Genomic DNA, 57671 nt, shown 5'->3' with positions numbered 1-57671 from the left:
GGAAGCCAATTTTGCCTGCTGGGGCGAAGATAAAATGGTCGGCAAGGCGTTGGATAACCGCATCGGCTGCGCAATGATGGCTGAGCTATTGCAGACGGTGAATAACCCCGAAATTACGCTGTATGGCGTTGGCAGTGTGGAAGAAGAAGTTGGGCTACGCGGGGCGCAAACCTCGGCTGAACACATTAAACCGGATGTGGTGATCGTGCTGGATACCGCTGTCGCGGGCGATGTTCCAGGCATTGATAACATTAAATATCCGCTGAAACTGGGCAACGGGCCGGGGCTGATGCTGTTTGACAAGCGCTACTTCCCCAACCAGAAACTGGTAGCAGCGTTAAAAAGCTGTGCCACGCAGAATGATTTACCGCTGCAATTTTCCACTATGAAAACCGGTGCGACGGATGGCGGGCGCTACAACGTGATGGGCGGCGGGCGTCCGGTTGTCGCGCTGTGCCTGCCAACGCGTTATCTGCACGCTAACAGCGGCATGATTTCAAAAGCCGATTACGATGCTCTGCTCACGTTGATACGGGATTTTCTGACCACCTTAACCGCGGAGAAAGTCAACGCGTTTAGCCAGTTCCGTCAGGTGGATTAATGCTAAACGAACGCCAGTTAAAGATTGTCGATCTGCTGGAGCAACAGCCACGCACGCCTGGCGAGCTGGCGCAACAGACTGGCGTTTCTGGCAGGACCATCCTGCGTGATATTGACTATCTCAACTTTACCCTTAACGGCAAAGCCCGCATTTCCGCCAGTGGCAACGCGGGCTATCAGCTGGAAATCTTCGAGCGCCGCAGCTTTTTTCAGTTGCTGCAAAAGCACGATAACGACGATCGGCTGCTGGCGCTGTTATTACTGAATACCTTTACGCCCCGTGCGCAACTCGCCTCGGCGCTTAATTTGCCAGAAACGTGGGTAGCAGAGCGCCTGCCCCGCCTGAAACAGCGCTATGAACGCGGTTTTTGTCTCGCTAGTCGCCCTGGTTTGGGCCATTTCATTGATGAGACAGAAGAGAAACGCATTATTTTGCTGGCGAATCTTTTACGCAAAGATCCGTTTTTAATTCCGCTGTCGGGAGTAACACGAGACAATTTTCAACAATTAACCACCGCCTGCGAAAAGCAACGTCGCTGGCCGCTGATGCAAGGCGACTATCTCTCAAGCCTGATTCTGGCTATTTACGCGTTGCGTAATCAGCTTACTGACATATGGCCTGAATATCCCGGTAGCGAGATAAAACAGATCGTTGAATATAGCGGCCTGTTTCTTGGTGATAACGCTGTAAGAACGCTGACGGGGTTGATAGAAAAACAGTATCAGCAAGCACAGGTAATTTCTGCCGATCATGTGCTGGCATTGCTGCAAAGGGTGCCGGGCATTGCGTCATTGAATATTATTGATACGCAGCTGGTTGATAATATTACCGGGCATTTATTACGTTGCCTTGCCGCGCCGGTGTGGATTGGTGAGCACCGCCAAAGCAGCATGAATAACCTGAAAGCCGCCTGGCCTGCGGCCTTTGATATGAGTCTGCACTTTATTACGCTACTGCGTGAACAGCTCGATATTCCCCTTTTCGACAGCGATCTGATCGGTTTGTATTTTGCCTGTGCGCTGGAACGGCATCAAAACGAACGCCAGCCGATCATTTTGCTCTCTGATCAAAACGCGATTGCCACTATTAATCAGCTCGCCATTGAGCGCGACGTCCTGAATTGTCGGGTGATTATTGCCCGCTCCTTAAGCGAACTGGTTGCCATTCGCGAAGAGATTGAGCCGTTATTGATCATTAATAACAGCCATTATTTACTGGATGACGCGGTCAATAATTGCATCACTGTAAAAAATATCATTACGGCTGCCGGTATCGAACAAATAAAACATTTTCTGGCGACGGCATTTATTCGCCAGCAACCGGAGCGTTTTTTTTCTGCCCCCGGAAGTTTTCATTATTCGAATGTACGTGGTGAAAGCTGGCAACATATTACCTGGCAAATATGTGCGCAATTAGTGACGCAACACCACATTACCGCCGATGAAGCACAACGGATCATCGCCCGCGAAAGCGAAGGCGAAAACCTGATTGTTAATCGTCTCGCCATCCCACATTGCTGGAGCGAACAGGAACGACGTTTTCGTGGATTTTTTATTACCCTCGCCCAACCGGTTGAGGTGAATAACGAAGTCATTAACCATGTGCTGATCGCCTGTGCCGCCGCCGATGCGCGTCATGAGCTAAAAATATTTAGCTATCTTGCCAGCGTATTGTGCCAGCATCCGGCAGAGGTTATTGCCGGGTTAACAGGATATGAGGCATTTATGGCGTTACTTCGCCAGGGGTGAGAGACAAAATTGTTGGACCCACCGTTGGTACAGTTTGTTGTCCGACCTGGGATTTCACCGTTCAGCTACACCAGAGTCGGACAAACATTAGTACCGCTTACATTCCATATCTCTCAGCAATAGCAGCATGCTTCTCTTCATTCGCCCCGGCTTCTTTGGCGAGACGCCACCAGCACAATGGATGTTCCCAGTCAGCGGTCAATTCGTGCAAGATCTTGTCGATATCACCTTTAGAAACTGAACGCGGCGCACTGATAACAAAGTAGAATGCGGGAAGTGGCTGCGCATCTTCACCCTGATGACTGTCCGTTAACGTATAGTCGTCATTACTGTTGCTCCAGTAGTACCAGTTTCGTTCACGAAGCGCCTCACGGAAAGTATTAAACTCTTCTTCACCAGGCATGACTCCTTCACAGAACCAGGACTCGCCGTACTCGGTGGGGATAATGGTTTTCAGGCAACCATAAAGTGGCGTGAAATTCTTCTGCTCTTCTTCGTCTTCGGGGCGGGTGTTTAACATTTCTGCATCGAATACCACAACCTCATCAACATGTTGCGGATAATCGGTGCGGTAAGTCGGCTCAATGATCCTTGCTGTTACCGGCCCAATACGTTGAGCATAGTAATAGCGGTATTCATAATTTTCCCGGAAGCGAATGTTTAGCAGCCCCCATTTTTCGTCAATAAAACCTTCGCCTTCTGTGAGCTCGATTTCCAGTTCAGCGGCAATAGCACGAACCAGATCCCATTGTTGCAGGATGCTGGCGGTCGCCATGATATCCCACTGGAGATTGTGAATATCGTCTTCACGACTAATCATAAGCTGCTGCAATTGCTGTAAATAATCCAGCTTCCGCTCCCAGGCTTCCTGTTTTTGTGCCGCCCAGCCGCACATGTGATAAACGCCAACCCACTCGCGCCCTTTTTCGTTTTGCAGCAACTGTTGCCCAATTGCCTCCAGTGCAACCCAGTCTTCCTGCTGGTTAATCACCCGCGCACGGAACCACAGCGCCATATGTAGCAGACCCGCCTGTTCATACAGCTTCGCCAGGTGCTCGATCGCCTGCTGATCGCCACTGTTAAGCAAGAGATCCAGTAGATCAAAGCACAGGCCGTTATCTTCCTGAAGATGGCTTTCAACATGGCGTTGCAGAAGTTCAATCGACTCATTAATCGCATTACAGGCATTTAACGCATTGACCAATTTGCCCAGTAACTCCGTATCGTCTGGTGTGTTCAGATAGGCGCGGCGGAATATTTCGACATCTTTTTCTGGATCTGGCTGCGTTTCTTCGTCGCTATTTTCAGGTACTTCTACAACCGGACGAGCAAGCAACTCCGCTTCTTTGGCGGCAATTTTTTCGCTGAGTTCGAGAAATTCGCGATCAACACCCAGTAACGCACGTAATTTCGGGATATGCCGCTGGACCAGTTTCATCGCCATTTTGGCCACCCAGACGGATTCACGCTCCAGCGCCAGGGTAATTTGCAGTTTCGCCAGATCAACCACTTTGCGGTGCGCTCCGGCCTGCGAGCGGTGCTCCAGCATTTTTTGGATGATGCGCGCCAGCTGCCAGTTGTTTCTTTGTGGATGGCGAGGCAGTAGCGCAGTGATGATCTTGATCCAAATCCCCCACGAAAAAGGCGTAAGATCAGCCCAGCGCGGCAACTCAGCCCATACGTCTTCGTCCTGTCCACACAACGCCATGATATACAGTTTTTTCAACTGATAACTGATACGGTCGCGCCCCCAGTAATCATTTTCTTCTGCCAGTTCATCAATCAATTTGCGTGCTTCATCGTAACGCTGCAGTTCAATCAAAATATCGGCACGGGTATTCAATAATGCTTCAATATCATCGTCACCGGATGCTTTAACCGCGTCGATTTGCCGATCCAGGTACGCCAATGCCTCTTCTGCTCTTTTGGAATCTATCAGTGCACTGGCATATTCAGTGGACAAACACTGAAAACAGCTCCAGGTCGGATCAATCCGCGCGATGGTTTCTTCACATACCGCCATACGTTCATTCGCCCAGCCAGGTGCATCAATATTTTCGTAGCAGGCGGATAAATCCTGGGTAACGCAGATAGATTGTGGGCAATCTTTTGTCTCTTCCCGGTGCGCTTTTTCAAACAGCGCCACTACGTCAGGCAGTACTTTTTCACCTTCTTCGCGGTTAGTCAGGCGATGGCGCATTTCCCAGTGACCAATAAAAATCTCCAGCCACGGATTTTTTGCCACCTGGGTAAGTGCTTTTACTTCAGGTAACAGCGAATCGCACTTTTCCATTTGCAGGTGCATAACGCCTTCCGAATAATCATCGATAAGTTGCGGAATATACTCCTGCCCGGCATCGCGTAACTCCTTAGTATATTTGTGATACCACTCCCATATATCCATTTTATTTTCCTTGATTAATTAAGACAGGAATAACCTGAGTAAAATCTTCCAGTGCCTGATGTAAATCCCACTGCTGTTCTTTATTACCACTGGAGCACAAAATCACTTTCAGCGATTTTAATAACCGTAATGCTGCCGCTGGCTGTTGATGGTGTTGTAATGCCGTCACCAGTTGCATGACACAGGGGTTATTAAGATTGATATACAGACTTGAAGTTTTAGTCTTTTGGATTTGCGAGGTAAATTGCCGCGCCAGCATTAACGCTGCGGTGCTGATGCGTTTATCTGCGTCATCCTGTTCGAGAATTTGTTTTAATTCTGCTTCGCGGTCTGGCGTGACCACGAGCGGTAAAACCGCTGGTTCGAAGCGGGAGATAATTAATTGCTCGCCGTCGCAAAGATGCTCTTCCAGATAAGCAACCTGCTCTTCAGGTAATTCTGCCAGGCTGAACAACTGCTCATTACCCGTTTGCGTACCGACTTCAATAATCCGGCAGTGATATAACAGCGCCCAACGACGTAAAAATGGCACCACCGCATAGCGATCGCCACGGGCAACGGGCCGTTGCAGAATGTGGAACAACATCTCTTCAAAACCGCCGTCGCGGCTTAACAGAATATGAATGCTGTTATTAACGCGTAAATCCTTCGCTAGCAACGCCCCTTTTGACGTTGGCACCTGCAAGCGATCTTTGAGCAAATCAAACAGACGGTCATCACATAATGCCGCACCGAGCAACGCTTCGTTGTGGCGCATTAATACACGCCGCCAGATTTCTGGCTGATTTTGTGCGAGATCGGACAAACCAGAAATCAGCGCCTCTTTTAACGCCTCCTGCACCGCAACCCAGGTTTCGTCCCGCTGGAGATCTTCCCGGCTCGCCGTAGGCGTTAGTTTCGATGACTCAATCACGCCGCCAATAAATCCGGCCCAGGGAGGTAACAACTCACGCGCTTCATCATCCAGTAACATACCGCGCAAAAACAGCGACAGGTTGCGGTTATCGCTGGTGCCGTAGGTTGCGCCATCCTGAATCCATAAAATCCCGACCGCATCGCTCATACCCGCTGGCACCACCGGAATGGTGCAAATCGGTTCAAAGGAGGATTCAAACTGGGCGGCAAAGGCGAGATTTTTACGCTGCACCAGCGCGCGGTGTATGGTTACGCCTTCGGGGGCAACTTCACGCCACGGTGGTTGAAGTTTATTTACCGGCTCGCTGGCATCGCCGACATAGACCGGTTCGTGCAGCAATATGCAGTAGCGGGAAAGAACGCGGTTCAGCAGATTATTACTCGCCAGATGGCTGTACTCTTCTTTGAGCGTCAGAATCACCTGCGTTCCCGGCGCCGAGGACTGATGCGGCGTAACGGTATATTTTTGCCCGTCGGTAGAGTGGTATTTCCAGCTCTGATCCGGCGTTTGCCAGGATGTGGTCAACACCGTGACCTCTTTCGCCAACACAAAGGCCGACAAAAAACCGAGGCCGAACATACCAATTAAACCGGTGTTGTCATCCTGCTGGCGCAACATTCGGGTATAACCCACGCCCACTGTCGCCAGGAAGCCGTGAATTTCGCTTTCTGTCAGACCCGCACCGGTATCGGTAATGGTGATGGTGGACTTCGCCACGTCTGCCACTACACGAATTTGGTTATCCTTTGGCGCATCGGGCTGCTCAATCCTGCGGCGAACGATCGCATCATGGCCGTTCTGCACCAGCTCGCGCACGGCAACTACGGGAGTGGAGTAAAGATGCTTACTGAGCACCTCAATTAAACCGTTTAAATTAACTTCTGTAGAATATGAACTGCCAGGTAACTGTAATGTACTCATTTTTCAATACTCATAATCCATCACCTACTATTGAAAATACATTGCTGTTTTTTACAACCGGTGCAAGGTTTGTTATTTGCATTCACTCATCGGAAACATTTATTTATTGACGCGATGATTAAAACAAAATGTCTTATATAAATAATGGTTAATTCTTAAAGGATTAATGCGACTGGAGTATATCGATATAAACTGGAATTAACGAGATAATTTCTTGTGGTGAAATTATTATTTAAATGCTGAATAATATATTGAGGATTATTTAATAGAAAAATAAAACCGCAATCCAGAATCAGAATTGCGGTATTTCTTTAATTATGAATCAAACGCTGCGGATGGGTATAAACCGTTGCCCGACCCGGCTTACAAAAGCCCACCAGCGTCAAATTACAGCGCTCAGCCACTTCTACGGCAAGCGTGGTCGCGGCAGACACCGCAAACAAAATTTCTACGCCGCACATCGCTGACTTTTGCACCATTTCATAACTGGCACGACTGGAAACCAGCACCGCACCTTGCAGCCAGCTTTCCACTTCTTGTGACCGGTGGCCTAACAGTTTATCCAGCGCCACATGGCGACCCACGTCTTCATGCCCGCCTACCAGTTCGCCAGATGGCAACATCCAGGCAGCGGCGTGAGTACAACCAGTCAGTTGCCCCACTGGCTGGAAATCATTGAGATGGCGTAATGCATCATCCAGTTTGTTGAGATCAAATGTCTGAGTGAACGGCAGCGGCTGAACCGGTTTACCGATGTCATTAAGTTGCTCCACGCCGCACACGCCACAGCCCGTACGCCCCGCCAGCGCCCGACGACGCTCCTTCAACCCCATAAAGCGGCGGCTGGAAAGCTCAATTTGCACTTCCAGACCATTACAGGAAGGAACGACATCCATACCGAAGATATCGCGCGGACTTTCGATAATCCCCTCGGAAAGCGAAAAACCGAGCGCAAAGTATTCAAGGTCTTTGGGCGACGCCATCATCACCACATGCGAAATGCCGTTGTAGACCAGCGCAACGGGAACCTCTTCCGCCACCTCATCTAACCGTGGGTGTTGTAAATCGTCACGCCGCCATAACTCAATTTGACGAACACCTGTGACATTTGTCACATTTTTGATTTCTTTTTGCTGTGTTTTTTTCACTTTCTATTAACCGGATAAGAACACACACACCAACATTATGGTATTCTGTTACAAACCCTTCCTGGATGGAGGGAAATTGAGCCAATTCTGGACCTTTGCGGCCCCTTCCGCAAAGAAAAATAACTCCCACTCCCTGCACACGCAGCAAGCGAATGTAAATGGGACGTGACAATGTCGAAACAAGGAGCAATCCATGCAGGTCAGCAGAAGGCAGTTCTTTAAGATCTGCGCTGGCGGTATGGCAGGCACCACGGCAGCGGCACTGGGTTTTGCACCCAGCGTAGCACTCGCGGAAACCCGGCAGTATAAACTGCTGCGCACCCGCGAAACCCGTAATACCTGCACCTATTGTTCCGTAGGCTGTGGGCTGTTGATGTACAGCCTCGGTGACGGAGCAAAAAACGCCAAAGCATCTATCTTCCATATCGAAGGTGACCCGGATCACCCGGTCAACCGCGGTGCACTTTGTCCGAAAGGCGCTGGCCTGGTGGATTTCATCCACTCCGAAAGCCGTCTGAAGTTTCCGGAATACCGTGCGCCAGGTTCTGATAAATGGCAGCAAATCAGTTGGGAAGAGGCGTTTGATCGCATTGCCAAACTGATGAAAGAAGACCGCGATGCTAACTACATTGCGCAAAACGCCGAAGGCGTGACTGTTAACCGCTGGCTCTCCACCGGGATGTTGTGTGCTTCCGCGTCGAGTAACGAAACCGGCTATTTAACGCAAAAATTCTCCCGCGCGCTGGGTATGCTCGCGGTCGACAACCAGGCGCGTGTCTGACACGGACCAACGGTAGCAAGTCTTGCTCCAACATTTGGTCGCGGTGCGATGACCAACCACTGGGTCGACATCAAGAACGCCAACCTCGTCGTGGTGATGGGCGGTAACGCCGCTGAAGCACACCCGGTCGGGTTCCGCTGGGCGATGGAAGCCAAAATTCACAACGGCGCGAAGCTGATTGTGATCGATCCTCGCTTTACGCGTACGGCGGCGGTGGCTGACTACTATGCCCCTATTCGTTCCGGTACTGACATTGCTTTCCTGTCAGGCGTATTGCTGTACCTGCTGAACAATGAAAAATTCAACCGCGAATACACCGAAGCCTATACCAACGCCAGCCTGATCGTGCGTGAGGATTACGGCTTTGAAGATGGCCTGTTCACCGGCTACGACGCGGAAAAACGCAAGTACGATAAATCCTCCTGGACCTACGAGCTGGACGAAAACGGCTTCGCCAAACGCGATACCACGCTGCAACATCCGCGCTGCGTGTGGAACTTGCTGAAACAGCACGTTTCCCGTTATACGCCAGATGTGGTTGAAAACATCTGTGGTACGCCGAAAGACGCGTTCCTGAAAGTCTGCGAATACATCGCCGAAACCAGTGCTCACGATAAAACTGCCTCGTTCCTTTACGCGCTCGGCTGGACGCAACACTCCGTTGGTGCGCAAAACATTCGAACGATGGCGATGATCCAGCTGCTGCTCGGCAATATGGGGATGGCAGGCGGCGGCGTTAACGCCCTGCGCGGTCACTCCAACATTCAGGGGCTGACGGACCTGGGGCTGCTGTCGCAGAGCCTGCCAGGTTACATGACGCTGCCAAGCGAGAAGCAGACCGATCTGCAAACCTACCTTGCCGCCAACACGCCGAAACCGCTGCTGGAAGGCCAGGTTAACTACTGGGGCAATTACCCGAAATTCTTCGTCTCCATGATGAAGGCCTTCTTTGGTGATAAAGCGACGGCAGAAAACAGCTGGGGCTTTGACTGGTTGCCGAAGTGGGATAAAGGCTACGACGTCCTGCAATACTTCGAGATGATGAAAGAGGGCAAGGTCAATGGCTATATCTGCCAGGGCTTTAACCCTGTTGCCTCATTCCCGAACAAAAACAAAGTGATCGGTTGTCTGTCGAAACTGAAGTTCCTCGTCACTATCGACCCGCTGAACACGGAAACCTCTAACTTCTGGCAGAACCACGGTGAGCTGAACGAAGTGGACTCGTCGAAGATCCAGACCGAAGTGTTCCGTCTGCCATCGACCTGCTTCGCGGAAGAGAACGGTTCTATCGTTAACTCCGGTCGCTGGTTACAGTGGCACTGGAAAGGCGCCGACGCCCCGGGGATTGCGCTGACTGACGGCGAGATCCTCTCCGGTATCTTCCTGCGCTTGCGCAAGATGTACGCCGAACAGGGTGGCGCGAACCCGGACCAGGTGCTGAACATGACCTGGAACTACGCCATCCCGCATGAGCCGAAGTCGGAAGAAGTGGCGATGGAGAGCAACGGTAAGGCGCTGGCCGATATTACCGATCCGGCAACCGGGGCGGTTATCGTCAAGAAAGGCCAACAACTTAGCTCGTTCGCACAACTGCGCGATGACGGTACCACCTCCTGTGGCTGCTGGATTTTCGCCGGTAGCTGGACGCCAGAGGGCAACCAGATGGCACGCCGTGATAACGCCGATCCGTCTGGCCTCGGTAACACGCTGGGCTGGGCATGGGCATGGCCGCTTAACCGCCGCATTCTGTATAACCGCGCCTCCGCAGATCCGCAGGGTAACCCGTGGGATCCGAAGCGTCAGTTGCTGAAATGGGACGGCACTAAGTGGACCGGCTGGGATATTCCGGACTACAGCGCAGCGCCTCCGGGCAGTGGCGTCGGGCCGTTTATCATGCAGCAGGAAGGCATGGGGCGTCTGTTTGCCCTCGATAAGATGGCGGAAGGTCCGTTCCCGGAACACTACGAGCCGTTTGAAACGCCGCTGGGGACTAACCCGCTGCATCCAAACGTTATCTCGAACCCGGCTGCGCGAATCTTTAAAGACGATGCCGAAGCATTGGGTAAAGCCGATAAGTTCCCGTATGTCGGAACCACCTATCGTCTGACCGAGCACTTCCACTACTGGACCAAACACGCGCTGTTGAATGCGATTTTGCAGCCAGAGCAGTTTGTGGAAATCGGGGAGTCGCTGGCGAATAAACTTGGCATTGCCCAGGGCGATACCGTGAAAGTCTCCTCCAACCGTGGCTATATCAAAGCCAAAGCGGTGGTGACCAAACGTATTCGCACGCTGAAAGCGAACGGCAAAGATATCGATACCATCGGTATTCCGATTCACTGGGGCTATGAAGGTGTTGCGAAAAAAGGCTTTATTGCCAATACGTTAACGCCATTCGTTGGTGATGCGAACACGCAGACGCCGGAGTTTAAGTCCTTCCTTGTGAATGTGGAAAAGGTGTAACGGAGACGACATATGGCTTATCAATCTCAAGATATCATTCGTCGTTCCGCGACTAACGGTCTGACCCCCGCGCCTCAGGCGCGGGACTTCCAGGAAGAAGTGGCGAAACTCATCGACGTCACCACCTGTATCGGCTGTAAAGCCTGTCAGGTGGCGTGTTCAGAGTGGAACGACATTCGCGATACCGTCGGCAATAACATTGGGGTGTACGACAACCCCAATGATTTAAGCGCCAAATCGTGGACGGTAATGCGCTTCTCGGAAGTGGAGCAGAACGACAAACTGGAATGGCTGATCCGCAAAGACGGCTGTATGCACTGTTCCGATCCAGGCTGCCTGAAAGCGTGCCCGGCGGAAGGAGCAATTATTCAGTATGCCAACGGTATCGTCGACTTCCAGTCCGAGCAGTGCATCGGCTGCGGTTATTGCATTGCGGGCTGTCCGTTCGACATTCCGCGCCTCAACCCGGAAGACAACCGCGTCTACAAATGTACACTGTGCGTTGACCGCGTGGTGGTTGGGCAAGAACCGGCCTGCGTGAAGACCTGCCCAACGGGCGCGATTCACTTCGGTACGAAAGAGTCGATGAAAACGCTGGCGAGCGAGCGCGTGGCGGAGCTGAAAACTCGCGGTTACGACAATGCGGGTCTGTACGATCCGGCAGGCGTTGGTGGTACACACGTCATGTACGTGCTGCACCATGCTGACAAGCCAAATCTGTATCATGGCTTGCCGGAGAACCCGGAAATCAGCGAAACCGTGAAATTCTGGAAAGGCATCTGGAAACCGCTCGCAGCTGTTGGCTTTGCGGCTACCTTCGCAGCCAGTATCTTCCACTACGTGGGTGTCGGTCCGAACCGTGCGGATGAGGAAGAGAATAATCTGCACGAAGAGAAAGACGAGGAGCGCAAATGAAACGACGTGACACCATCGTGCGCTACACCGCGCCGGAACGTATCAACCACTGGATCACCGCCTTCTGCTTCATCCTGGCGGCGGTGAGCGGGCTGGGCTTTTTGTTCCCGTCCTTCAACTGGTTGATGCAAATCATGGGCACACCGCAGCTGGCGCGAATTCTGCACCCGTTTGTCGGCGTGGTTATGTTTGCCTCGTTCATCATCATGTTTTTCCGTTACTGGCATCACAACCTAATCAATCGGGATGATATCTTTTGGGCGAAGAATATTCGTAAGATCGTCGTCAACGAGGAAGTAGGTGACACCGGGCGTTATAACTTCGGTCAGAAATGCGTTTTCTGGGCGGCGATTATTTTCCTGGTTCTGCTGCTGGTGAGCGGCGTGATTATCTGGCGTCCTTATTTTGCGCCTGCTTTCTCAATCCCGGTGATCCGATTCGCGTTAATGCTGCATTCATTTGCCGCAGTGGCGTTAATTGTGGTTATCATGGTGCATATCTACGCCGCCCTTTGGGTGAAAGGCACGATTACCGCCATGGTGGAAGGATGGGTTACCAGCGCCTGGGCGAAGAAACATCACCCGCGCTGGTACCGTGAGGTCCGCAAGACAACGGAAAAGAAAGCTGAATGAGTATTCGCATAATCCCGCAAGATGAGCTGGGTTCGAGCGAGAAACGTACGGCGGATATGATTCCGCCGTTATTGTTCCCTCGGCTCAAAAATTTATACAACCGCCGCGCTGAACGTCTGCGCGAGCTGGCAGAAAATAATCCGCTGGGTGATTACCTGCGTTTTGCTGCGCTTATCGCCCACGCCCAGGAAGTGGTGCTGTACGACCATCCGCTGGAGATGGATCTGACCGCGCGCATTAAAGAAGCCAGCGCACAAGGCAAGCCACCGCTGGATATTCACGTTTTGCCGCGTGACAAGCACTGGCAAAAGCTGCTGATGGCAATGATTGCTGAGCTGAAACCTGAAATGAGCGGCCCGGCGCTGGCAGTGATTGAGAATCTGGAGAAGGCATCAAGCCAGGAGCTGGAAGATATGGCCAGCGCACTGTTTGCCTCTGATTTCTCGTCCGTCAGCAGCGATAAAGCGCCGTTTATCTGGGCTGCACTGTCACTCTACTGGGCGCAGATGGCCAATCTGATCCCGGGCAAAGCCCGCGCTGAATACGGCGAGCAACGTCAATATTGCCCGGTTTGTGGTTCTATGCCGGTGTCCAGTATGGTGCAAATTGGCACCACTCAGGGTCTGCGTTACCTGCACTGCAACCTGTGTGAAACCGAATGGCACGTAGTGCGCGTAAAATGCAGCAACTGTGAACAGAGCGGCAAACTGCATTACTGGTCGCTGGATGACGAACAGGCCGCGATTAAAGCCGAAAGCTGCGATGACTGTGGCACTTACCTGAAGATTCTTTATCAGGAAAAAGAACCGAAAGTTGAAGCCGTGGCAGATGACCTCGCCTCTCTGGTACTGGATGCGCGAATGGAGCAAGAAGGCTACGCCCGCAGTTCCATTAACCCGTTCCTGTTTCCGGGTGAAGGGGAGTAATCTCTGACGTTTTCCGGGTGGCGCTGGTCGCCCGGATTACAGTTCATAGGGTATGACGATACCTGCTATTCCCGCAAAATCTCTCGTATTTTGCGAGGCGTTTTCCAGATATGATGTAACAGTTGCAGTAATTATAAGTTCAAGTAAAACAGCCTTGTATTAATACCAGAATAAGGGCATCTGTTTTTTATATTCAAGAATGAAAAAATTTTTGTCATTCCTTATGCTCCTGACACTCATCATCAACACCAACTACCTCCTCCCTTTGCCTCCCGCCTTTTGCCTTACGCACCGGGAATTGCTGACGTTCCAGATATTGCTCTACCGCTTCGCGTAAAATTGCAGATCGTGAAACCTTACGCCAGCCCCTAAGCTTGTTCAGCCGTTTAATTGCCTCTTCTGATAAATGAAGAAAAACCGTATTCATCACCATTACCAATACCTTACATATATTACTCATTAATGTATGTGCGAAAATTACGCCGAAAAATCATTTAAAAAAAGCGGATTTTTGCATGCTGTTTTGTTTTTGCGAGACGTTTTCCAGAAATAATAAGAACGTTGCAGTTGTTTCATTTGTTAATCAAAAATGGTTTGGTTATCGCCCAGGATGAGATATGGGTGCTATAAATATATTATATTCAGGATATTTATTTTTTGATTGGGTCTTCATTTGCATAATCTGAATGGTGTACCCGAAAAACGTCAGCATCCTAACAGCACCAGGATTTAAGGTGAAATTTAACATCCATCACAGACCGGTCAATGCTGCCGCCAACCGGTCTTTACTTGCTCGTCGTTATAATTTTGTGGGTAACAGTTCGGGAAACAAGGAATTCCTTCCGGAACACCCCGGTATCATCCGATAGCATTGACGTCAATCATCAGCGCGACGGTGAGTTTTTTTAATCGAATCATAGGATGGTAACGTTAAGCACGATTACGGGTCATAGTAAAACTCCTGAGCAGGCGGCACTATGCCGCTTTCACAGGAGTTCTGAATGCTGGTGCTTTCTGTATGGCATAACCATGCCCCTCGCGGCTAAGTGCCTGCACACTTCTCTCTTTGTATGTCATTTTTGCAATGCATTGGCCGAATTCTGGTAATTCTAATGAGTTTTACTCTTCAGACTCCCATCCCTACGGTATACGAGTTAGATTCATGAATGAAATCGACATTTTTAAAAAACGAATCTTGTAAAACATCCGTGTTGATATTACCTTGCAACCCAACATTAAATTTGTTAGAGAGATGAAGAACTCGAATATCAAAAAGGTCTTTTAACATCATTAATTCTTCAGCTGTTAATGACTCGCAACTAAAATATCCCTGTTGATCAAAAAGGTTTTCAATTTCTCCACCATAGGCGAGGCGTTTTTCAATGAGTGTTTGCAACATCGAGTTGCCAAGGACAATGGATATCGTGCGATCTTTCGCAGATTTACACCCCATCACAACGGCAACATTCGTATCCCCCTCTGGGGTTTCATTTAACGCTGTTGCTAAAATGGTGGTCAAACACGCAAACGGTACTGTATTTCTTTCGTGGTTTAATTTATCTACCAATTCATTCCATTTATCAAAAACCGGCCGATATTTTGTTTGTACAGAATTACCCATGTGGTTAAATAATCCAGCCATACGATTTTTTATCATCTCGATATCCGGCGAGTCAGAAATACTTTTCGCATAATACGGGCCTGATGATGTTGTATACATTAAAGCAGCGCCCACACCTGTCACCATGATAGGTGCAACCACGGTTTTGGCAAAGGCGACGCTGCGATGGCTATGCGCTTCACAGTCTAAAGGAATATATTCCACTGGCTGCGGTAAATCCTGGCATGCCTCCCTCATCATTGCGGTATGTTTTACAAACAACGGTTTTTCATTGCCAAAAAAAACTTTCTGCTTAATTGCACTAAGAAAACGCAAATCAAAAATGATTGTTTTTGGTTTATTATTTTTTGGCACATTTCCTATTATCCCGCTAAGAACCTTCCTTGCTGCATGGAGATTTTTTTGCACAGCACATAACACAATTGACGAAGCCTTCTCTACTTCGTTATTGATTTTAATTTTAAAATCTGCCCGATATACGTTGACGGGCAATGCAAGTATATCTGGCCCTACATCTTTGGCTGAGTATTTATTTGTGATCGACGGCCGTGAATCCACGAGAAAACTTAGCTGCAAATTATGCTCTATATTATCAGCTGTTTTTGTGGTGTGGTTAAACATAGAGATGCCACCTCTCATTCTTTCACACATACCCTCAACTTTTTCACTTCTTTCTTGTGACGACTTTGCTTTAACGTTAATTTGATGATTTTTACCTGTGCATTCCTTAACTACAAGGGGAACGTTATCTAAAGCGCCATATAGGTTAATAACGTCACCAGGCTTTTTATCATGTAAGTAAGTTTGATTAATACTCGAGGCATTCACAAAGAGGTCAATATTATAACTGTTTATAACTTCACCTACATCAAATGTGTAGTGCTTACTCTGGAGGCTGCCATCCTTATTTAATTGTATATCAATCAATATATCCCCTGACTTTGTCACCATATCTTTGCCATAAACCATTTGCATAGCCATTTCGAGGAGGTTTTTATCTAACTGATTGCGGGCGTTGAGTAAGCGACTACCAAATAATTTATATACTGTTCCCGTCATTGCCAGCGCTGCGCTTTCTGTTACTTTGCGTTTCCACAGTGAGGTTTCTCTATTTTTGAACAGGCCATATTCATTATTACTCGACAACCCGAGTTTCAGTTCGTTAACACAATCGCACAGTTGCTCCTCACCTTCCATTTTAAGGCAAAGTGAAAAATGATTTAATAGCGTTTGCTTCGGTGATTCATTACTCGTTAGTTGTTTTTCTAAATTAACAATAGAATAACCTTCTTGTTTAATGAGATTAATATTGGCAACCATTACAGCCTCCTTCCCACGGTTTAAGAGCAAACATGCAACATAATTATTTATAACATCCAGAGCAGTAAATGAATGATACTGACAATGATACCAGTCCATTATCTTTGCATAATGTTTGTTAGCTATAGATTTTAAAAATATTTATGAGAAAAGTATGGTACCAGAGGGGGTTTTGGCTATCAAAAATCGCTCAAACCTGAAGTAAGATGATGAATTAAGCATTATCGGCGATAATTGCCACTCACCTCTACAAATAATATTTAAATGCTCCTGAACAGTGATGTAGCAAGACACGTATGGTGCCTACGAAGAACAAAAATTTATAGCGTTCTTATTCAATATAACCGGAATAGTCAGGGGCTGATGTAAATGACCTGAATGAGTGAGAGAGGCTACACCGCCCCTCTCCATCAGCTACTCTTCTTCGTTCCCGCCCTCTTCATACGGGCCAAATGGCTTCGCGGGCAGAACGATATACGTGCCTTCAAACACCGCCCCCGGCGTCTCGTCGCCAAAGATTTCGACCTGCATCTGCACCCGTGCTTTACGTCCGCGCGCCAGACGGTCGAGATCGCCGCTTAAGGCACCGAGGTCGGCTACCGCGTGTGGTTTACCGCTGATTGGTTTGCTGTAACGGATATGCGCATCAGCGAGAATAATGGTTCCGCCGAGGTGGCGTTCGCGCAGCATTAGCCAGATAAGCCCCCAACCGGTGAGCGTAGCCAGCGAGAATAAACTCCCGGCAAACAACGTATGATGCGGATTCTGATTGCCGGTTTCCGGCATGGTGGTGATAAATTTTTGCCCGGTATATTGCTGAATGCGCACGCCCATTTTTTCGCTTAGCGGGATATGTTCGTACCACGCCTGTTGCAGCTGCGCGCACCAGTCGCCGCGATGCAGAATGTCATCCAGAGTGGCGACAGGTTTTATCATCAAAAAATGGCGAATCGGCGTGGTGGTTGGCGTGGTGATTTCTCCCTGATTAACAAACCCCAGCTTGGCGAAAAACTCCACCGCGTCTTCGCGGGCGCTACAGGTCACGCGCTTAACACCTTCCTGACGCGCCACCGACTCCAGGGTCATCGCCATCAGCGTTCCTAACCCTTTGTCCTGCACGTCGGGATGAACGGCCATAAAGCGAATGGACGCTTCATTGTCGGCATTAATATACAGTCGGCCTACCGCCACCAGATTACCCTGCTCGTCGACGACCATCTGGTGATGCGCCATCGCATCCCACGCGTCGCGTTCCGAACCTTTCGGTTGATGCAGGGGCTTACGCAACATTTCCCAGCGAAACTGATAGTAACGCTCTAATTCTTCTTCTGTTTGTGGAACCCGAAGGTGATACATAGCGATACTCTCTCTTGTTTCCCGTGACAACCCTGGAAGCTGGCTCATACCTGCAACCAGAATGTTACGGGGCCATCATTGACCAGCGATACCTGCATATCCGCAGCGAAGCGTCCTGTTTGCGTGTTCATCTCTTGCTGACGGCAGCGTTCGACGAAATAGTCATATAACGCCTCTGCGCGATCCGGTGATGCGCCTTTGGAGAAACTTGGGCGCATCCCCCGTTCGGTATCTGCGGCGAGGGTAAACTGGGAAACCACCAGCACACTGCCGCCCGCCTGTTGCACGTTGAGATTCATCTTGCCTTCGGCATCGCTGAAGATGCGATAGCCAAGCACGCGCTCGCACAGACGGTTTGCTTTCTGTTCGTCGTCATCCTTTTCGACACCCAATAACACCAAAAGTCCCGCGCCAATTTCGCCCGTCACTTCTCCCTCCACGGTGACGCTGGCACGGGTTACGCGTTGAATTAATGCAATCATGGTTCGTCGTCTTCTTCTTGTTCAGCTGCTTGTTTTAGTTTGCGGTATTCCCCGAGAGTGACAGTAATTTCCGCACCAAGCAAGACGATACACCATGTCCAGTAGACCCAAACAAAGAGAATGGGGATCACCGCCAGCACGCCGTAAATGAGCTGGTATGACGGGAACATGGTGATATAAAGCGCGAAACCTTTTTTTCCTGCTTCGAACAGGAGTGCGGCGACAAACGCACCGACAATCGCGTCGCGGTTAGGTACGCGGATGGTAGGAACAATGCTGTACAGCAACCAGAAGGAGATCCACGACAACAGCAACGGAAAAATACGCAGCACGTTGTCGATGACAGTATTGAGATCGCTCGCCCAGCGCAGGGAGAGCAAATAGGAACTGATCGCCAGACTGGCCCCTGCCAACAGCGGCCCCAGCGTTAAAATCATCCAGTACACGGCAAACGAGTAAATTTTGGGTCGCGCTCGTTTACTGCGCCAGATGGTATTCAACGCGCTATCGATGGAGTACATCAGCAATAATGCTGTGACGATCAGCCCGCACGCCCCGACGGCGGTCATTTTGTTGGAATTGGCGACAAACTGTTCGATATATCGCTGGATAACATCGCCAGTAGCAGGCAGAAAGTTGGCAAAAATAAAGTGACGCAACTGAATGCTGACGTCCGAAAACATGGGAAACGCGGCGAAAAGCGCAAAAACAACGGCAACCAGCGGCACTAATGAGAGCAACGACACATAGGCAAGATTACCTGCCAGGGTTGTCATATTGTCCTCATCAATGCGTTGCCAGAGTAGTTTTAGCCAGGCCCATAGCGGACGGGTACGGTGCCTGGCTTTGTCCTGAATGTTTTTTAGCATAACACCTTCGCGAAATAGTCCGGGATGGTGGTTTTATCTTTCACCAGAATACTGGTAATACCTAGCTGATTTGCTCCTTCTATATTATCGGCGTTGTCATCGAAAAAGACCGTATCGCTGGCTGAAAAACCTTCCGCCTGCAAAACATGCTGGTAAATTCGTGCTTCAGGTTTGCGCATCCCCAGATCTTGCGACAGATAGATATGGTCAGCAGCATCACGAATTTCCGGGTATTCCTCCGGCCAGAAGGTGGTATGTAGGCGGTTAGTATTGGAAAGCACCACCACACGATGACCCTGCTCACGCAGTTTATGCATGATGGCGATCACTTCCGGGCGCAGCGCGACAAACACCGCCTGCCAGCCGTGGGAAAACTGCTCATAGCTTAGCGGTAGAGCCATCTCATGACACAGCGCCTCTGCGAACGCTTCGTCGCTAATTTCCCCACGCTCATGCTGATGAAACGCCTCGCCCATGTGGAAACTCTTCTTAAGCGTAGCCAGGGGAACACGCGTTAAATCGCTCCAGGCTCCCAGCACGCGGTTAAAGTCGATATCGACAATCACATTACCTAAATCAAAGATATAGAGCATTTTTGCCTCCTTTCGCGCCACAAGAAATTAACTGTAGCGGGAAAGGATGGGTTTGGCTATGTGGTCAGCTATGAAGCAAGGTCAACGGTCACAAAATTCTACGCGTCTTCCTGGGGAAGGATGATTTCAATTTGGCTGTCTTGTAAGCGTGATTTTAGCGCAGCGGGCGGCAGCTCGTCGGTAAAGAGCGCAGTGACCTGTGCCACATTACCAATTTCAACCGCCGCCGAAGCATGATACTTAGTGTGATCGGCGACCAGCAGAATATTTCTCGCGTGCGCCATCATCGTTTTCACCACGTTAGCTTCGTTTACATCAAACTCCATCAACGCGCCATCGCTCTCAATCGCCCCAACGCTTGTTACCAGATAATCAGCCCGAAAATCGGCCACAAAGGACGCCGCTGAAGGGCCAATGATCCCGCTATTATGAGAGCGCAATGTACCGCCGGGCACCATCACTTCAAAGCGCGGGTTGTGGTACAGAATATGCGCCACACGCAGGCTGTTCGTGATTATCCGCAAATGATTATGGTTAAGTAACGCCCGGGCGACATGTTCGACAGTCGTACCGATGGTGATAAATATTGTCGATCCATCAGGAATATAGTCTGCCACCGCTTCGGCAATCGCTTTTTTCTCTTCAGTTTGCGAAACCTCACGCTGTTCGAACGCCGTATTAACGACGCTGGAGGCCCGACCCGCGCCACCGTGATGGCGCGTGATCAGCCCTTGCTCGCTTAATTTACGAATATCCCGGCGGACCGTCTGCGTGGAAACATCCAGCAGATTTGCCAGCTCATCAATATTCATATACCCACGCTCGGCGATCAGCATGAGGAGTTGGTCGTGCCGCGGGTTACCGGTTAGTTCGGTAAGGCTCATGAAAATTCCTCGAAAAACCATCACCCTGGCATTTTATACAAAAAGTGACAAAAAAGATCGGGTTTGATCACAGTCAGGGATCCCGGCACGCCCACCGGGACGCGTGCATTTTAACGCCGCCACACCGCTGGCAAAGCGGACGGAATCCGCTAAATCTCCACCTGTTGCCAGCGCCACCGCCAATGCGCCGTGAAAAACATCGCCCGCACCGGTAGTATCTACCACATCAACTTTGAAAGCTGGCTGATGCTGTCGCCCGCCATTCTCCAGCCAGTCACAGCCTGCACTGCCCTGAGTAACATAGACATGTCCATTTGTGAGCGTTTGTGCCTGTTTTAGGGCACTCGCCATCTCTTTCACGCCCGTTAGCCGCGCCAGACCCGGTTCTGAAAAAGCAGCATGATCGCTTAACGCCACCAGCTCACTGATATCCTGCGGCGTAATATCACCGTCCAGCACGGTCATCACGCCCGCCTGCCGCGCCAGAGTGAAGGCTTTTTTCGCGCCGTCATGCCAGCGTACATCTGCCAGCACCACGTCCCACTGAGAGAAATCAATTTCCTCCAACCACTCTGCGTCAGGCAGCAGGTCCGGGCTGGGATAGTTAATGATGATTCGCTCTCCTTTGGCATCCACCATGATGGCGGATTGCGAAGATTTCGCCTGGTTATACCGTTTGGTGTAACGGGTGTTAACGCCCCAGGATTCCAGCTCTGCCAGCAGGCTGTTGCCCGTGTCGTCGTCACCGACGCGACCAATAAAATCGACCTGCGCACCCAGTCTGGCCGCCGCAACTGCTGCTGTAGCCGCTGGCCCGCCGCCAACTTCCGTATAATTTTTCGCCACGTATTTACCGCTCTCCGTCGGCAACCCTTCCACGTAATAGATGCGATCCATCACGGTAATTCCTACACAAGCAACACGAATCATGGTCATTCCTTAAGCATTTTGGGATGCGTTCATTTTAATTTCATCAATTGTTTAAAAAGTGACGGCTGTCAATTTTTTGACGATAAATTACAAATACGATCAAAAACAGACAAGCAATACATGTCATAAATGACAAAAAGTGACATCACTGTATTCAGGAGAGGGTTATGGCAGCAATCGCGTTTATCGGTTTAGGGCAAATGGGTTCGCCAATGGCGAGCAATTTATTGCAGCAAGGGCATCAACTTTGCGTCTTCGATGTGAATGCCGAAGCCGTACAGCATCTGGTAGACAAAGGGGCGACTCCCGCTGCTAACCCAGCGCAGGCCGCTAAAGGTGCCGAATTTATCATTACCATGTTGCCGAATGGCGATCTGGTGCGTCACGTGTTGTTCGGTGAAAACGGTGTCTGTGAGAGCTTATCTTCCGATGCGCTGGTCATTGATATGTCGACCATCCACCCCCTGCAAACCGATAAATTGATTGCTGATATGCAGGTCAGAGGCTTCAGCATGATGGATGTTCCGGTTGGCCGTACTTCCGCAAATGCCATTACCGGTACTCTGTTACTGCTGGCTGGCGGCACCGCTGAACAAGTTGAACGTGCCACGCCGATCCTGATGGCAATGGGCAGTGAGTTGATCAACGCGGGCGGTCCGGGCATGGGGATCCGCGTTAAGCTCATCAACAACTATATGAGTATCGCGCTCAATGCGCTTTCGGCAGAAGCTGCCGTTTTGTGCGAAGCCCTCAATCTTCCCTTCGATGTTGCCGTCAAGGTAATGAGCGGTACTGCCGCCGGTAAAGGCCACTTCACCACTTCCTGGCCGAACAAAGTCCTCAGTGGAGATCTTTCTCCCGCCTTCATGATCGATCTTGCCCATAAGGATCTTGGCATCGCCCTCGATGTTGCCAACCAGTTGCATGTGCCGATGCCGCTGGGGGCCGCCTCACGGGAGGTTTATAGCCAGGCGCGCGCAGCAGGTCGCGGTCGCCAGGACTGGTCCGCCATTCTGGAGCAGGTCCGTGTCAGTGCCGGGATGACTGCCAAAGTAAAAATGTAACGACTGGATAAAGGAATAAATGAATGAATAAGTACACCATCAACGACATTACGCGCGCATCGGGCGGTTTTGCCATGCTGGCAGTCGATCAGCGCGAAGCCATGCGCATGATGTTTGCCGCGGCTGGCGCACCCGCTCCAGTAGCCGATAGCGTTTTAACTGATTTCAAAGTTAACGCCGCGAAGGCCCTTTCACCTTATGCATCGGCGATTCTGGTAGATCAACAATTCTGCTACCGCCAGGTGGTTGAGCAAAACGCGATTGCCAAAAGTTGCGCCATGATTGTCGCCGCCGATGAGTTCATCCCTGGCAACGGTATTCCGGTAGATAGCGTAGTCATTGACCGCAAAATCAACCCGCTACAAATCAAACAAGACGGCGGTAAAGCCTTAAAACTGCTGGTGCTGTGGCGTAGCGATGAAGATGCGCAGCAACGCCTGAATATGGTGAAAGAGTTCAACGAACTGTGCCATTCAAACGGTCTCGTGAGCATCATTGAGCCGGTTGTTCGCCCGCCGCGTCGTGGCGATAAATTCGATCGCGAACAAGCGATCATCGATGCCGCCAAAGAACTGGGCGACAGTGGCGCTGACCTCTACAAAGTTGAAATGCCGCTTTACGGAAAAGGTCCGCAACAAGAGCTTCTCAGTGCTTCACAACGTCTGAATGACCATATCAATATGCCGTGGGTGATCCTCTCATCCGGCGTCGACGAAAAACTGTTCCCGCGTGCCGTACGCGTGGCAATGACAGCGGGTGCATCGGGCTTCCTGGCTGGTCGTGCCGTCTGGGCATCGGTTGTCGGTTTACCGGACAACGAGCTGATGCTGCGTGACGTTTGCGCACCGAAATTACAACAACTTGGCGATATCGTCGACGAAATGATGGCTAAACGCCGTTAAGATGAGGATACAAAAATGAAATGGTTTAACACCTTAAGTCACAACCGTTGGCTGGAACAGGAAACCGATCGCATCTTTGATTTTGGTAAAAATTCCGTAGTACCGACTGGCTTTGGCTGGTTAGGCAATAAAGGGCAAATCAAAGAAGAGATGGGCACGCATCTGTGGATCACCGCTCGTATGCTGCACGTTTATTCCGTTGCTGCGGCGATGGGTCGCCCTGGCGCTTACGCGCTGGTTGATCACGGTATCAAAGCCATGAACGGCGCACTGCGCGATAAAAAATATGGCGGCTGGTATGCCTGTGTGAATGACGAGGGCGTGGTGGATGCCTCCAAACAAGGCTATCAACACTTCTTTGCTCTGCTGGGTGCCGCCAGCGCCGTCACTACCGGTCACCCGGAAGCACGCAAGCTGCTCGATTACACCATTGAAATTATTGAAAAATATTTCTGGAGTGAAGAAGAGCAGATGTGCCTGGAGTCGTGGGACGAAGCCTTCAGCAAAACCGAAGAGTACCGCGGCGGCAATGCCAATATGCACGCGGTGGAAGCTTTCTTGATTGTTTATGACGTAACGCATGACAAAAAATGGCTGGATCGCGCGATTCGCGTGGCTTCCGTCATTATCCACGACGTCGCCAGAAATAATCATTATCGCGTTAACGAGCACTTCGATACCCAGTGGAATCCGCTGCCGGATTACAACAAAGATAACCCGGCGCACCGCTTCCGCGCATTCGGAGGCACGCCGGGCCACTGGATCGAATGGGGCCGTTTAATGCTGCATATCCACGCTGCCCTGGAAGCCCGTTGCGAACAACCTCCAGCATGGCTGCTAGAAGATGCCAAAGGTCTGTTCAACGCTACCGTGCGCGATGCCTGGGCGCCCGATGGTGCCGACGGGATTGTTTATACCGTTGACTGGGAAGGCAAACCGGTGGTCCGCGAACGTGTGCGTTGGCCTATCGTCGAAGCGATGGGTACAGCTTATGCGCTCTACACCGTTACCGGCGATCGCCAGTACGAAACCTGGTATCAGACATGGTGGGACTACTGCATTAAGCACCTGATGGACTACGAAAACGGTTCCTGGTGGCAGGAGCTGGATGCGGACAACAAGGTCACCACCAAAGTCTGGGACGGTAAACAGGATATTTACCACCTGCTGCATTGCCTGGTGATCCCACGTATCCCGTTAGCGCCAGGCCTGGCACCGGCTGTTGCGGCGGGTCTGCTGGACGTGAATGCCAAATAACTGACTGAAAACCCTAACCCTCTCCCCAAAGGGGAGAGGGGACCGCCCGGCGCAGTTTTTTGGTTTGACATCAGCCTCATGGGAGGCTGTATGCCGTTTTTTAATTAAGGTGCCTCGTATGCAAATCACCAACATGCATTGCAGTGGACAAACCGTTTCACTTGCCGCGGGGGATTATCACGCGACTATCGTGACGGTTGGTGCTGGTCTGGCTGAATTAACTTTTCAGGGTTGTCATTTAGTCATCCCGCACAAACCCGAAGAGATGCCGCTGGCGCATCTGGGTAAAGTGCTTATTCCGTGGCCGAACCGGATCGCCAACGGCTGTTACCGCTATCAGGGACAGGAATATCAGTTACCCATTAATGAACATAGTTCAAAAGCCGCTATTCACGGGCTGCTTGCCTGGCGAGACTGGCAAATTAGCGAATTAACCGCCACCAGCGTTACCCTGACAGCTTTTCTACCGCCCAGTTACGGCTATCCGTTTATGCTGGCTTCGCAGGTTGTTTATTCGCTCAATGCTCGCACGGGCCTTTCCGTTGAGATCGCAAGCCAGAATATTGGTACTGTGACCGCACCTTATGGTGTGGGTATTCATCCTTATTTAACCTGCAACTTAACATCTGTTGATGACTATCTTTTCCAGCTTCCGGCAGAACAGGTTTATGCCGTCGATGAGCACGCAAATCCGACAACGCTTCACCACGTTGATGAGCTGAATTTAAATTTCACGCGGGCGACAAAAATAGCCGCGACAAAAATAGACCATACCTTTAAAACCGCTAATGATCTGTGGGAAATGACCATTACCCATCCACAGCAGGCACTTTCGGTGAGTCTTTGTTCCGATCAACCCTGGGTGCAGGTTTATAGCGGCGAAAAATTACAGCGTCAGGGACTGGCAGTTGAACCTATGAGTTGCCCGCCTAACGCCTTTAATTCCGGCACCGATTTATTATTACTGGAACCAGGAAAAAAGCATCGACTGTTTTTTAATATTCACGGGCAGCACAATTAATTTCATTAAGAACAAAACGAGATCATTGTTTAGGGTTGTATTTACACAACAGGAAATATTATGGACTTTTTTACGTTATTTTCGCCAGATGGGGCCATGCTGGAAACAAACGTGGTATGTATCGTTATCGCGTTGATGTTTCTTTATACCTTTGTGGGGATATGCGCGGGATTTGGTGGCGGTTTAACCACCATGCCACTCGTCACGTTAATGCTCCCCGTAAAAATGGCAACACCACTTTCGGTAATTGTCGGCACCGCAACCGCCTTGTACGCCACCTGGCTATCACGCAAAGAAACGGATTGGCGCTCGGCAATGGTGCTGATTATTTTCTCATTTTTGGGAATACCCGTCGGTTTATATGCGCTGTCATATTTACCCGACCATTTTATGAAAGTGGGCTTAGGTGGATTTCTTATCCTCTACTCCTTTTACAGCATGTTTATTCCTCGCTTGCCGATTTATGACCGTAACTGGATCGCCGCACCTATCGGCGCAGTAGCTGGCGCATTAGGCGCGGCGTTTTCAACCAACGGGCCGCCGATGGTTATCTACGGGATGCTGCGTAACTTAGGTCCGGCGGCATTTCGCGGCACACTGAACGCCTTCTTCACCGCAAACAACATCGCGGTGATCGGCGGGCTGGCGACCAGCGGAATTTTGACTGTTTCTATCTTTAAACTGGTGCTGTTTTGTATTCCCACCATGATCCTCGGTTCACTGATTGGACAATATGTGCATAAACGCATTTCGGTCAAAGTGTTTCGTGTGATGGTCTTTTTATTGTTGATTGCCTCCGGTTCTATGTTGATAAAAGGTGCGTTGGGAATTCCCGCCGCTGCCGCACTTCTGCCTCCGTTTACCTTGTTAGTTATACTGCAACTGGCATTTGGTAAAAAAGTGGCGGCAATCCGCCGAGCTGAAGAAAGTAAATAATCAGTTGCGCGGGTTTTAATTTATACCCGCACACATTCTTTGATTAATGAAACCTGTAATAACAGGATGGCATGAAATATTAGTTTTATACTCTATGGAGATTATTTATGGATACGCCACGCCCACAGTTATTAGATTTTCAATTTCATCAGAATAACGACAGTTTTACTCTACGTTTTCAAGACCGTCTTATTTTAATCCATAGCAAAGATAATCCTTGCTTATCGATTGGCTCAGGTATAGCGGATATCGATATGTTCCGCGGTAATTTCAGCATTAAAGATAAATTGCAGGAGAAGATTGCGCTCACCGACGCCATCGTCAGCCAGTCACCGGATGGCTGGTTAATCCATTTCAGCCGTGGTTCTGACATTAGCGCCACGCTGCGTATCTCTGCCGACGATCAGGGCCGTTTATTGCTGGAACTACAAAACGACAACCATCACCATAACCGCATCTGGCTGCGTCTCGCCGCACAACCAGAGGACCATATCTATGGCTGCGGCGAACAATTCTCCTACTTTGATCTGCGCGGCAAACCGTTCCCGCTATGGACCAGTGAACAAGGCGTTGGTCGCAACAAACAAACCTATGTCACCTGGCAGGCCGACTGCAAAGAGAACGCGGGCGGCGACTATTACTGGACCTTTTTCCCGCAGCCAACCTTTGTCAGCACGCAGAAGTATTACTGCCATGTCGATAACAGCTGCTATATGAACTTCGACTTTAGTGCCCCGGAATACCATGAACTGGCGCTGTGGGAAGACAAAGCAACGCTGCGTTTTGAATGTGCTGATACATACATCTCCCTGCTGGAAAAATTAACCGCACTGCTGGGACGTCAGCCAGAACTGCCCGACTGGATTTATGACGGGGTAACGCTCGGCATTCAGGGCGGGACAGATGTATGCCAGAAGAAACTGGATACCATGCGTAACGCGGGTGTGAAGGTCAACGGCATCTGGGCGCAGGACTGGTCCGGGATCCGTATGACCTCGTTTGGCAAACGTGTGATGTGGAACTGGAAGTGGAACAGTGAAAACTACCCACAGTTAGATTCCCGCATCAAGCAATGGAAAGAAGAAGGCGTGCAGTTCCTCGCCTACATCAACCCGTATGTTGCCAGCGATAAGGACCTCTGCGCCGAGGCGGCTTCACACGGCTATCTGGCAAAAGATGCCTCTGGCGGTGACTATCTGGTGGAGTTTGGTGAGTTTTATGGCGGCGTTGTCGATTTGACCAATCCTGAAGCCTATTCCTGGTTCAAAGAAGTCATCAAGAAAAACATGATCGAATTGGGCTGCGGCGGCTGGATGGCAGATTTTGGCGAATACTTGCCGACCGATACGTATCTGCACAACGGCGTCAGTGCCGAGATAATGCATAACGCCTGGCCCGCGCTGTGGGCGAAGTGTAACTACGAAGCCCTTGAAGAAACAGGCAAGCTCGGCGAGCTCCTCTTCTTTATGCGTGCCGGTTCTACCGGTAGCCAGAAATATTCCACCATGATGTGGGCGGGCGACCAGAACGTCGACTGGAGTCTGGACGATGGCCTGGCGTCGGTTGTTCCAGCGGCGCTCTCGCTGGCGATGACCGGGCATGGCCTGCATCACAGTGACATTGGCGGTTACACCACCCTGTTTGAGATGAAGCGCAGCAAAGAGCTGCTGCTGCGCTGGTGCGATTTCAGCGCCTTCACGCCGATGATGCGCACCCACGAAGGTAACCGTCCTGGCGACAACTGGCAGTTTGACGGCGACGCGGAAACCATCGCCCATTTTGCCCGTATGACCACCGTCTTCACCACCCTGAAACCTTACCTCAAAGACGCCGTCGCACAGAACGCGAAGTCCGGCCTGCCGGTTATGCGCCCGCTGTTCCTGCACTACGAAGACGATACACACACCTACACCCTGAAATATCAGTACCTGTTAGGCCGCGACATTCTGGTCGCTCCGGTGCATGAACAAGGCCGTAGCGACTGGACGCTCTATCTGCCGGAGGATAACTGGGTACATGCCTGGACGGGAGAAACCTTCCACGGTGGAGAAGTCACCGTTGAAGCGCCCATCGGTAAACCGCCGGTCTTTTATCGCGCCGACAGCGAATGGGCTGCACTGTTCGCCTCGTTAAAAAGCATCTAATCACGTCCGCCCGTGGGGAAACTCACGGGCACAGGGAGAACAACGATGAGTCACATCACAACGGAAGATCCGGCTACTTTACGCCTGCCCTTTAAAGAGAAACTCTCTTACGGTATCGGCGATCTGGCCTCTAACATCCTGCTGGATATCGGCACGCTTTATCTTTTGAAGTTTTATACCGACGTTCTGGGGCTGCCTGGTACCTATGGCGGCATTATCTTTTTGATTTCGAAGTTCTTTACTGCGTTTACCGATATGGGTACCGGCATCATGCTCGATTCCCGACGCAAGATCGGTCCAAAAGGTAAGTTCCGTCCTTTTATTCTGTATGCGTCATTCCCGGTCACCTTACTGGCGATCGCCAACTTTGTCGGCACACCGTTTGATGTCACCGGTAAAACGGTGATGGCCACTATCCTGTTTATGCTCTACGGGCTGTTTTTCAGCATGATGAACTGCTCTTATGGCGCAATGGTCCCCGCTATTACCAAAAACCCCAACGAACGCGCATCACTGGCGGCATGGCGTCAGGGTGGCGCTACATTGGGCCTGCTGCTTTGTACGGTGGGATTCGTGCCGGTTATGAATCTTATCGAGGGTAATCAGCAACTTGGCTATATCTTCGCCGCCACGCTGTTTTCACTGTTCGGCCTGCTGTTTATGTGGATCTGCTATTCGGGCGTGAAAGAGCGTTATGTCGAAACGCAACCTGCAAATCCGGCGCAAAAGCCAGGCCTGCTGCAATCTTTCCGTGCGATTGCCGGTAACCGCCCGCTGTTCATTTTGTGCATTGCTAACCTCTGTACCTTAGGGGCATTTAACGTCAAGCTCGCCATTCAGGTCTATTACACCCAGTACGTACTTAACGATCCCATCCTGTTGTCGTATATGGGATTTTTCAGCATGGGCTGTATTTTCATCGGCGTGTTCCTGATGCCTGGTGCAGTCAGACGTTTTGGTAAGAAGAAAGTCTATATCGGCGGTCTGCTGATTTGGGTGCTGGGCGATCTGCTCAACTATTTCTTCGGCGGCGGCTCGGTCAGCTTTGTGGCGTTCTCCTGCCTGGCGTTCTTCGGCTCAGCGTTTGTTAACAGCCTGAACTGGGCGCTGGTTTCTGACACCGTCGAGTACGGCGAGTGGCGCACCGGCGTTCGTTCGGAAGGAACGGTCTACACCGGCTTCACCTTCTTTCGCAAAGTGTCTCAGGCGCTGGCAGGTTTCTTCCCAGGCTGGATGCTGACGCAAATCGGCTATGTGCCAAACGTGGCGCAGGCTGACCATACCATCGAAGGTTTACGCCAGCTGATCTTCATCTACCCAAGCGCACTGGCGGTAGTCACCATTGTGGCGATGGGTTGCTTCTACAGTCTGAACGAGAAAATGTACGTCCGCATTGTTGAAGAAATAGAAGCCCGTAAACGCACGGCATAAATAATAAACAACGCCCTGCGGGGCGTTATAAGGAGTGATTATGTCTGACCATAATCCACTGACATTAAAACTGAATCTGCGGGAAAAAATCGCTTATGGCATGGGCGACGTCGGTTCGAATTTAATGCTTAGCATCGGCACTCTGTATCTCCTCAAATTTTATACCGATGAATTAGGGATGCCTGCTTACTATGGCGGGATTATCTTTCTGGTGGCGAAATTCTTTACCGCGTTTACCGATATGCTCACCGGATTTTTACTCGACTCGCGGAAAAATATTGGGCCTAAAGGCAAATTTCGTCCCTTTATTTTATATGCAGCGGTTCCGGCGGCGTTAATTGCAACGCTCCAGTTTATCGCCACCACCTTTAGTTTGCCGGTTAAAACGACGATTGCCACCGCGCTGTTTATGATGTTTGGACTTTCATACAGTCTGATGAACTGCTCGTATGGCGCGATGATCCCGGCCATTACCAAAAACCCCAATGAGCGCGCGCAGCTCGCAGCTTATCGACAAGGAGGAGCCACCATAGGGCTATTGATTTGTACCGTGGCGTTTATTCCGTTGCAGTCGCTATTTTCTGACCCCACCGTCGGTTACGCCTGCGCGGCACTGATGTTCTCCATTGGCGGCTTTATTTTTATGATGCTGTGCTACAGAGGCGTCAAAGAGCATTATGTGGACACGACGCCAACCGGACATAAAGCCAGTATTCTCAAATCTTTTTGCGCGATATTTCGTAATCCGCCATTGCTGGTTTTATGCATTGCTAACCTGTGTACCCTGGCGGCATTTAATATCAAACTGGCAATTCAGGTCTATTACACCCAGTATGTGCTGAATGATATTAATTTATTGTCGTGGATGGGATTCTTCAGTATGGGATGCATCCTCATCGGCGTATTGCTGGTGCCATTAACTGTAAAATGTTTTGGTAAAAAACAGGTTTATTTAGCTGGCATGGTGCTGTGGGCGGTGGGGGATATCCTGAATTATTTCTGGGGCAGTAACTCTTTCACTTTCGTCATGTTCTCTTGTGTCGCCTTTTTTGGTACGGCCTTTGTAAACAGCCTGAACTGGGCGCTGGTACCGGATACCGTAGATTATGGTGAATGGAAAACAGGTATACGTGCCGAAGGTTCTGTTTATACCGGTTATACCTTCTTTCGTAAAATTTCAGCCGCACTTGCTGGCTTCTTGCCAGGCATTATGCTGACGCAAATCGGTTATGTTCCCAACATCGCGCAAAGCGATGCAACATTACAGGGTTTGCGTCAGCTCATTTTTATTTGGCCTTGTGCGCTGGCGATAATTGCTGCATTGACGATGGGATTCTTTTACACGCTCAATGAAAAACGTTTTGCGATGATTATTGAGGAAGTTAACCAACGCAAAAATAAAGAAATTAAGACAGAAGAAAAAACGGCTTCCGTAACGTTATAAAAACAATAGCCGCTATGACCATCTACAGGGATGGCGGCCTTCCTACATATAAAAAATGGATTTAATATGAAAAAGTTAAATGCAATAATTTTATTATCCTCTCTGACTTCCGCATCGGTATTCGCAGGCGCATACGTCGAAAACAGGGAGGCATATAATCTCGCCTCCGATCAGGGCGAGGTTATGCTACGTGTGGGTTATAACTTCGATATGGGCGCGGGTATCATGTTAACCAATACCTACAACTTTCAGCGAGAAGATGAACTAAAACATGGATATAACGAAATCGAAGGTTGGTATCCTTTATTTAAACCAACCGATAAATTAACCATCCAGCCCGGTGGCTTAATTAATGATAAGAGCGCCGGTTCCGGTGGTGCTGTTTATCTGGATGTTAACTACAAATTTGCCCCGTGGTTTAACCTGACGGTACGCAACCGTTTTAACCATAATAACTACAGTTCAACAGATTTGAACGGGGAGCTGGATAATAATGACACCTATGAAATTGGTACCTACTGGAATTTTAAAATCACCGAGAAATTCTCCTATACATTTGAGCCACATTATTTTATACGCGTAAATGACTTTAATAGCAGCAATGGAAAAGATCATCACTGGGAAATCACTAATACCTTCCGTTACCGTATTAATGAACACTGGCTCCCTTATTTCGAATTACGCTGGTTAGACCGCAACGTCGAGCCGTACCACCGCGAGCAAAACCAGATTCGTATCGGAACGAAGTATTTCTTCTGATGTAAAAATGTAAAAAGCCGCTTAGCATGAACTGTCCAACTTTAGGGGGGCAGTCCAAAAATTTGAGCGGCTTTTTACCCAAACATTCACAATATAAATAACTTCACATAATTATATAATTGTACTGATTATAAAATATTCCTCATCCTCTCTATCAAAGCCATTGACTACCCGGTAAGATCTTTTCCACTGCAACACCCACAAGGAATGAGAAAATGGAAAAGAAATTTTTTATGGATTGGGATGAGGATGATGAAACCCAGCAAGAAGAATTTATCAATAATATTTTAGCCGATGAAGACCTGCCCAACATTCGCTCTCTGATTATTGGCAGTTGGGGTGAATGCTGGGATGAGGGAAGTAGCCAACCGATAATCGACATGTTTGCTGAACATGCGGAACGCTTTGCTCATCTTGAGTCCCTGTTTATCGGCGATATGGAAAGCGAAGAGTGTGAGATTTCATGGATCCAACAAGGCGATTATTCCCGTCTGTATGCTGCGCTGCCGAACCTGAAAAAGTTGACGATTAAAGGTACTCAGGGCCTGGAACTGGGAGAAATCGCTCACGACAAACTGGAGCATCTGGAAATCATCTCTGGCGGTACGCCATGTGGCGTGTTCGCGTCATTGCAAAACTCTCAGCTGCCTGCGTTAAAAACACTTATCGTTTATATTGGCGTTGAGGATTATGGTTTTGATGCATCGATGGATATCGTGATGAATCTGGCGTCGAAATCTCTCTTCCCGAGCCTGACACATCTTGGCCTGGTTAACAGTAAAGCACAGAACGAAATCGCCCGCCGCGTACTGGAGAGCGATATTCTTCCACAACTGGAAGTGCTGGAACTCTCTTGGGGTACACTCACCGACGAAGGTGCAGAGCATCTTCTCAAACATGCCGATCGCCTTAGCCATCTGAAACTGCTGGATTTGCAGCATCATTACCTGACAGAAAAAATGCAGGAAAAATTGCAGAAAACGCTACCGATCGAAGTGGATGCCTCATACAGAAATAAACCGCGTACTTATAGTGATAGAGTTTATATGACTCCCATGTTTACCGAATAAACTGCCTATAACAGGAGATGGTAACATCTCCTGTTATTTATCACAGAAAAGGAATTCTTCGTGATTACGTTAATTGGTCATCCTGAAAGCAAACGCACATTTTATTTTTGCCAGGCAGCGTCACGCTTACAGGAACCTATCAACGTGGTAAGCTATGATCAAGCGCTTACCCTGCCCTTAAATAAAGGCATGGTAAAAATTGATCCCCCCTTACATCAGGAAACAGATATTCGCTTAATTAATACAGTTAGCCAAAACTATATTAGTTTTTTACAAAAAATGGCTACCAGAAGGGAAATCCATTTTATTAACTCACCAAAAGGTATTATTCATCTTCTGGATAAACGCCATTGTAAACACCGATTAATCGAGCACGCGATCCCGACACCGCCAATATTCGCGGATGATGTCCGTAGCTACGATCAACTGATCGCCTGTATGTACAGCGAAAAGGTTTATCGCGTGTTTATTAAGCCGAATCTCGGATCAGGGGCCGCCGGGATGCTGGCTTTAAATTTACATCCCGGTGATAACCGTCAGGTGCTTTATTGCGCCATCCAGGTTGCAGGTAACAGACTGATGAACAGTAAACACATTATCCGCTATGAAAACAGCGATGATATTACGTTGATTGTGAATACTATTTTGCAACAAGACAATATTATCGAACGCTGGCTGGCAAAAGCCAGGGTGGGCAATAAAAGCTACGATTTACGCATAGTGTACGTTAATGGCGAAATCGTCTGGCGGGTTGTCAGAACATCATCACAGCCGATCACCAATTTGCATTTACAAAATGAAGCTATCCGTTTTGCCGATCTTAATTTATCCGCAGAAAAAGTAGCTGAAATTGATACGCTTTGTCTCAACGCCATGAACCTCTATCCGGACGTACACATTGCCGGGCTTGACGTATTACTCACGCAAAATTTAACACCCTATATTATCGAAATTAACGGCCAGGGCGATCTTATTTATCAGGACACCTGCGAACAAAACAAAATTTATCAACGCCAGATTCAGGTAATGAGAGAACACCATGTATAACGTAACAGACGAAGTACCGGAAAATACCCGCACGGCAATCCATTCCTGCGATGGCGAAATCAATTTAAATGATTTGATTGTCAGGGGAGCCAATGTCTTGTTTGTGGTGCTTGACTCCCTGCGTTTTGATATTGCGTTTCAGGAACAAGAGGCGGGCAATACGCCGAACATTAACCGCTATGGTCGCTGGATAAAGTGCGAAGCCGCTGGCAATTTTACCTGGCCTTCGCATCATTCGATGTTTTCTGGTTTTATGCCTAAGCCGCTGGAAGCCGCACCGGGCCATTCAATGCTCTTTTTTCCCAAAGATATTGGTTTAGGGCGTTTAGGGCCAAAAAATGCGTTCGCATTCAGCGAAGAGACGTGGATTAAGGGGCTGGAAAACAAAGGTTACCGCACTATCTGCGTGGGTGGCGTCTCCTTTTTTAATAACCGTTCAGGGATGGGGAAAGTGTTCCCGGCGATGTTTAAAGAGAGTTACTGGTATCCTAATTTCTCCTGCACGGTGAAAGAGAGCATGGATAATCAGCTCACCTTAATTAATAAAAAGGTGAACGCTGAACAGCCGCTGATGATGTATATCAATATCGACACCATTCATTATCCGAATCATTTTTATATTGAAAATGCCAAGCCTGGCGATACGGTAGAAACTCACGCCGCTGCCCTGCATTATATTGATGCGAGAATCGAAAAACTTTTCGACACCTTCCGGCAAACCGGAAGAGAGACGTTAGTTATTCTCTGTTCCGATCATGGCACTTGCTACGGGGAAGACGGAAAATATTTCCACAGTTTTAACCATCCGATTGTGAATACCGTACCCTATTTTCACTTTGTGTTAAATGGCAAAACCGATGAATAATGAATCGATTTATCAGCAATATATGTACAGTTACCCGCATAAGACCGCTTATCGGGAATTAAACAATATTGCTTTTGCGGATGTGAAGTCGCGTATTTACGAGCATAAAACACATCTCTATATTCATATGCCCTTTTGCCAGAGCCGCTGCGGGTTTTGTAATCTCTTTACCTGCACGGGGGCAGACAATGCCTTTATCGACAACTACATAGAAGCAATTATTATCCAGGCCCGGCAAATGCAACTTGCGCCTGTAGACTGGGCCAGTTTTACCATTGGCGGCGGTACGCCATTGCTGCTTAATGTCGGGCAGCTGTGGCGGTTGTTTTGCGGGGTGTTTGATGAATTACAGGTCGATACGCAGATTTTTAAGGCAATTGAAACATCGCCTTCCGATACCACCGCCGAAAAGGTCGCGTTATTGCGCCAGCTTGCGGTAAGCCGCGTCAGTATTGGTGTTCAGAGTTTTAACGATCTGGAACTTGCCACATTACACCGCCGCCATAGCGCGGTAAATGCCCATCGGGCGCTGGGGCTACTGCGCAGGGGTAATTTCCCGATAATCAATATTGATATTATTTACGGTATTCCTGGTCAAACAGCCGCAAGTTTAATGGCGTCGCTTAATCAGGCATTAGATTATCAGCCTGACGAACTTTTTTTATACCCGCTGTATAACATGCCGCGCCAGCCGGATATGTATAGCCTCTATATTGAAGCCCGCGATCGCTTATTGCATGAAGGTTATACGCAAACGTCAATGCGCCGTTTTGTGCGGGTAAATAATGATTCGGCGGCTGAAAGTTGTGGCTTTGAAAATTCGCTGGCGCTTGGCGCGGGCGGGCGCAGTTATCTTGGCAATTTACATTACTGCACGCCGTGGTCGCAAAACCAGCCCGCATCGCGGCAAATTGTCACGGATTTTATCGCCCGGCCAGATAAGACCCAGATTCACCACGGCTATGTTCTTTCACAAGCAGAAATGAAGCGGCGTTTTATTATCAAGAATCTCTTTTTCTATAAAGGGCTTTCATTAAATGATTATCAGCGCCAGTTCTCTTCACAGGTATTAAGCGATTTTCCCCTGCTGGGCGATTTTATCAAACAAGATTATTGCCACCAGCACGATAATCGCATTCTGCTCACCGCGCAGGGTTTAGCGCTTTCGGACCAGCTTGGCCCGCTGTTTATTTCCCCGGAAGTTCGCAGGCTGGAGACGCATAAACGATGACGCTCAAGCAGATCCAGACGCTGATTTATCGCGGCGAGATAAAGTCGTGTAATTATCGCTGTGGTTATTGCCCTTTTCATAAACAAGACCGCAATGATAAGCAGCAGGATGAAGCGGCATTATGGCGCATGGTTGAGCATTTACCGGCGCTGGGTTCACCATTAAATGTGTTGATTACGCCCTACGGCGAAGCATTGCGTTATCGTTATTATATGGCGGCGATGGCGGAAATCAGCCGTTATTCCCATGTCCAGGCAGTGGGTATTCAGACCAACGCCTCTTTTAATTTATCCACCTTAGTCGCGACTTTTCAGCACTCTCAGGGCGATTTAGCAAAGCTGCGGCTGTGGTGTTCGTTTCATCCTTCCCAGGTCAGTAAAGAAGTTTTCCTTAAACAGTTACTGGCAATTAAGGACACGGGGATTACCTGTTCTGTGGGGGCCGTCGCCAGCGTAGCCGACTATGACGAATTACAGTGGTTACGCGCGCATCTTCCTCCCGATATCTATTTCTGGCTAAACGCCAATGAGCGCGATAAAAGGCCCACCAGCGACGAAAGAAATAGCCAGTTTCAGTTGCTGGACCCGCTTTATCATCTGGAAACCAGCCTCTGGCCTGCGAATGTCGAGTTTTGTATCGGCGGCAAAAAGAGCGTGTTTATGAATGCTGATGGCGATCTCTTCGCCTGTAATATCAGCAAAATTAAAATCGGCAATTTATATCAGCAGCAACTTTCATCTCCAGCCTGTATGGCCCGGCAGTGCCACTGTTATCTGGCTTATCATCTGCGTCAGGATATTCCGGCCCTCTCACAATTTGATGCTGAACGCTGCTTTCGGATCTTCTCGTTATGATCTGCCGGTTAATTGCGCTCGATTTAGACGGCACATTGCTGAACAGCAAGAAAATGATTTCCCCTGCGTCTGTTTCGGCACTGCAAAGCGCGCAACAGGCAGGTGTGAAGATTATCCTCGCCACCGGACGTTCGCACAGCGAAGCCCTGCCTTATTATCAGCAATTGCAGTTAACCGAGCCGATGATTTGCTGTAACGGCAGTTATCTTTATCATCCACGACAGCGGCAAATATTGCGTCCGCTGCCGCTGGATACCCAAAAGGTGGAACAGCTACGACGCTGGTTTTCACAACAAATATTGCAGCCAAATATTTATACGTACAATGATTTTGTTTTGCAGATTAGCCTGGTGCACCGCAAGGCTTCGTTATTGCGCCAGACAGAGGAATTTGCCCGGCAAGAATTATCGCTGGCCTGTAGCTGGTCCTGGCATCATCAACTGGATATTACTCAGGCGGGGTGCGATAAAGGCAAAAGTCTGCTCTGGTATGCCCAGCAGCAAAATATCGCGCTGGATGAAATTATTGCCTTTGGCGACAACGATAATGATGCGGGAATGTTGCAGATGGTTGGGAAAGGTATTGCGATGGGCAATGGCAGCGTTCTGGCAAAAGCCTGCGCTGACTGCGTTATCGGTCACAACAACACAGATGCTATTGCGGATTTTCTTGATGCACAGGGTTTCAGATGACGCCTGATGCGATGCTTGCGCATCTTATCAGGCCTACAAAAGCAAAAAACCTGCCATCGCTGGCAGGTTTTTTATGACTAAAAAACGAAATTAATCGTCTTTCGGTGCGCGGTTGGCGCGACGACGATCGTTTTCCGTCAGGTGACGTTTACGAATACGGATAGAGGTCGGAGTCACTTCTACCAGTTCGTCATCATCGATGAACTCCAGCGCTTGTTCCAGCGTCATGCGGATAGGCGGAACCAGAACAACGGCTTCGTCAGTACCGGAAGCACGCATGTTGGTCAGTTTCTTACCGGTCAGACAGTTTACAGTCAGGTCGTTAGAACGGCTGTGAATACCGATAATCTGACCTTCGTAAACTTCGGCACCGTGACCGAGGAACAGCTTACCGCGATCCTGCAGACCGAACAGCGCGAACGCTACCGCTTTACCCTGACCGTTAGAGATCAGTACGCCATTCTGACGCTGACCCACTTCACCCGGACGTACGTCGTCGTAGTGGCTGAAGGTGGAGTACAGCAGACCCGTACCAGAAGTCATGGTCATGAACTCAGAACGGAAGCCAATCAGACCACGGCTTGGGATCACGTAGTCGAGACGTACGCGGCCTTTACCGTCTGGATTCATGTTTTTCAGGTCGCCTTTACGTTCGCCCAGCGCCTGCATCACAGAACCCTGATGCTGTTCTTCAACGTCCAGCGTCACGTTTTCATACGGCTCTTGTTTACGACCGTCGATTTCACGGAAGATAACTTTCGGACGGGATACCGCCAGTTCGAAACCTTCACGACGCATGTTTTCGATCAGAACAGACAGGTGCAGTTCGCCACGACCAGATACGCGGAACGCATCGGCGTCTTCGGTTTCTTCTACACGCAGCGCAACGTTGTGTACCAGTTCTTTGTTCAGACGATCCAGAATCTGACGAGACGTTACGAACTTACCTTCTTTACCGCAGAACGGCGAGGTGTTAACGCAGAAGAACATAGAAACGGTCGGCTCATCAACGGAGAGTGCCGGCAGCGCTTCAACGTTTTGCGTGTCGCAAACGGTGTCGGAAATGTTCAGTTCGCCCAGGCCCGTGATCGCCACGATATCGCCAGCTTCCGCCAGATCGGTTTCGATACGTTCCAGACCGAGGTGGCCCAGCACTTTACCGACTTTCGCGTTGCGGGTTTTGCCTTCGCTATCGATGATAGTAACTTGCTGGTTCGGCTTCACTTTACCGCGCTTGATGCGGCCAATGCCGATAACGCCAACATAGCTGTTGTAATCGAGCTGAGAAATCTGCATCTGGAACGGACCGTCAAGGTCAACGTCCGGCGCAGGAACGTGGTCAACAATTGCCTGATACAGCGGGGTCATGTCTTCCGCCATATCTTCGTGGTCAAGACCCGCGATACCGTTCAGCGCAGAAGCGTAAACGATCGGGAAGTCCAGCTGCTCGTCGGTCGCGTCGAGGTTAACGAACAGATCGAATACCTGATCCACAACCCAATCAGGACGCGCGCCAGGGCGGTCAACTTTGTTGATAACAACAATCGGCTTCAGGCCGTAAGCAAACGCTTTTTTGGTTACGAAGCGCGTTTGCGGCATCGGGCCGTCAAATGCGTCAACCACCAGCAGCACTGAGTCTACCATGGACATTACACGTTCAACTTCACCACCGAAGTCGGCGTGCCCCGGGGTATCAACGATGTTGATACGGTAATCATTCCATTTGATAGCGGTGTTTTTCGCGAGGATGGTAATCCCACGCTCTTTCTCCAAATCGTTGGAGTCCATCACGCGCTCTTGGGTTTCGGCACGAGAGTCGAACGTACCAGATTGTTGGAGCAGCTTGTCTACCAGGGTGGTTTTACCATGGTCTACGTGCGCGATGATGGCGATATTACGCAATTTTTCGATCACAACTTTGCCTCAGGCATTAGAAATAGCGCGTTATTGTACACGGATTAATCGCACTACAAAACAGGATCACAAACATCCTCCGCAAACAAGTATTGCAGAGTCCCTTTGTGATCGCTTTCACGGAGCATAAAAAGGGTTATCCAAAGGTCATTGCACCAATATGGTGCTTAATGTTTCCATTGAAGCACTATATTGGTGCAACATTAACATCGTGGTGCAGCCCTTTTGCACGATGGTGCGCATGATAACGCCTTTTAGGGGCAATTTAAAAGTTGGCACAGATTTCGCTTTATCTTTTTTACGGCGACACGGCCAAAATAATTGCAGATTTCGTTACCACGACGACCATGACCAATCCAGGAGAGTTAAAGTATGTCCGCTGAACACGTACTGACGATGCTGAACGAGCACGAAGTGAAGTTTGTTGATTTGCGCTTCACCGACACCAAAGGTAAAGAACAGCACGTCACTATCCCTGCTCATCAGGTGAATGCTGAATTCTTCGAAGAAGGCAAAATGTTTGACGGCTCCTCGATTGGCGGCTGGAAAGGCATTAACGAATCCGACATGGTGCTGATGCCAGACGCATCCACCGCAGTGATTGACCCGTTCTTCGCGGACTCTACCCTGATTATCCGTTGCGATATCCTTGAACCAGGCACCCTGCAAGGCTATGACCGTGACCCGCGTTCCATCGCGAAGCGCGCTGAAGATTACCTGCGTTCTACTGGCATTGCCGACACCGTACTGTTCGGGCCAGAACCTGAATTCTTCCTGTTCGATGACATCCGTTTCGGCGCGTCTATCTCCGGTTCTCATGTTGCCATCGACGATATCGAAGGTGCATGGAACTCCTCCACCAAATATGAAGGTGGTAACAAAGGTCACCGTCCGGCAGTGAAAGGCGGTTACTTCCCGGTTCCGCCGGTAGACTCTGCGCAGGATATCCGTTCTGAAATGTGTCTGGTGATGGAACAGATGGGTCTGGTGGTTGAAGCCCATCACCACGAAGTAGCGACTGCTGGTCAGAACGAAGTGGCTACCCGCTTCAATACCATGACCAAAAAAGCTGACGAAATTCAGATCTACAAATATGTTGTGCACAACGTAGCGCACCGCTTCGGTAAAACCGCGACCTTTATGCCAAAACCGATGTTCGGTGATAACGGCTCCGGTATGCACTGCCACATGTCACTGTCTAAAAACGGCGTCAACCTGTTCGCTGGCGACAAATATGCAGGTCTGTCTGAGCAGGCGTTGTACTACATTGGCGGCGTAATCAAACACGCTAAAGCAATTAACGCCCTGGCAAACCCGACCACCAACTCTTACAAGCGTCTGGTCCCGGGCTACGAAGCACCGGTAATGCTGGCTTACTCTGCACGCAACCGTTCTGCGTCTATCCGTATTCCAGTGGTTTCTTCTCCGAAAGCACGTCGTATCGAAGTCCGTTTCCCGGACCCAGCGGCTAACCCGTACCTGTGCTTTGCTGCCCTGCTGATGGCCGGTCTTGATGGTATCAAGAACAAGATCCACCCAGGCGAAGCCATGGACAAAAACCTGTATGACCTGCCGCCAGAAGAAGCGAAAGAGATCCCACAGGTTGCAGGCTCTCTGGAAGAAGCACTGAACGAACTGGATCTGGACCGCGAGTTCCTGAAAGCCGGTGGCGTGTTCACTGACGAAGCCATTGATGCGTACATCGCTCTGCGTCGCGAAGAAAATGACCGCGTGCGTATGACTCCGCATCCGGTAGAGTTTGAGCTGTACTACAGCGTCTAATAGTTGAAGTTGTACTACCCGGTGCAAAGAAGGCCGGGATTTAGTTGCCGTGGAAACTTTCAGCCCATCTCTGCATGGGCTTTTTTCTCCGTAACTTCTTTGATGCTTCGCGCTTTTTATCCGTAAAAAGCTATAATGCACTAAAATGGTGCAACCTGTTCAGGAGACTGCTTTATGGCAACAGGCACGCAGCCCGATGCTGGGCAGATCCTCAACTCGCTGATTAACAGTATTTTGTTAATCGATGACAACCTGGCGATCCATTACGCCAACCCCGCCGCGCAACAACTGCTCGCCCAAAGCTCCCGCAAATTGTTTGGTACGCCGTTACCGGAACTGTTGAGCTACTTCTCATTAAATATCGAGCTGATGCAAGAAAGTCTGGAGGCGGGGCAAGGTTTTACCGATAACGAAGTGACGCTGGTCATCGACGGGCGCTCGCATATCCTTTCTGTGACGGCCCAGCGTATGCCGGACGGCATGATCCTGCTGGAGATGGCACCGATGGATAACCAGCGCCGATTAAGTCAGGAACAGCTACAGCACGCCCAGCAGGTTGCTGCCCGTGATTTAGTGCGCGGCCTGGCGCATGAGATTAAAAATCCGCTTGGCGGTTTACGTGGTGCAGCGCAGCTGCTCAGCAAAGCATTACCTGACCCGTCACTGCTGGAATATACCAAAGTGATTATTGAACAGGCGGATCGGCTGCGAAATCTGGTCGACCGTCTGTTGGGGCCGCAACTGCCCGGTACGCGCGTTACCGAAAGTATTCACAAAGTGGCTGAACGCGTGGTGACGCTGGTGTCGATGGAACTGCCGGACAACGTGCGGTTGATTCGTGATTACGACCCCAGCCTGCCGGAACTGGCGCACGATCCGGATCAAATTGAACAGGTATTGCTGAATATTGTGCGCAATGCGCTACAGGCGCTGGGGCCGGAAGGTGGTGAAATCATTCTGCGTACCCGCACCGCGTTTCAACTGACCTTACACGGCGAGCGCTATCGGCTGGCGGCGCGGATTGATGTGGAAGATAACGGGCCAGGCATTCCGCCTCATTTGCAGGATACGCTGTTTTACCCGATGGTCAGCGGCCGCGAAGGTGGCACCGGGCTTGGCTTATCCATCGCCCGTAATTTGATTGATCAGCATTCAGGCAAAATTGAATTTACCAGTTGGCCAGGTCATACCGAGTTCTCGGTTTACCTGCCTATCAGGAAATAAAGGTGACGTTTATGCAACGAGGGATAGTCTGGGTAGTCGATGACGATAGTTCCATCCGTTGGGTGCTTGAACGTGCGCTCGCTGGAGCAGGTTTAACCTGTACGACGTTTGAGAACGGCGCGGAAGTGCTGGAGGCGCTGGCGAGCAAAACACCGGATGTACTGCTGTCGGATATCCGTATGCCGGGAATGGACGGGCTGGCGCTGCTCAAGCAGATTAAACAGCGCCATCCGATGCTTCCGGTCATCATTATGACCGCACATTCCGATCTGGATGCTGCCGTCAGCGCCTATCAACAAGGGGCGTTTGATTATCTGCCCAAACCATTTGATATCGACGAAGCCGTGGCGCTGGTTGAGCGCGCCATCAGCCATTATCAGGAACAGCAGCAACCGCGTAATGTTCAGCTTAACGGCCCGACGACCGATATCATCGGCGAAGCGCCAGCCATGCAGGACGTGTTCCGGATTATCGGTCGGCTTTCACGTTCTTCTATTAGCGTGCTGATTAACGGCGAATCCGGCACCGGTAAAGAACTGGTCGCTCATGCCCTGCATCGCCACAGTCCTCGAGCCAAAGCGCCGTTTATCGCGCTGAATATGGCGGCTATCCCGAAGGATTTGATCGAATCAGAACTGTTCGGTCACGAGAAAGGCGCGTTTACCGGCGCGAATACTATTCGTCAGGGGCGTTTTGAACAGGCCGATGGCGGCACGTTATTCCTCGATGAAATTGGCGATATGCCGCTGGATGTGCAGACGCGTTTGCTGCGCGTACTGGCAGATGGTCAGTTTTATCGCGTTGGCGGCTATGCGCCGGTGAAAGTAGATGTGCGGATTATCGCTGCGACCCATCAGAATCTCGAACAGCGGGTACAGGAAGGCAAGTTCCGTGAGGATTTGTTCCACCGCCTGAACGTTATCCGCGTTCATCTGCCGCCATTGCGCGAGCGTCGGGAAGATATTCCCCGTCTGGCACGCCATTTTTTACAGGTTGCCGCGCGAGAGCTGGGCGTAGAAGCGAAGTTGCTGCATCCGGAAACCGAAGCCGCGCTGACGCGTCTGGCATGGCCGGGTAACGTACGCCAGCTGGAAAACACCTGTCGCTGGCTAACGGTGATGGCCGCCGGGCAGGAAGTGTTGATTCAGGATTTGCCTGGCGAACTGTTTGAATCAACGGTTGCGGAGAGTACTTCGCATATGCAACCGGACAGTTGGGCAACGCTGTTAGCGCAGTGGGCAGACAGAGCGCTGCGTTCCGGTCATCAAAATTTGCTTTCCGAAGCGCAGCCTGAGCTTGAGCGGACGTTACTGACGACCGCGTTGCGACATACGCAGGGGCATAAACAGGAAGCTGCGCGGCTACTTGGCTGGGGGCGTAACACCCTGACGCGGAAGTTAAAAGAGCTGGGGATGGAGTGATTCACAGCTTGTGTGTAAAGATTGATTATTGAGCGCAAATTGCTTGTATTTTGCTCTTTACTGTTCCGATAAGTTCAGTATGATCTTGCCCGGAAAACGGGGAGAGTCATTATGCTGGAATCAATAATTAATCTGGTATCGAGTGGCGCAGTTAACAGCCACACACCGCAAACTGCCGTTGCTGCCGTGCTGTGTGCTGCGATGATTGGGCTGTTTAGCTGAAGCTCGTTGTTTATGCCGGATGCGGAGAAAGTCGTAGGCCTGATAAGACGCGACCAGCGTCGCATCAGGCATCATGCTCAGATGCCGGATGCAGCGTAAACGCCTTATCCGGCCTACAAAAGCAATAATTTCAACAGGTTTTCTTAACCAGCGCATCAGGCAATCTTGTTCTCAGCACATTGATGGCGCTTTCGTTTTCTACTTTGTAAACGAAGCGCCATTCACCATTCAAATCACCCGTGAGAACTGCTGCATCCGCGCTTTCTGGCGCAGATAGGTATCAAAGCACATGCAAATGTTGCGGATCAGCAGGCGACCTTTCGCCGTTACCTGAATCCCCTTCTCATCCACATCCACCAGCCCATCTTTTGCTAACGGGGCAAGCAGCTTGAGATCTTCTGCAAAGTAGTCAGCGAAGTGCAAATCCCACTGTTGCTCAATGGGGGCATAATCCAGACGGAAGTTGCAGATGAGCGACTTAATCACATCGCGACGAATACAGTCATCACGCGTTAGCGCAATACCACGCCACAGCGCATTGCCTTGTTCATCCACTTGCTGATAGTACTGCTTCAACTCTTTCTGATTCTGCGCGTAGCAGTCGCCAATCATGCTGATGGCGGAAACGCCCATCCCCAGCAGATCGGTATCGCCCTGAGTGGTGTAGCCCTGGAAGTTACGATGCAGCACGCCTTCACGCTGGGCCACCGCCAGCTCGTCATCCGGGCGAGCAAAGTGATCCATACCGATAAACTGATAGCCCGATTGTGTCAGGAAGGCGATGGTTTCCTGCAGGATATCGAGTTTTTGCTGTGGACTCGGCAGGTCAGCATCTTTGATTTTTCGCTGAGCAGCAAAAATGGTCGGCAGATGCGCATAGTTAAAGACGCTCAGACGATCGGGGTTCAGCTCCGCCACGCGTTTCAGGGTAAAGGCGAAACTCTCCGGCGTCTGTTTCGGCAGGCCGTAAATCAGGTCGATGTTGGTGGAGGTAAAGCCAATCTCACGCGCATGGTTAAGCAGTGCAAAGATGAACTCTTCATCCTGCTCGCGGTTAACCAGACGTTGCACTTCTTTGTTGAAGTCCTGCACGCCCATGCTCAGGCGATTAAAGCCTTCGGCGCGTAAATGATCGAGTACATCCAGTTCGATTTCCCGCGGATCGACTTCGATCGAAATCTCCGCATCGGCATTGAACTGGAAGTTTTCGCGCAGCAACTTCATCAGTCGGCTGATTTGCGCTTTGTTCAGATACGTCGGCGTACCACCGCCCCAGTGCAATTGGCTGACGTGACGCCCGGCGAACAGCGGTGCACGATGGACGATTTCTTGCTCCAGCGCGTCCAGATACTGATCGGCCTTGTGCTGCTGGCGAGTAACAATCTTATTGCAACCGCAGAAGTAACAAAGCTTATGGCAGAACGGGATATGTACGTAGAGAGATAATGGACGCTCAGGATAGCGCGCCACGGCTTGTAAAAACGCCTGTTCGCCGAAGTCTTCTGAAAACTCCAGCGCGGTCGGGTACGAGGTGTATCGTGGCCCGGAATAGTTATATTTCTGGATCAGGGCCAGATCCCAGTCGATTTGCTGTACAGACATGCTCACTCCTTCCGATGGCGTCTCTGGCGGCTACGGCGTACCGGCGGATGCCCGTTTCGAGTCATCAGCCGGTTGCGCAGCCACTTTTGTCGCCGCGACAACCGCTGTAGTTTAACGAATAACCACACCAGATAACATATAACCGGAAGGGTTATCAGCAGAACGGGAAGGCCCACGGCGGCAATCCGTTAGTTGCCCCGCAGCAGACGCATCATGTCTTCTTGCTTCTCGTCTTCTTCCTCTTCTTCGTCATCGTCATAAGAGAGGCCGAGTTTCTGCATCAACTCATCAATACGATCCAGTTTGGCATCCACCCAGGATTGCTCTTCGGCGCTCAGGGTTTCGCCTGCCTCCAGACGTTCCAGCAGCGCATCCAGACGCTCATCCGTTTCCAGTAACTCCAACTCCGCCTGCGGTGAAAGCATAGGTTTCTCACTCTTCGGTTTGTGCTGTTTGGTGACTTTTTCAGTCACGCCCAATGGAATAGGGGTTTTACTGCCAATACGTGGATCTTTCGGTGCGTTCTGGCCTTTGCTGCCTGACGTGGTGTTACCGCCCGCTGCGCGGCTGCCCGGCGCATGACCACGACGTTTTTTCTGACGCTTGCGGTCACGAGCTTCCTGATCCAGCTCCTCGCGTGTTTTTCGACGCGCTTTTGCATGACCTTTGCTGCGTGAGTTTGAAGATGATGGTTTCATAATGGTTCGTCTTTTAGCCGTTTTATTCAGTATAGATTTGCGGCGGAATCTAACAGAAAGCAAGCAAAGAAAAAAGGCGACAGATTACTCTGTCGCCTTTTTTCCTGACTCATAACCCTTAACGGGTCTTACAATCCTTGCAGGCCGCCAACACACCCTGTTTTTCCATTAGCCGGAACAATCCGTGTTGATTCCATTTCCGTTTAATTACGTCTCCGGACGTTTGTCTTCCTGACAATCCTCTGTCTTCGCCTCCTGGCGCTCCTGACCCTCATCCTGAGTCATTGTTCCTGTTAGCGTCCTCGCTCTATGGGTGCTACTTTACGCCTTTGCTTTAAACAAACAATCAACCGCCATCAGTATTTGCACATTTTCAGAGTTTTATATAAAAGCAATTAACTGATTTATATAGCTTATTTGACATGCATCGCAGAATTTTCTCTGCTATTTCGCATAAAGACTATCGGCAATGTCTCACAAAGCGTATGGCTTTTACTTACAACGCTCACGCCGAAAAATCCGCCTTTTATTATGGTTCAGGTATAATCGCCGCAAAGCTTTGACTGACGGAGACGACCGCTTTGACTAATTTGAATTATCAACAGACGCATTTTGTGATGAGTGCGCCTGATATTCGCCACCTACCTTCCGATACCGGAATTGAAGTGGCTTTTGCAGGCCGTTCCAACGCAGGTAAATCCAGCGCGCTGAACACGCTGACTAACCAGAAAAGCCTGGCGCGGACCTCAAAAACCCCAGGGCGCACCCAGCTTATCAACCTGTTTGAAGTGGCTGACGGCAAGCGTCTGGTTGACCTGCCCGGCTATGGCTACGCGGAAGTCCCGGAAGAGATGAAGCGCAAATGGCAACGCGCGCTCGGCGAATACCTCGAAAAACGTCAGAGCCTGCAAGGTCTGGTGGTGCTAATGGATATTCGCCATCCGCTGAAAGATTTGGATCAGCAGATGATTGAGTGGGCGGTAGACAGTAATATCGCCGTTCTGGTGCTGCTGACCAAAGCGGACAAACTGGCAAGCGGCGCACGTAAAGCACAATTGAATATGGTGCGTGAAGCAGTGCTGGCGTTTAACGGTGATGTGCAGGTTGAAACGTTCTCTTCACTGAAGAAACAAGGCGTGGACAAGCTGCGGCAGAAACTGGATACCTGGTTTAGCGAGATGCAGCCTGTAGAAGAAACGCAGGACGGCGAATAATTTTCTTGCCTTAATGCTTGTGCCGGATGTGGCGTATCCGGCTCTGGCATAGGCCTGAGAAGCATCAGGCATTACGATCTTTTCTTTCGCCCAATAAAAAACGCCCCAGTCATTACTGACTGGGGCGGCTAAAATATTCAGCCAAATCCGATTACGTGAAGTAAAAGGTCTGAAAGATAGAACATCTTACCTCTGTACCCTACGCGACTAACTTTACTCTTTTTTGTTCAGTTCAGAAAGCATTTTTTGTAATTTTTTTTCAGTTGTTGCATAGGAATTTCTAATAGCCATCACAAAACGTGACAGCTTATGTTGCTTACTTACGAAAAAAGGGCATGTTCAGGCGAATCTTAGTGCGCCTGATCCCAGTTTTCGCCACTCCCCACTTCCACCAGCAACGGCACGTCCAGACGGGTACAGTTTTCCATCAGTTGATGAATCTGTTTCGCGACGGCATCGACATCATCTTTATGAACTTCAAATACCAGTTCATCGTGTACCTGCATAATCATACGCACACGCGGTTGCTCAGCTTGTAACCACGCATCAACGGCAATCATCGCTCGTTTGATAATGTCGGCGGCGGTTCCCTGCATTGGCGCGTTAATGGCTGCACGTTCAGCCGCTGCACGACGAGCACCATTGCTGGATTTGATATCCGGCAGATACAGACGGCGTCCGTCCAGCGTTTCAACGTAGCCCTGCTCTTTCGCCTGAGCACGGGTGCGTTCCATATACTCCAGCACGCCAGGGTAGCGTTCGAAGTAAAGGTCCATGTACTTCTGCGCTTCTTTACGTGGAATGTTCAATTGCCGCGCCAGACCGAAAGCACTCATGCCATAAATCAGACCAAAGTTGATCGCTTTCGCGCTACGGCGTTGCTCGCTGGTGACGGTTTCCAGTGGCAAACCAAACACTTCTGCCGCCGTAGCCCGGTGGATATCTTTTCCTTCCGCGAATGCGGTCAGCAAGCCTTTGTCACGCGAGAGATGCGCCATAATGCGCAGTTCAATCTGCGAGTAGTCCGCCGAGACAATCACATAATCCTCTGGCGCAATAAACGCCTGGCGGATACGACGACCTTCTTCGTTACGCACCGGAATGTTTTGCAGGTTAGGATCGGTTGACGATAAACGTCCCGTTGCGGTTACTGCCTGGTGATAAGAGGTATGTACACGCCCGGTTTTCGGGTTGATCATCAGCGGCAGCTTGTCGGTGTAGGTCGATTTCAGCTTCGCCAGACCACGATACTCCAGAATCACTTTTGGCAACGGATAGTCCAGCGCCAGTTCTTCCAGTACCTCTTCCGACGTTGACGGCGCACCACCCGGCGTTTTCTTCAGCGGTTTAATGCCCTGTTTTTCAAACAGAATGGTTTGTAACTGCTTGGTGGAAGAAAGGTTAAATTCTTCACCTGCAATTTCATGCGCTTTCTTTTCCAGCTCAGCCAGACGAAGAGTGAGCTCTTCAGAATGATTGTGCAGCACTTTCGGATCGATCTTCACACCGTTACGTTCAATGCGTGAAAGCACCGGCACCAGCGGCATTTCGATGTTCTCGAAGACGTTCAACGGCCCTTTGTGTTTTTGCAGATCCGGCCACATTTTCAGATGCAGCTGCAAGGTGACATCGGCATCTTCGGCTGCGTAACGTCCGGCCTCTTCGAGGGCAATCTGGTTAAAGGTCAGTTGATTTTTGCCTTTACCCGCAATCTCTTCAAAAGTGATGGTTTTGTGCTTCAACCAACGTTCCGCGAGGCTGTCCATATCGTGACGCCCGGCAACGCTATTGAGAATGTAGGATTCAAGCATGGTATCAAACGCAATCCCACGCAGCTCAATGCCGTAATTCGCCAGAATACCGCGATCGTATTTTAGGTTTTGCCCAACCTTCAGCGCCTTTTCATCTTCCAGCAGCGGTTTTAGCAGCTCGAGTGCACGCTCACGAGAGATTTGATCGGGCGCATCAAGATAATCATGAGCAACCGGAATATATGCCGCTACGCCTGGCTCGATAGCAAAAGAAAGCCCGACCAGGTTGGCAGAGATGTTATCGAGGCTGTCGGTTTCGGTATCAAATGCAAATACCGGCGCTTTTTCCAGCTTCGCAATCCACGCTTTCAGTGTTTCTTCATCAAGGATGGTGACGTAGTTGTCATAAGAAATCACCGTTGCCGTCACTTCTGGCGCTTCGTCTGCAACACTGGTTTCCTGCGGCTTCGCGGCTGGTTTTGCCCCTTTGGCCTGTAACCATTTGCCCGCTTCGACATCAGCAGTCCAGCGTTTGAACTCATACTTTTTGAACAGCCCCAACAACTCCTCCGCCGCCGGTTGCTGCACTTCCAGTTGTTCACAGGTCAGCTCCAGTTCAACGTCGGTTTTAATCGTCGCCAGCTGGTAAGAGAGATAAGCCACTTCTTTGTTTTGCTCGAGCTTCGCCGCCATTGTTTTCGCACCACGGAAGCTCAACCCAGCAATTTTTTCTGGCTCGGCATACAGCGTATCCAGTCCGCCAAGACCTTGTAGCAATGCTTGCGCGGTTTTTTCACCGACGCCCGGTACGCCAGGGATGTTATCAGAGGAGTCACCCATCAGCGCCAGGAAGTCGATGATCAGTTCTGGCGGCACGCCGTACTTATTCACCACCTCTTCCGGGCCGAGGATGGTATTCGTCATGGTATTGATAAGCGTAATATTTGGCGTCACCAGCTGCGCCATATCTTTATCGCCAGTGCTGATCAGCACCGGACGCCCGGCTTTTTCGGCTTCCCGCGCCAGAGTACCGATAACGTCGTCCGCTTCTACGCCAGAAACCGCCAGCAGCGGCAGTCCCATCGCTTTAACCATCGCGTGCAAGGGTTCGATTTGTGCACGCAGATCGTCCGGCATTGGCGGGCGATGTGATTTGTAATGTTCAAACAGTTCATCACGAAAGGTTTTTCCCTTGGCGTCAAAGACCACCGCTGCATGCGTCGGTTTATATTGCATGATTAGACTGCGCAGCATGTTGAGGACACCATACATCGCACCGGTCGGCTCGCCTACGCTGTTAGTCAGCGGGGGAAACGCGTGATATGCGCGATAAAGATAAGATGAACCATCTACAAGGATAAGTGGATTTTGGGGGATCTGAACCATAATGTCCGTGCCTGTTTATCAGATTATGGGTAAAGGATGCCACAGACAGGATGAAAACATGAGTTTTTCACCGCTTTTCGTGAAAATCTTTTGTAGATCTTCTGGATCGCTCGCAAATCGTCATGTGGATAACTTTGTGCATAAATTATTTACATCGCTTTTAATTTATTATCATGCTTTTTACAGCATGATGTTTGTCTTTGCTTTTCATACAGTTAAATATAAAGCCATCCCTAATAATTGTGATAATGGGATTTTTTCTAATGTGGATAGATATGAATTATTTTTCTCCTTAAGGATCATCCGTTATTTGGGGCGTTTTCTGCTAAAATCGGCGCCTTGCGCTTCTTTAGCGCACTGTCTATGGCTAACCTTTTGAATAAATTCATTATGACGAGAATACTCGCTGCGATAACCCTTTTGCTGAGTATCGTATTGACCATTTTGGTCACAATTTTTTGCTCCGTCCCGATCATCATTGCCGGGATTGTAAAACTATTGCTACCTGTGCCAGTCATTTGGCGAAAGGTTTCGCGTTTTTGTGATTTTATGATGTATTGCTGGTGTGAAAGTCTGGCGGTATTACTGCATCTGAACCCACACCTGCAATGGGAAGTTCACGGGCTGGAAGGGTTAAGTAAGAAGAACTGGTATCTGCTTATTTGTAACCACCGTAGTTGGGCAGATATTGTCGTACTGTGCGTGCTGTTTCGTAAGCACATTCCGATGAATAAATATTTCCTCAAGCAGCAGCTTGCCTGGGTGCCATTTCTTGGCCTGGCATGCTGGGCGCTGGATATGCCGTTTATGAAGCGTTATTCCCGCGCTTATTTATTACGTCATCCGGAACGACGTGGTAAAGATGTTGAAACCACCCGGCGTTCTTGTGAAAAGTTTCGCCTGCACCCCACCACCATTGTCAATTTCGTTGAAGGCTCCCGTTTCACGCAAGAAAAACATCAGCAAACCCACTCCACTTTTCAAAACTTGTTGCCACCAAAGGCGGCAGGCATTGCGATGGCGCTAAATGTACTGGGTAAACAATTCGATAAACTGCTTAATGTTACGCTGTGTTATCCGGACAATAACCGTCAGCCGTTCTTCGATATGTTAAGCGGTAAACTGACGCGAATTGTCGTACATGTGGATTTGCAGCCTATTGCCGATGAGTTACATGGCGACTACATCAATGACAAAAGCTTTAAGCGCCATTTTCAGCAATGGCTGAACTCACTGTGGCAGGAAAAAGACCGGCTTCTGACGTCGTTGATGTCATCACAGCGGCAGGACAAGTAAATTTTGCTCGCCTCTGAATGAGCAGAGGCGAGTGAGTATTTTAATGAACAAAACGTCCGGCACGAGACATAAATTCTTCTTCGCTCATCTCCTGTCCGTTAAAAACAACTTTACCCGGTGTATAACGCAGTTGCAGCGAGGCGGTATTGTTGTCAATCGTGATTAACTGAAACATCTGACCTAATGTCATCATCCCGCTGATTTGTTTATCAGCCTGCTTTTGCGCTTTTTCCGCATCCATCCCTTCAGATAAATTAAGCTGTTTTGCGGTTTCTGTGACGACATTAAGCGGTAACTTCACATCAAAATTGAGCGATTTAATATCTTTGTTTGTGGATGATGAGGATTTGGCTGGGTCGGCAATACTGATATCCAGATTGGCATTTAGTTCGCCGAGTGCGTTCTTCCATCTTACCGGTTGTTTAATGGTCGGCTCACTTTTTTGTAATAACGGTAAATACTCTTTGAACAATGCAGCATTCACTTCTTGCAGAGCAACTTCATCGTTTGCTAACTCAGGGTGTGCAGCAAGCTGCTTCTGCATCGCAATGTTATACTGAATGATAAATTGGCGCACCGCTGAGGGATCAATAGATTCCGCAATCAAGGACCACTCACCACTACCGAGTTGCTGATTTCCTTTTGTTAACTTATCAAGTTCGTAGGTCAGATTGACATTGATATAATCTTTGTCTTTAACGCGATCCAGCCTGGTTTTTGCAACGAAAGCATCGATTTGGGCAACGTCTTCTCCCTGATTGATAATGTTAATCTGATTGAATTTCGACTCGCTTTCGCCAACCGGAAATTTCTTTTCTTCTAATCGCGTTAGAGAATCAATGGTAAAACTTTTCGCCGTTACTTTATTCAATGGCGATAATTCCAGAACAAGATCTTCGACTTTGCCTTCAATATCCAGATTAGACAATGAACTACCATCACCATTAAAAGTAAACTGGCCCTCACCAAAAGAAAACTTTCCATATTTTGCAGGGGCAACATCTAATGTCGTGGAGAATGAGCCACCAAACGCGAATCGCAATGTCGCTTCCACGGGCGATTTATTTTTTGCGGCGATAAATAGCGGTTGTGTCAGTTCATTATTCACTAAGTTCACTTTTGCCGCTGCCAGTGCGGGGATGACATTACCACGCATTAACATTGTGATGGGCAACGGACCGTGCTCAACATCCACATCAAATGCAACTTTCTGGCCTGGCTTGATATTGAGATCGGGTGCACCGTTATCAAATGTCATTTGCATTTGAAAATGAGAATTAAAAAAGCCTTTGTCAAAGTTTTTATAACTTAACGTCATATCGTAGGCATGTTCACCTTTCTTTTTAGCATCGTTAAAATCTTTAATGAACTTTTCGACACCAGGCTGAATTTGCGTACCTGTGTACCATGTGCCACCACCCCAGATTACGGCTAACGCAACAATAACACCTGTAGCTGACTTACGTATCATATAAATATTCCCTGATAAAACAGCAAAACTTTGAATATCCACTTATGCTGAAATAATGTCCAGCGGCAGGACGCATTATCAGAATGTATTTATATTTATTAAATAATAAAAAAAGCCCGTGAATATTCACGGGCCTTATGTAATTCACAATGAATTATTTTTTCTCGGACAGATATTTCACAGTATCAGCATACTGCTGAACAAAAACATCCATATTGCTGGTATCCATACCCTGCGGATTCAGCTGATATTTACCGTTAACAAACATCGCCGGAACGCCACGCAATTGCACGTCAGCTGCAGCTTTTTCCTGCTGAGCGACCAGGGATTTCACCACGAAGCTGTTCCACGCCGCGTCGTACTCTTCACCTTTAATACCTGCGTTGATAAATACATCGCGGATATCAGATGCTGAACGAATGGTCTGGGTTTTCTGTACGCCTTCAAACAGCGGAACAGTGACTTTGTCTTCCACGCCCAGTGCCATCGCCACTGCCCATGCCTGAGTCAGATCTTTGCCCAGGTCACCCCCCATGAAGTTGACGTGGTATTTAGTCATCTTCACGCCTTCCGGCAGTTTTTTCTTCACGTTATCAGAAATATGCAGAACTTCTTCAAACTGATAGCAGTGCGGGCAGAAGAAAGAGAAAAACTCCAGCACTTGCGGCGCGCCAGCTACCGGTTTTTCCAGGGTAGTGTACTGTTTACCATCTTCATACTGCGCCGCCGATGCGCTAAACGCTAAAACTAAACCAGCCAGCGCCAGCCAAATCTTTTTCATGATCTACTCTCTCCGATTAATACATAGGTGTTAATTGCAAAGGGGGTTCTTGTAGAACTTTTGCCTGTTCTATAAAAGTCGCCGTCTGTCGCAGCCAGTAATCTTCCCCGGTTAACCACGGGAAATTTTTCGGGAACGCGGGATCAGCCCAACGCCGCATTAGCCAGGCAAGATAATAAACCAAACGCATGGCGCGTAAAGGTTCAATCAGTCCGATTTCAGCGGTGTCGAACTCGCTAAATTCTTCATAAGCCTCAATAATAGTTTCCAGTTGCATCCGCTGCTCAGCTTTATCGCCATTGAGCAACATCCACAAATCCTGAATAGCCGGACCATTACGTGCATCATCCAGATCAACGAACATTGGACCATCGCGCCAGAGAATATTCCCGGCGTGGCAGTCTCCATGTAGCCGCAGAACGGTAAAATCTTCCCGCCAGTGTGCTGTAACGGCGGCGATCAGCTCATCTGTCGCTTTCAGGAATGCCGCTTTTAACCCGGAAGGTATCAATGTAGCGTCCTCAAACAGCTTGCGTGGCTCAATGAGGTATTCATTCAGACCGATGGTCGGGCGATGGATAAAAAGCTGTTTGCGCCCCGTCTGGTGCATACGCCCTAAATAACGCCCAACCGCTTCCATCTGATCGATATTATCAGCTTCGAACTGGCGACCACCGACGCTTGGAAAAACAGCGAAATAAAATCCCTGATGATTCAATAAAGTCTGACCATTAAAGGCCACAGGTGCTGCGACCGGAACTTCATCGTTAACCAGCTGCAACGCAAATTGATGTTCTTCGAGGATTTGATCGGCTGTCCAACGTTCAGGGCGATAAAATTTGACGACAAAACGTCGACGCTCTTCGTCCTGAAATTGATAGACACGGTTTTCATAGCTGTTAAGCGGGGTAAGACCGGAATCCACCCGGATCCCATGCTCAAACAGAGCGTCCATGATGGTATCCGGGTGTAGTGTCTGGAAAGTAAAAGCGCTGTTGTTCATCCCATCATCCGGAAAACATTACGAATGATGAAGGATATCATTTCACGATGATTTTGGTTGCGCCGCTTACAAGCTTTTACTCTTTAATTACGCCACGTGCGCGTAATAGCGCCGTTTTGAAATCTTCTTCATAATCTTTCTGCAAACCCGGGATCACCGCATCTTTCGCGGAATCACGCATTTTCAGGTGATAGATCAGAATGTCATCCGTCAAATCCGCCAGTTCGCCGTCAAAACCTGACTCTTTCGCCAGTTTCTGCAAAAATTGCAGCAGGTTAAGGTCTGGCTCTTTTTGCCAGGCTGGCTGGAGGAGTTCAATAACTTCATTCAGACGTTTACATTTCATAGTGATGCTCCTTACTCTTGAGACAGACACGTTAGCAGGGTCAATCCCACAATAAAAGAGGCGATATCGGTGAATCTGATGACGACGATAACAGGCGTTGTGCTGGCGGGCGGTAAAGCCAGACGAATGGGCGGCGTAGATAAAGGATTGCTTGAATTAAACGGCAAACCATTATGGCAACATGTCGCTGACGCGCTTATGACGCAGCTCTCTCACGTCGTGGTTAATGCTAATCGTCATCAGGAAATCTATCAGGCAAGCGGTCTGAAAGTGATTGAAGATTCACTGGCGGATTACCCAGGCCCTCTGGCAGGAATGCTTTCAGTAATGCAGCAGGAACCTGGTGAGTGGTTTTTGTTTTGTCCATGCGATACGCCTTACATTCCCCATGATTTAGCCGCCAGGCTTAATCATCAGCGCAAAGATGCGCCTGTCGTGTGGGTCCACGACGGTGAACGCGATCACCCGACTATTGCTCTGGTAAACCGCGCAATTGAGCCTTTATTACTGGAATATCTGCAAGCAGGAGAACGCCGGGTAATGGCATTTATGCGTCTGGCTGGCGGTCACGCGGTCGATTTCAGCGATCATAAAGATGCATTTGTAAACGTGAATACGCCAGAGGAGCTTGCCCGATGGCAGGAAAAACGATGATACCGTTACTCGCCTTTGCCGCGTGGAGCGGCACTGGAAAAACTACGCTGCTGAAAAAACTGATCCCGGCATTATGCGCCAGAGGGATCCGTCCGGGACTGATTAAGCATACGCATCATGATATGGATGTTGATAAGCCAGGCAAAGATAGCTATGAACTGCGCAAGGCTGGCGCGGCGCAAACCATCGTTGCCAGCCAGCAACGATGGGCTTTGATGACGGAAACGCCAGACGAAGAAGAGCTGGATCTACATTTTCTCGCAAGTCGAATGGATACCTCAAAGCTGGATTTGATTCTGGTCGAAGGGTTTAAGCATGAAGAGATCGCAAAGATTGTGCTGTTTCGCGATGGAGCCGGACATCGACCGGAAGAATTAGTGATAGACAGACATGTTATTGCTGTAGCCAGTGATGTGCCGCTTAATCTTGATGTCGCGTTACTGGATATTAATGATGTTGAGGGGCTGGCTGATTTTGTGGTGGAGTGGATGCAAAATCAGGACGGATAAGCAAGAGTAGTCTGGATCAGACGCGCCAGCGTCGCATCCGACCTTTTTCTGCACCAGCGCAAAAAGGCCATCCTGACGGATGGCCTTCTGCTAAATTTGATGCCTGGCAGTTCCCTACTCTCGCATGGGGAGACCCCACACTACCATCGGCGCTACGGCGTTTCACTTCT

Annotated in this window: 49 protein-coding genes and 2 pseudogenes (1 of these 51 running past the window's edge); 29 read left to right on the top strand and 22 right to left on the bottom strand. The window is 49.6% G+C overall.

Annotation, left to right across the window (positions count from 1 at the left end; all coding sequences use genetic code 11):
* Positions 1-601 carry the 3' portion of an aminopeptidase gene (locus tag FQ015_RS15875; RefSeq protein ID WP_039021505.1) on the top strand. Its footprint begins 470 nt before the window's first position, so the window shows 601 of its 1071 coding nt (coding positions 471-1071); its start codon lies beyond the left edge, outside the window; the stop codon is at positions 599-601.
* Positions 601-2349 (top strand): putative frv operon regulatory protein, encoded by a 1749-nt coding sequence (locus tag FQ015_RS15870; RefSeq protein WP_160524253.1) that lies wholly within the window; start codon positions 601-603, stop codon positions 2347-2349. Before FQ015_RS15875 ends, FQ015_RS15870 begins: the two co-directional genes overlap by 1 nt.
* Before the next feature lie 97 nt (positions 2350-2446).
* Here the strand turns inward: FQ015_RS15870 and FQ015_RS15865 are convergent, their stop codons facing one another.
* From FQ015_RS15865 to fdhD, 3 genes are all read right to left on the bottom strand, one after another.
* Positions 2447-4753: a tetratricopeptide repeat protein gene (locus FQ015_RS15865; protein ID WP_160524252.1), complete on the bottom strand. Its 2307-nt coding sequence runs from the start codon at positions 4751-4753 to the stop codon at positions 2447-2449.
* A gap of 1 nt (position 4754) precedes the next feature.
* On the bottom strand, positions 4755-6590 hold the full coding sequence (locus FQ015_RS15860) for an ATP-binding protein (protein WP_000105777.1): 1836 nt from the start codon (positions 6588-6590) through the stop codon (positions 4755-4757).
* Between the two features lie 311 nt (positions 6591-6901).
* Positions 6902-7738, bottom strand: a complete 837-nt coding sequence (fdhD, locus tag FQ015_RS15855) for a formate dehydrogenase accessory sulfurtransferase FdhD (protein WP_160524251.1) — start codon at positions 7736-7738, stop codon at positions 6902-6904.
* A gap of 193 nt (positions 7739-7931) precedes the next feature.
* On the opposite strand from fdhD, the gene fdnG reads away from it, so the two are divergent.
* Genes fdnG through fdhE form a run of 4 tightly spaced genes read left to right on the top strand, consistent with a single transcriptional unit; the run spans position 7932 to position 13455 of the window.
* Positions 7932-10982, top strand: coding sequence for a formate dehydrogenase-N subunit alpha (fdnG, locus tag FQ015_RS15850; protein WP_015953878.1), 3051 nt, complete (start codon positions 7932-7934; stop codon positions 10980-10982).
* A gap of 12 nt (positions 10983-10994) precedes the next feature.
* A complete protein-coding gene (gene fdoH, locus FQ015_RS15845) occupies positions 10995-11897 on the top strand; it encodes a formate dehydrogenase O subunit beta (protein WP_000331377.1) in 903 nt (300 codons plus the stop codon).
* Positions 11894-12529, top strand: coding sequence for a formate dehydrogenase cytochrome b556 subunit (gene fdoI, locus FQ015_RS15840; protein ID WP_000829013.1), 636 nt, complete (start codon positions 11894-11896; stop codon positions 12527-12529). Before fdoH ends, fdoI begins: the two co-directional genes overlap by 4 nt.
* Positions 12526-13455 carry a formate dehydrogenase accessory protein FdhE gene (gene fdhE, locus FQ015_RS15835; protein ID WP_000027715.1) on the top strand — a complete coding sequence of 310 codons (930 nt, stop codon included), beginning with the start codon at positions 12526-12528 and terminating at the stop codon, positions 13453-13455. Before fdoI ends, fdhE begins: the two co-directional genes overlap by 4 nt.
* A 214-nt stretch (positions 13456-13669) precedes the next feature.
* Here the strand turns inward: fdhE and FQ015_RS15830 are convergent, their stop codons facing one another.
* From FQ015_RS15830 to yihV, 9 genes and pseudogenes are all read right to left on the bottom strand, one after another.
* Positions 13670-13888, bottom strand: a complete 219-nt coding sequence (locus tag FQ015_RS15830; protein ID WP_123059859.1) for a CopG family transcriptional regulator — start codon at positions 13886-13888, stop codon at positions 13670-13672.
* A 693-nt stretch (positions 13889-14581) separates the two neighbouring features.
* Positions 14582-15496 (bottom strand): transposase, encoded by a 915-nt coding sequence (locus tag FQ015_RS24270; protein ID WP_337191370.1) that lies wholly within the window; start codon positions 15494-15496, stop codon positions 14582-14584.
* Positions 15497-15508: 12 nt separating this feature from the next.
* A pseudogene (locus FQ015_RS24630) lies at positions 15509-16396 on the bottom strand (hypothetical protein); the annotation flags it as partial.
* 414 nt (positions 16397-16810) lie between these two features.
* Positions 16811-17752 (bottom strand): fatty acid biosynthesis protein FabY, encoded by a 942-nt coding sequence (gene fabY, locus FQ015_RS15820; RefSeq protein WP_001297068.1) that lies wholly within the window; start codon positions 17750-17752, stop codon positions 16811-16813.
* Between the two features lie 44 nt (positions 17753-17796).
* Entirely contained in the window at positions 17797-18234 is a 438-nt protein-coding gene (gene dtd / locus FQ015_RS15815) for a D-aminoacyl-tRNA deacylase (RefSeq protein WP_000560983.1), read from the bottom strand.
* Positions 18231-19103 carry a virulence factor BrkB family protein gene (locus tag FQ015_RS15810; RefSeq protein WP_032185608.1) on the bottom strand — a complete coding sequence of 291 codons (873 nt, stop codon included), beginning with the start codon at positions 19101-19103 and terminating at the stop codon, positions 18231-18233. Before FQ015_RS15810 ends, dtd begins: the two co-directional genes overlap by 4 nt.
* A complete protein-coding gene (gene yihX / locus FQ015_RS15805) occupies positions 19097-19696 on the bottom strand; it encodes a glucose-1-phosphatase (protein WP_032304198.1) in 600 nt (199 codons plus the stop codon). The genes FQ015_RS15810 and yihX overlap by 7 nt, the downstream gene beginning before the upstream one ends.
* 98 nt (positions 19697-19794) lie before the next feature.
* On the bottom strand, positions 19795-20580 hold the full coding sequence (locus FQ015_RS15800) for a DeoR/GlpR family DNA-binding transcription regulator (protein WP_000059678.1): 786 nt from the start codon (positions 20578-20580) through the stop codon (positions 19795-19797).
* A 33-nt stretch (positions 20581-20613) separates the two neighbouring features.
* The gene (gene yihV / locus FQ015_RS15795) at positions 20614-21510 is read right to left on the bottom strand and encodes a sulfofructose kinase (RefSeq protein ID WP_039021509.1); all 897 of its coding nucleotides are present in this window, start codon (positions 21508-21510) and stop codon (positions 20614-20616) included.
* Between the two features lie 167 nt (positions 21511-21677).
* Here yihV and yihU point away from each other — a divergent pair, with 167 nt between their 5' ends.
* The 15 genes from yihU (at position 21678) to FQ015_RS15720 (ending at position 38227) form a co-directional block, all read left to right on the top strand.
* Complete coding sequence (gene yihU / locus FQ015_RS15790) at positions 21678-22574, top strand: sulfolactaldehyde 3-reductase (RefSeq protein ID WP_039021510.1); 897 nt, start codon at positions 21678-21680, stop codon at positions 22572-22574.
* Between the two features lie 23 nt (positions 22575-22597).
* A complete protein-coding gene (yihT, locus tag FQ015_RS15785; RefSeq protein ID WP_042002952.1) occupies positions 22598-23476 on the top strand; it encodes a sulfofructosephosphate aldolase in 879 nt (292 codons plus the stop codon).
* A gap of 15 nt (positions 23477-23491) precedes the next feature.
* The gene (gene yihS, locus FQ015_RS15780; protein ID WP_160524249.1) at positions 23492-24733 is read left to right on the top strand and encodes a sulfoquinovose isomerase; all 1242 of its coding nucleotides are present in this window, start codon (positions 23492-23494) and stop codon (positions 24731-24733) included.
* A gap of 118 nt (positions 24734-24851) precedes the next feature.
* Positions 24852-25754, top strand: a complete 903-nt coding sequence (locus tag FQ015_RS15775; RefSeq protein WP_039021512.1) for an aldose-1-epimerase — start codon at positions 24852-24854, stop codon at positions 25752-25754.
* A gap of 60 nt (positions 25755-25814) precedes the next feature.
* Positions 25815-26690 (top strand): sulfite exporter TauE/SafE family protein, encoded by an 876-nt coding sequence (locus FQ015_RS15770; protein ID WP_000345431.1) that lies wholly within the window; start codon positions 25815-25817, stop codon positions 26688-26690.
* 107 nt (positions 26691-26797) lie between these two features.
* Positions 26798-28834 carry a sulfoquinovosidase gene (yihQ, locus tag FQ015_RS15765; protein WP_039021513.1) on the top strand — a complete coding sequence of 679 codons (2037 nt, stop codon included), beginning with the start codon at positions 26798-26800 and terminating at the stop codon, positions 28832-28834.
* A gap of 45 nt (positions 28835-28879) precedes the next feature.
* Positions 28880-30265 (top strand): MFS transporter, encoded by a 1386-nt coding sequence (locus FQ015_RS15760; protein WP_039021514.1) that lies wholly within the window; start codon positions 28880-28882, stop codon positions 30263-30265.
* 40 nt (positions 30266-30305) lie between these two features.
* Positions 30306-31709, top strand: a complete 1404-nt coding sequence (locus FQ015_RS15755) for an MFS transporter (protein ID WP_160524248.1) — start codon at positions 30306-30308, stop codon at positions 31707-31709.
* A gap of 66 nt (positions 31710-31775) precedes the next feature.
* The gene (ompL, locus tag FQ015_RS15750) at positions 31776-32468 is read left to right on the top strand and encodes a porin OmpL (protein ID WP_160524247.1); all 693 of its coding nucleotides are present in this window, start codon (positions 31776-31778) and stop codon (positions 32466-32468) included.
* 215 nt (positions 32469-32683) lie between these two features.
* On the top strand, positions 32684-33538 hold the full coding sequence (locus FQ015_RS15745) for an STM4015 family protein (RefSeq protein ID WP_105279131.1): 855 nt from the start codon (positions 32684-32686) through the stop codon (positions 33536-33538).
* Between the two features lie 60 nt (positions 33539-33598).
* Positions 33599-34585, top strand: coding sequence for an STM4014 family protein (locus tag FQ015_RS15740; protein WP_160524246.1), 987 nt, complete (start codon positions 33599-33601; stop codon positions 34583-34585).
* Positions 34578-35450 (top strand): STM4013/SEN3800 family hydrolase, encoded by an 873-nt coding sequence (locus FQ015_RS15735; protein WP_160524245.1) that lies wholly within the window; start codon positions 34578-34580, stop codon positions 35448-35450. Before FQ015_RS15740 ends, FQ015_RS15735 begins: the two co-directional genes overlap by 8 nt.
* Positions 35443-36681: an STM4012 family radical SAM protein gene (locus FQ015_RS15730; RefSeq protein WP_160524244.1), complete on the top strand. Its 1239-nt coding sequence runs from the start codon at positions 35443-35445 to the stop codon at positions 36679-36681. The genes FQ015_RS15735 and FQ015_RS15730 overlap by 8 nt, the downstream gene beginning before the upstream one ends.
* Positions 36678-37535, top strand: coding sequence for an STM4011 family radical SAM protein (locus tag FQ015_RS15725; protein WP_160524243.1), 858 nt, complete (start codon positions 36678-36680; stop codon positions 37533-37535). The genes FQ015_RS15730 and FQ015_RS15725 overlap by 4 nt, the downstream gene beginning before the upstream one ends.
* Positions 37532-38227, top strand: coding sequence for a Cof-type HAD-IIB family hydrolase (locus FQ015_RS15720; protein ID WP_039021158.1), 696 nt, complete (start codon positions 37532-37534; stop codon positions 38225-38227). Before FQ015_RS15725 ends, FQ015_RS15720 begins: the two co-directional genes overlap by 4 nt.
* Before the next feature lie 90 nt (positions 38228-38317).
* Here the strand turns inward: FQ015_RS15720 and typA are convergent, their stop codons facing one another.
* The gene (gene typA, locus FQ015_RS15715) at positions 38318-40141 is read right to left on the bottom strand and encodes a ribosome-dependent GTPase TypA (RefSeq protein WP_000570668.1); all 1824 of its coding nucleotides are present in this window, start codon (positions 40139-40141) and stop codon (positions 38318-38320) included.
* Positions 40142-40513: 372 nt separating this feature from the next.
* Between typA and glnA the strand changes: the two genes are divergently transcribed.
* The 4 genes from glnA to FQ015_RS15695 all read left to right on the top strand — a co-directional run bounded on the left by glnA (position 40514) and on the right by FQ015_RS15695 (position 44790).
* On the top strand, positions 40514-41923 hold the full coding sequence (gene glnA / locus FQ015_RS15710) for a glutamate--ammonia ligase (RefSeq protein ID WP_001271704.1): 1410 nt from the start codon (positions 40514-40516) through the stop codon (positions 41921-41923).
* A 174-nt stretch (positions 41924-42097) separates the two neighbouring features.
* Complete coding sequence (gene glnL / locus FQ015_RS15705) at positions 42098-43147, top strand: nitrogen regulation protein NR(II) (RefSeq protein WP_000190577.1); 1050 nt, start codon at positions 42098-42100, stop codon at positions 43145-43147.
* Between the two features lie 11 nt (positions 43148-43158).
* A complete protein-coding gene (gene glnG, locus FQ015_RS15700; RefSeq protein WP_136758565.1) occupies positions 43159-44568 on the top strand; it encodes a nitrogen regulation protein NR(I) in 1410 nt (469 codons plus the stop codon).
* Positions 44569-44679: 111 nt separating this feature from the next.
* Positions 44680-44790 (top strand): YshB family small membrane protein, encoded by a 111-nt coding sequence (locus FQ015_RS15695; protein WP_160449795.1) that lies wholly within the window; start codon positions 44680-44682, stop codon positions 44788-44790.
* 228 nt (positions 44791-45018) lie between these two features.
* On the opposite strand, the gene hemN is transcribed toward FQ015_RS15695, so the two are convergent.
* The 3 genes and pseudogenes from hemN to FQ015_RS24265 all read right to left on the bottom strand — a co-directional run bounded on the left by hemN (position 45019) and on the right by FQ015_RS24265 (position 47375).
* Positions 45019-46392, bottom strand: coding sequence for an oxygen-independent coproporphyrinogen III oxidase (gene hemN / locus FQ015_RS15690; RefSeq protein WP_000116093.1), 1374 nt, complete (start codon positions 46390-46392; stop codon positions 45019-45021).
* Positions 46393-46580: 188 nt separating this feature from the next.
* Positions 46581-47090 (bottom strand): Der GTPase-activating protein YihI, encoded by a 510-nt coding sequence (gene yihI / locus FQ015_RS15685; RefSeq protein ID WP_001295266.1) that lies wholly within the window; start codon positions 47088-47090, stop codon positions 46581-46583.
* A 118-nt stretch (positions 47091-47208) separates the two neighbouring features.
* Positions 47209-47375: pseudogene (locus FQ015_RS24265) on the bottom strand (hypothetical protein).
* Positions 47376-47671: 296 nt separating this feature from the next.
* Here FQ015_RS24265 and yihA point away from each other — a divergent pair.
* Complete coding sequence (yihA, locus tag FQ015_RS15680) at positions 47672-48304, top strand: ribosome biogenesis GTP-binding protein YihA/YsxC (RefSeq protein ID WP_000183349.1); 633 nt, start codon at positions 47672-47674, stop codon at positions 48302-48304.
* Between the two features lie 137 nt (positions 48305-48441).
* On the opposite strand, the gene FQ015_RS24735 is transcribed toward yihA, so the two are convergent.
* Together FQ015_RS24735 and polA are read right to left on the bottom strand one after the other, a co-directional pair.
* Complete coding sequence (locus FQ015_RS24735; RefSeq protein WP_071892919.1) at positions 48442-48489, bottom strand: spot 42 RNA, inhibition of DNA synthesis; 48 nt, start codon at positions 48487-48489, stop codon at positions 48442-48444.
* 165 nt (positions 48490-48654) lie between these two features.
* Positions 48655-51441 (bottom strand): DNA polymerase I, encoded by a 2787-nt coding sequence (gene polA, locus FQ015_RS15675; protein WP_039021159.1) that lies wholly within the window; start codon positions 51439-51441, stop codon positions 48655-48657.
* Between the two features lie 363 nt (positions 51442-51804).
* Here polA and FQ015_RS15665 point away from each other — a divergent pair, with 363 nt between their 5' ends.
* Positions 51805-52737 carry an acyltransferase gene (locus FQ015_RS15665; protein ID WP_032304181.1) on the top strand — a complete coding sequence of 311 codons (933 nt, stop codon included), beginning with the start codon at positions 51805-51807 and terminating at the stop codon, positions 52735-52737.
* A 40-nt stretch (positions 52738-52777) separates the two neighbouring features.
* Here the strand turns inward: FQ015_RS15665 and FQ015_RS15660 are convergent, their stop codons facing one another.
* From FQ015_RS15660 to FQ015_RS15645, 4 genes are all read right to left on the bottom strand, one after another.
* The gene (locus FQ015_RS15660) at positions 52778-54208 is read right to left on the bottom strand and encodes a YdgA family protein (protein ID WP_039021160.1); all 1431 of its coding nucleotides are present in this window, start codon (positions 54206-54208) and stop codon (positions 52778-52780) included.
* Between the two features lie 154 nt (positions 54209-54362).
* Positions 54363-54989, bottom strand: coding sequence for a thiol:disulfide interchange protein DsbA (gene dsbA / locus FQ015_RS15655; protein ID WP_000725337.1), 627 nt, complete (start codon positions 54987-54989; stop codon positions 54363-54365).
* A gap of 16 nt (positions 54990-55005) precedes the next feature.
* On the bottom strand, positions 55006-55992 hold the full coding sequence (gene srkA, locus FQ015_RS15650; protein ID WP_039021161.1) for a stress response kinase SrkA: 987 nt from the start codon (positions 55990-55992) through the stop codon (positions 55006-55008).
* A 76-nt stretch (positions 55993-56068) separates the two neighbouring features.
* Positions 56069-56338 (bottom strand): YihD family protein, encoded by a 270-nt coding sequence (locus FQ015_RS15645; RefSeq protein ID WP_001295263.1) that lies wholly within the window; start codon positions 56336-56338, stop codon positions 56069-56071.
* A gap of 69 nt (positions 56339-56407) precedes the next feature.
* Between FQ015_RS15645 and mobA the strand changes: the two genes are divergently transcribed.
* Together mobA and mobB are read left to right on the top strand one after the other, a co-directional pair.
* On the top strand, positions 56408-56992 hold the full coding sequence (gene mobA / locus FQ015_RS15640) for a molybdenum cofactor guanylyltransferase MobA (protein ID WP_039021162.1): 585 nt from the start codon (positions 56408-56410) through the stop codon (positions 56990-56992).
* Entirely contained in the window at positions 56974-57501 is a 528-nt protein-coding gene (mobB, locus tag FQ015_RS15635; RefSeq protein WP_000907615.1) for a molybdopterin-guanine dinucleotide biosynthesis protein MobB, read from the top strand. The genes mobA and mobB overlap by 19 nt, the downstream gene beginning before the upstream one ends.
* Positions 57502-57671: the final 170 nt, after the last annotated feature.

This window comes from Escherichia sp. HH26CH (assembly GCF_009820205.1).
GTDB lineage: Bacteria > Pseudomonadota > Gammaproteobacteria > Enterobacterales > Enterobacteriaceae > Escherichia > Escherichia coli_F.
This window is presented reverse-complemented; position numbering and strand designations above follow the sequence as displayed.

What these genes read in the sequence shown, in the direction of transcription:
- FQ015_RS15870 (WP_160524253.1), top strand. Translation starts at nt 601, where the DNA reads ATGCTAAACGAACGCCAGTTAAAGATTGTCGATCTGCTGGAGCAACAG.
- FQ015_RS15865 (WP_160524252.1), bottom strand. Translation starts at nt 4,753, where the DNA reads ATGGATATATGGGAGTGGTATCACAAATATACTAAGGAGTTACGCGAT.
- FQ015_RS15860 (WP_000105777.1), bottom strand. Translation starts at nt 6,590, where the DNA reads ATGAGTACATTACAGTTACCTGGCAGTTCATATTCTACAGAAGTTAAT.
- fdoH (WP_000331377.1), top strand. Translation starts at nt 10,995, where the DNA reads ATGGCTTATCAATCTCAAGATATCATTCGTCGTTCCGCGACTAACGGT.
- fdoI (WP_000829013.1), top strand. Translation starts at nt 11,894, where the DNA reads ATGAAACGACGTGACACCATCGTGCGCTACACCGCGCCGGAACGTATC.
- fdhE (WP_000027715.1), top strand. Translation starts at nt 12,526, where the DNA reads ATGAGTATTCGCATAATCCCGCAAGATGAGCTGGGTTCGAGCGAGAAA.
- FQ015_RS15830 (WP_123059859.1), bottom strand. Translation starts at nt 13,888, where the DNA reads ATGGTGATGAATACGGTTTTTCTTCATTTATCAGAAGAGGCAATTAAA.
- fabY (WP_001297068.1), bottom strand. Translation starts at nt 17,752, where the DNA reads ATGTATCACCTTCGGGTTCCACAAACAGAAGAAGAATTAGAGCGTTAC.
- dtd (WP_000560983.1), bottom strand. Translation starts at nt 18,234, where the DNA reads ATGATTGCATTAATTCAACGCGTAACCCGTGCCAGCGTCACCGTGGAG.
- FQ015_RS15810 (WP_032185608.1), bottom strand. Translation starts at nt 19,103, where the DNA reads ATGCTAAAAAACATTCAGGACAAAGCCAGGCACCGTACCCGTCCGCTA.
- yihX (WP_032304198.1), bottom strand. Translation starts at nt 19,696, where the DNA reads ATGCTCTATATCTTTGATTTAGGTAATGTGATTGTCGATATCGACTTT.
- FQ015_RS15800 (WP_000059678.1), bottom strand. Translation starts at nt 20,580, where the DNA reads ATGAGCCTTACCGAACTAACCGGTAACCCGCGGCACGACCAACTCCTC.
- yihV (WP_039021509.1), bottom strand. Translation starts at nt 21,510, where the DNA reads ATGATTCGTGTTGCTTGTGTAGGAATTACCGTGATGGATCGCATCTAT.
- yihU (WP_039021510.1), top strand. Translation starts at nt 21,678, where the DNA reads ATGGCAGCAATCGCGTTTATCGGTTTAGGGCAAATGGGTTCGCCAATG.
- yihT (WP_042002952.1), top strand. Translation starts at nt 22,598, where the DNA reads ATGAATAAGTACACCATCAACGACATTACGCGCGCATCGGGCGGTTTT.
- yihS (WP_160524249.1), top strand. Translation starts at nt 23,492, where the DNA reads ATGAAATGGTTTAACACCTTAAGTCACAACCGTTGGCTGGAACAGGAA.
- FQ015_RS15775 (WP_039021512.1), top strand. Translation starts at nt 24,852, where the DNA reads ATGCAAATCACCAACATGCATTGCAGTGGACAAACCGTTTCACTTGCC.
- FQ015_RS15770 (WP_000345431.1), top strand. Translation starts at nt 25,815, where the DNA reads ATGGACTTTTTTACGTTATTTTCGCCAGATGGGGCCATGCTGGAAACA.
- yihQ (WP_039021513.1), top strand. Translation starts at nt 26,798, where the DNA reads ATGGATACGCCACGCCCACAGTTATTAGATTTTCAATTTCATCAGAAT.
- FQ015_RS15760 (WP_039021514.1), top strand. Translation starts at nt 28,880, where the DNA reads ATGAGTCACATCACAACGGAAGATCCGGCTACTTTACGCCTGCCCTTT.
- FQ015_RS15755 (WP_160524248.1), top strand. Translation starts at nt 30,306, where the DNA reads ATGTCTGACCATAATCCACTGACATTAAAACTGAATCTGCGGGAAAAA.
- ompL (WP_160524247.1), top strand. Translation starts at nt 31,776, where the DNA reads ATGAAAAAGTTAAATGCAATAATTTTATTATCCTCTCTGACTTCCGCA.
- FQ015_RS15745 (WP_105279131.1), top strand. Translation starts at nt 32,684, where the DNA reads ATGGAAAAGAAATTTTTTATGGATTGGGATGAGGATGATGAAACCCAG.
- FQ015_RS15735 (WP_160524245.1), top strand. Translation starts at nt 34,578, where the DNA reads ATGTATAACGTAACAGACGAAGTACCGGAAAATACCCGCACGGCAATC.
- FQ015_RS15730 (WP_160524244.1), top strand. Translation starts at nt 35,443, where the DNA reads ATGAATAATGAATCGATTTATCAGCAATATATGTACAGTTACCCGCAT.
- FQ015_RS15725 (WP_160524243.1), top strand. Translation starts at nt 36,678, where the DNA reads ATGACGCTCAAGCAGATCCAGACGCTGATTTATCGCGGCGAGATAAAG.
- FQ015_RS15720 (WP_039021158.1), top strand. Translation starts at nt 37,532, where the DNA reads ATGATCTGCCGGTTAATTGCGCTCGATTTAGACGGCACATTGCTGAAC.
- glnA (WP_001271704.1), top strand. Translation starts at nt 40,514, where the DNA reads ATGTCCGCTGAACACGTACTGACGATGCTGAACGAGCACGAAGTGAAG.
- glnL (WP_000190577.1), top strand. Translation starts at nt 42,098, where the DNA reads ATGGCAACAGGCACGCAGCCCGATGCTGGGCAGATCCTCAACTCGCTG.
- glnG (WP_136758565.1), top strand. Translation starts at nt 43,159, where the DNA reads ATGCAACGAGGGATAGTCTGGGTAGTCGATGACGATAGTTCCATCCGT.
- FQ015_RS15695 (WP_160449795.1), top strand. Translation starts at nt 44,680, where the DNA reads ATGCTGGAATCAATAATTAATCTGGTATCGAGTGGCGCAGTTAACAGC.
- hemN (WP_000116093.1), bottom strand. Translation starts at nt 46,392, where the DNA reads ATGTCTGTACAGCAAATCGACTGGGATCTGGCCCTGATCCAGAAATAT.
- yihI (WP_001295266.1), bottom strand. Translation starts at nt 47,090, where the DNA reads ATGAAACCATCATCTTCAAACTCACGCAGCAAAGGTCATGCAAAAGCG.
- polA (WP_039021159.1), bottom strand. Translation starts at nt 51,441, where the DNA reads ATGGTTCAGATCCCCCAAAATCCACTTATCCTTGTAGATGGTTCATCT.
- FQ015_RS15665 (WP_032304181.1), top strand. Translation starts at nt 51,805, where the DNA reads ATGGCTAACCTTTTGAATAAATTCATTATGACGAGAATACTCGCTGCG.
- FQ015_RS15660 (WP_039021160.1), bottom strand. Translation starts at nt 54,208, where the DNA reads ATGATACGTAAGTCAGCTACAGGTGTTATTGTTGCGTTAGCCGTAATC.
- dsbA (WP_000725337.1), bottom strand. Translation starts at nt 54,989, where the DNA reads ATGAAAAAGATTTGGCTGGCGCTGGCTGGTTTAGTTTTAGCGTTTAGC.
- srkA (WP_039021161.1), bottom strand. Translation starts at nt 55,992, where the DNA reads ATGAACAACAGCGCTTTTACTTTCCAGACACTACACCCGGATACCATC.
- FQ015_RS15645 (WP_001295263.1), bottom strand. Translation starts at nt 56,338, where the DNA reads ATGAAATGTAAACGTCTGAATGAAGTTATTGAACTCCTCCAGCCAGCC.
- mobB (WP_000907615.1), top strand. Translation starts at nt 56,974, where the DNA reads ATGGCAGGAAAAACGATGATACCGTTACTCGCCTTTGCCGCGTGGAGC.